The 56,508-nt window shown below is 65.1% G+C and carries 51 protein-coding genes and 1 tRNA gene (2 of these 52 only partly in view); 33 read left to right on the top strand and 19 right to left on the bottom strand.

Annotation, left to right across the window (positions count from 1 at the left end):
* From COW1_RS16275 to COW1_RS16315, 9 genes are all read right to left on the bottom strand, one after another.
* Positions 1-10: the 5' end (the start) of a YSC84-related protein gene (locus COW1_RS16275; RefSeq protein WP_096366997.1), read on the bottom strand. Its footprint begins 551 nt before the window's first position; only the first 10 of its 561 coding nucleotides appear in the window; it begins with the start codon at positions 8-10; its stop codon lies beyond the left edge, outside the window.
* Between the two features lie 29 nt (positions 11-39).
* Entirely contained in the window at positions 40-696 is a 657-nt protein-coding gene (locus COW1_RS16280; protein ID WP_096366996.1) for a hypothetical protein, read from the bottom strand.
* Between the two features lie 111 nt (positions 697-807).
* Entirely contained in the window at positions 808-2,082 is a 1,275-nt protein-coding gene (locus COW1_RS16285; RefSeq protein WP_096366995.1) for a TIGR03790 family protein, read from the bottom strand.
* Between the two features lie 173 nt (positions 2,083-2,255).
* On the bottom strand, positions 2,256-3,221 hold the full coding sequence (locus COW1_RS16290) for a DUF523 and DUF1722 domain-containing protein (RefSeq protein WP_369801207.1): 966 nt from the start codon (positions 3,219-3,221) through the stop codon (positions 2,256-2,258).
* A gap of 355 nt (positions 3,222-3,576) precedes the next feature.
* On the bottom strand, positions 3,577-4,689 hold the full coding sequence (gene hemH, locus COW1_RS16295; protein WP_096366993.1) for a ferrochelatase: 1,113 nt from the start codon (positions 4,687-4,689) through the stop codon (positions 3,577-3,579).
* A gap of 191 nt (positions 4,690-4,880) precedes the next feature.
* Positions 4,881-5,963: an HD domain-containing phosphohydrolase gene (locus COW1_RS16300; protein WP_096366992.1), complete on the bottom strand. Its 1,083-nt coding sequence runs from the start codon at positions 5,961-5,963 to the stop codon at positions 4,881-4,883.
* Between the two features lie 283 nt (positions 5,964-6,246).
* Positions 6,247-9,054: a valine--tRNA ligase gene (locus COW1_RS16305; RefSeq protein ID WP_201344808.1), complete on the bottom strand. Its 2,808-nt coding sequence runs from the start codon at positions 9,052-9,054 to the stop codon at positions 6,247-6,249.
* A 185-nt stretch (positions 9,055-9,239) separates the two neighbouring features.
* Positions 9,240-9,668 carry a DNA polymerase III subunit chi gene (locus COW1_RS16310; protein WP_096366990.1) on the bottom strand — a complete coding sequence of 143 codons (429 nt, stop codon included), beginning with the start codon at positions 9,666-9,668 and terminating at the stop codon, positions 9,240-9,242.
* Positions 9,669-9,960: 292 nt separating this feature from the next.
* Positions 9,961-11,457 (bottom strand): leucyl aminopeptidase, encoded by a 1,497-nt coding sequence (locus tag COW1_RS16315; RefSeq protein ID WP_201344810.1) that lies wholly within the window; start codon positions 11,455-11,457, stop codon positions 9,961-9,963.
* Between the two features lie 170 nt (positions 11,458-11,627).
* Between COW1_RS16315 and lptF the strand changes: the two genes are divergently transcribed.
* Positions 11,628-12,713 carry an LPS export ABC transporter permease LptF gene (gene lptF, locus COW1_RS16320; protein WP_201344812.1) on the top strand — a complete coding sequence of 362 codons (1,086 nt, stop codon included), beginning with the start codon at positions 11,628-11,630 and terminating at the stop codon, positions 12,711-12,713.
* Positions 12,710-13,777 (top strand): LPS export ABC transporter permease LptG, encoded by a 1,068-nt coding sequence (lptG, locus tag COW1_RS16325; RefSeq protein WP_201344814.1) that lies wholly within the window; start codon positions 12,710-12,712, stop codon positions 13,775-13,777. The genes lptF and lptG overlap by 4 nt, the downstream gene beginning before the upstream one ends.
* Before the next feature lie 53 nt (positions 13,778-13,830).
* Here lptG and COW1_RS16330 read toward each other — a convergent pair whose 3' ends face one another.
* The gene (locus tag COW1_RS16330; RefSeq protein ID WP_201344816.1) at positions 13,831-14,268 is read right to left on the bottom strand and encodes an RDD family protein; all 438 of its coding nucleotides are present in this window, start codon (positions 14,266-14,268) and stop codon (positions 13,831-13,833) included.
* A 142-nt stretch (positions 14,269-14,410) separates the two neighbouring features.
* Between COW1_RS16330 and COW1_RS16335 the strand changes: the two genes are divergently transcribed.
* The 3 genes from COW1_RS16335 to COW1_RS16345 are packed head-to-tail and all read left to right on the top strand — an operon-like array spanning position 14,411 to position 15,495.
* A complete protein-coding gene (locus COW1_RS16335) occupies positions 14,411-14,767 on the top strand; it encodes a DUF2173 family protein (RefSeq protein WP_096366985.1) in 357 nt (118 codons plus the stop codon).
* Positions 14,768-14,815: 48 nt separating this feature from the next.
* Positions 14,816-15,154, top strand: coding sequence for a DUF2173 family protein (locus COW1_RS16340; RefSeq protein ID WP_231971514.1), 339 nt, complete (start codon positions 14,816-14,818; stop codon positions 15,152-15,154).
* Between the two features lie 8 nt (positions 15,155-15,162).
* A complete protein-coding gene (locus COW1_RS16345; protein WP_201344818.1) occupies positions 15,163-15,495 on the top strand; it encodes a DUF2173 family protein in 333 nt (110 codons plus the stop codon).
* Between the two features lie 7 nt (positions 15,496-15,502).
* Here COW1_RS16345 and COW1_RS16350 read toward each other — a convergent pair.
* Positions 15,503-15,578 (bottom strand) — tRNA-Glu (locus COW1_RS16350).
* A gap of 140 nt (positions 15,579-15,718) precedes the next feature.
* On the opposite strand from COW1_RS16350, the gene pcnB reads away from it, so the two are divergent.
* The 10 genes from pcnB to COW1_RS16400 all read left to right on the top strand — a co-directional run bounded on the left by pcnB (position 15,719) and on the right by COW1_RS16400 (position 24,096).
* Complete coding sequence (pcnB, locus tag COW1_RS16355) at positions 15,719-17,014, top strand: polynucleotide adenylyltransferase PcnB (protein ID WP_201346130.1); 1,296 nt, start codon at positions 15,719-15,721, stop codon at positions 17,012-17,014.
* Entirely contained in the window at positions 17,007-17,519 is a 513-nt protein-coding gene (gene folK / locus COW1_RS16360) for a 2-amino-4-hydroxy-6-hydroxymethyldihydropteridine diphosphokinase (RefSeq protein ID WP_096366982.1), read from the top strand. Before pcnB ends, folK begins: the two co-directional genes overlap by 8 nt.
* 32 nt (positions 17,520-17,551) lie before the next feature.
* Positions 17,552-18,202 carry a deoxynucleoside kinase gene (locus COW1_RS16365; RefSeq protein ID WP_096366981.1) on the top strand — a complete coding sequence of 217 codons (651 nt, stop codon included), beginning with the start codon at positions 17,552-17,554 and terminating at the stop codon, positions 18,200-18,202.
* Positions 18,199-18,999 (top strand): 3-methyl-2-oxobutanoate hydroxymethyltransferase, encoded by an 801-nt coding sequence (gene panB / locus COW1_RS16370; protein WP_096366980.1) that lies wholly within the window; start codon positions 18,199-18,201, stop codon positions 18,997-18,999. The genes COW1_RS16365 and panB overlap by 4 nt, the downstream gene beginning before the upstream one ends.
* A 204-nt stretch (positions 19,000-19,203) precedes the next feature.
* Complete coding sequence (gene panC, locus COW1_RS16375) at positions 19,204-20,067, top strand: pantoate--beta-alanine ligase (RefSeq protein ID WP_201344820.1); 864 nt, start codon at positions 19,204-19,206, stop codon at positions 20,065-20,067.
* Positions 20,068-20,134: 67 nt separating this feature from the next.
* Positions 20,135-20,515: an aspartate 1-decarboxylase gene (panD, locus tag COW1_RS16380; protein WP_201344822.1), complete on the top strand. Its 381-nt coding sequence runs from the start codon at positions 20,135-20,137 to the stop codon at positions 20,513-20,515.
* 248 nt (positions 20,516-20,763) lie between these two features.
* A complete protein-coding gene (locus COW1_RS16385; protein ID WP_201344824.1) occupies positions 20,764-21,330 on the top strand; it encodes a cytochrome b/b6 domain-containing protein in 567 nt (188 codons plus the stop codon).
* An 87-nt stretch (positions 21,331-21,417) separates the two neighbouring features.
* On the top strand, positions 21,418-21,729 hold the full coding sequence (locus COW1_RS16390) for a PepSY domain-containing protein (protein WP_157745675.1): 312 nt from the start codon (positions 21,418-21,420) through the stop codon (positions 21,727-21,729).
* A gap of 367 nt (positions 21,730-22,096) precedes the next feature.
* Positions 22,097-22,759, top strand: coding sequence for a response regulator transcription factor (locus COW1_RS16395; RefSeq protein WP_096366975.1), 663 nt, complete (start codon positions 22,097-22,099; stop codon positions 22,757-22,759).
* Between the two features lie 2 nt (positions 22,760-22,761).
* Positions 22,762-24,096 (top strand): ATP-binding protein, encoded by a 1,335-nt coding sequence (locus tag COW1_RS16400; RefSeq protein ID WP_201344826.1) that lies wholly within the window; start codon positions 22,762-22,764, stop codon positions 24,094-24,096.
* Between the two features lie 261 nt (positions 24,097-24,357).
* On the opposite strand, the gene COW1_RS16405 is transcribed toward COW1_RS16400, so the two are convergent.
* Positions 24,358-24,912, bottom strand: a complete 555-nt coding sequence (locus COW1_RS16405) for a hypothetical protein (RefSeq protein ID WP_096366973.1) — start codon at positions 24,910-24,912, stop codon at positions 24,358-24,360.
* A 308-nt stretch (positions 24,913-25,220) separates the two neighbouring features.
* Entirely contained in the window at positions 25,221-25,922 is a 702-nt protein-coding gene (gene rnt / locus COW1_RS16410) for a ribonuclease T (RefSeq protein WP_096366972.1), read from the bottom strand.
* A gap of 72 nt (positions 25,923-25,994) precedes the next feature.
* Here rnt and COW1_RS16415 point away from each other — a divergent pair, with 72 nt between their 5' ends.
* Positions 25,995-26,891, top strand: a complete 897-nt coding sequence (locus tag COW1_RS16415; RefSeq protein ID WP_201344829.1) for a TraB/GumN family protein — start codon at positions 25,995-25,997, stop codon at positions 26,889-26,891.
* Positions 26,892-26,973: 82 nt separating this feature from the next.
* Here the strand turns inward: COW1_RS16415 and pyrC are convergent, their stop codons facing one another.
* Complete coding sequence (gene pyrC, locus COW1_RS16420; protein WP_201344831.1) at positions 26,974-28,005, bottom strand: dihydroorotase; 1,032 nt, start codon at positions 28,003-28,005, stop codon at positions 26,974-26,976.
* A 278-nt stretch (positions 28,006-28,283) separates the two neighbouring features.
* On the opposite strand from pyrC, the gene pdhA reads away from it, so the two are divergent.
* From pdhA to COW1_RS16450, 5 genes are all read left to right on the top strand, one after another.
* Positions 28,284-29,276, top strand: coding sequence for a pyruvate dehydrogenase (acetyl-transferring) E1 component subunit alpha (gene pdhA, locus COW1_RS16425; RefSeq protein ID WP_096366969.1), 993 nt, complete (start codon positions 28,284-28,286; stop codon positions 29,274-29,276).
* The gene (locus tag COW1_RS16430) at positions 29,276-30,256 is read left to right on the top strand and encodes an alpha-ketoacid dehydrogenase subunit beta (protein WP_096366968.1); all 981 of its coding nucleotides are present in this window, start codon (positions 29,276-29,278) and stop codon (positions 30,254-30,256) included. Before pdhA ends, COW1_RS16430 begins: the two co-directional genes overlap by 1 nt.
* 237 nt (positions 30,257-30,493) lie before the next feature.
* Entirely contained in the window at positions 30,494-33,565 is a 3,072-nt protein-coding gene (locus COW1_RS16440) for an FAD-dependent oxidoreductase (RefSeq protein WP_242466454.1), read from the top strand.
* Positions 33,566-33,683: 118 nt separating this feature from the next.
* Positions 33,684-34,082 (top strand): GxxExxY protein, encoded by a 399-nt coding sequence (locus COW1_RS16445; protein ID WP_096366966.1) that lies wholly within the window; start codon positions 33,684-33,686, stop codon positions 34,080-34,082.
* 134 nt (positions 34,083-34,216) lie between these two features.
* Positions 34,217-35,431 (top strand): argininosuccinate synthase, encoded by a 1,215-nt coding sequence (locus tag COW1_RS16450; protein WP_201344833.1) that lies wholly within the window; start codon positions 34,217-34,219, stop codon positions 35,429-35,431.
* 226 nt (positions 35,432-35,657) lie between these two features.
* Here the strand turns inward: COW1_RS16450 and ppk1 are convergent, their stop codons facing one another.
* The gene (gene ppk1, locus COW1_RS16455; RefSeq protein WP_255534325.1) at positions 35,658-37,787 is read right to left on the bottom strand and encodes a polyphosphate kinase 1; all 2,130 of its coding nucleotides are present in this window, start codon (positions 37,785-37,787) and stop codon (positions 35,658-35,660) included.
* A gap of 146 nt (positions 37,788-37,933) precedes the next feature.
* Here ppk1 and COW1_RS16460 point away from each other — a divergent pair, with 146 nt between their 5' ends.
* From COW1_RS16460 to phoU, 4 genes are read left to right on the top strand one after another with little or no spacing between them, the layout of a single operon-like run.
* Positions 37,934-40,213 (top strand): ABC transporter permease subunit, encoded by a 2,280-nt coding sequence (locus COW1_RS16460; protein ID WP_201344835.1) that lies wholly within the window; start codon positions 37,934-37,936, stop codon positions 40,211-40,213.
* Between the two features lie 9 nt (positions 40,214-40,222).
* Complete coding sequence (gene pstA, locus COW1_RS16465; protein ID WP_172844303.1) at positions 40,223-41,899, top strand: phosphate ABC transporter permease PstA; 1,677 nt, start codon at positions 40,223-40,225, stop codon at positions 41,897-41,899.
* A gap of 27 nt (positions 41,900-41,926) precedes the next feature.
* On the top strand, positions 41,927-42,757 hold the full coding sequence (pstB, locus tag COW1_RS16470) for a phosphate ABC transporter ATP-binding protein PstB (protein ID WP_172844334.1): 831 nt from the start codon (positions 41,927-41,929) through the stop codon (positions 42,755-42,757).
* 35 nt (positions 42,758-42,792) lie between these two features.
* On the top strand, positions 42,793-43,509 hold the full coding sequence (gene phoU / locus COW1_RS16475; protein ID WP_096366961.1) for a phosphate signaling complex protein PhoU: 717 nt from the start codon (positions 42,793-42,795) through the stop codon (positions 43,507-43,509).
* Positions 43,510-43,705: 196 nt separating this feature from the next.
* Here phoU and argF read toward each other — a convergent pair whose 3' ends face one another.
* From argF to COW1_RS16490, 3 genes are all read right to left on the bottom strand, one after another.
* Positions 43,706-44,608 carry an ornithine carbamoyltransferase gene (gene argF, locus COW1_RS16480; protein ID WP_201344837.1) on the bottom strand — a complete coding sequence of 301 codons (903 nt, stop codon included), beginning with the start codon at positions 44,606-44,608 and terminating at the stop codon, positions 43,706-43,708.
* A gap of 3 nt (positions 44,609-44,611) precedes the next feature.
* Positions 44,612-45,796 (bottom strand): acetylornithine transaminase, encoded by a 1,185-nt coding sequence (locus tag COW1_RS16485; RefSeq protein ID WP_231971513.1) that lies wholly within the window; start codon positions 45,794-45,796, stop codon positions 44,612-44,614.
* 306 nt (positions 45,797-46,102) lie between these two features.
* Positions 46,103-46,696, bottom strand: coding sequence for a urate hydroxylase PuuD (locus tag COW1_RS16490; RefSeq protein ID WP_096366959.1), 594 nt, complete (start codon positions 46,694-46,696; stop codon positions 46,103-46,105).
* A gap of 224 nt (positions 46,697-46,920) precedes the next feature.
* Between COW1_RS16490 and COW1_RS16495 the strand changes: the two genes are divergently transcribed.
* The 4 genes from COW1_RS16495 (at position 46,921) to grxD (ending at position 51,675) form a co-directional block, all read left to right on the top strand.
* Positions 46,921-48,453: a hydantoinase B/oxoprolinase family protein gene (locus tag COW1_RS16495; RefSeq protein WP_096367611.1), complete on the top strand. Its 1,533-nt coding sequence runs from the start codon at positions 46,921-46,923 to the stop codon at positions 48,451-48,453.
* 125 nt (positions 48,454-48,578) lie between these two features.
* Complete coding sequence (locus COW1_RS16500; protein WP_172844302.1) at positions 48,579-48,932, top strand: BON domain-containing protein; 354 nt, start codon at positions 48,579-48,581, stop codon at positions 48,930-48,932.
* A gap of 273 nt (positions 48,933-49,205) precedes the next feature.
* Positions 49,206-50,978 carry an N-acetylglutaminylglutamine amidotransferase gene (locus tag COW1_RS16505; protein WP_201344839.1) on the top strand — a complete coding sequence of 591 codons (1,773 nt, stop codon included), beginning with the start codon at positions 49,206-49,208 and terminating at the stop codon, positions 50,976-50,978.
* A gap of 349 nt (positions 50,979-51,327) precedes the next feature.
* Positions 51,328-51,675, top strand: a complete 348-nt coding sequence (grxD, locus tag COW1_RS16510) for a Grx4 family monothiol glutaredoxin (RefSeq protein WP_096366957.1) — start codon at positions 51,328-51,330, stop codon at positions 51,673-51,675.
* A gap of 67 nt (positions 51,676-51,742) precedes the next feature.
* Here the strand turns inward: grxD and COW1_RS16515 are convergent, their stop codons facing one another.
* On the bottom strand, positions 51,743-52,909 hold the full coding sequence (locus COW1_RS16515) for a Do family serine endopeptidase (RefSeq protein WP_201344841.1): 1,167 nt from the start codon (positions 52,907-52,909) through the stop codon (positions 51,743-51,745).
* 156 nt (positions 52,910-53,065) lie between these two features.
* Here COW1_RS16515 and COW1_RS16520 point away from each other — a divergent pair, with 156 nt between their 5' ends.
* The 4 genes from COW1_RS16520 to COW1_RS16535 all read left to right on the top strand — a co-directional run.
* Positions 53,066-53,824: a Nif3-like dinuclear metal center hexameric protein gene (locus tag COW1_RS16520; RefSeq protein ID WP_201344843.1), complete on the top strand. Its 759-nt coding sequence runs from the start codon at positions 53,066-53,068 to the stop codon at positions 53,822-53,824.
* A 207-nt stretch (positions 53,825-54,031) separates the two neighbouring features.
* The gene (petA, locus tag COW1_RS16525) at positions 54,032-54,622 is read left to right on the top strand and encodes a ubiquinol-cytochrome c reductase iron-sulfur subunit (RefSeq protein WP_096366954.1); all 591 of its coding nucleotides are present in this window, start codon (positions 54,032-54,034) and stop codon (positions 54,620-54,622) included.
* Entirely contained in the window at positions 54,619-55,872 is a 1,254-nt protein-coding gene (locus tag COW1_RS16530) for a cytochrome bc complex cytochrome b subunit (RefSeq protein WP_370590874.1), read from the top strand. The genes petA and COW1_RS16530 overlap by 4 nt, the downstream gene beginning before the upstream one ends.
* On the top strand, positions 55,872-56,508 hold the 5' portion of the coding sequence (locus tag COW1_RS16535; protein ID WP_201344845.1) for a cytochrome c1. The gene runs 104 nt beyond the window's last position; only the first 637 of its 741 coding nucleotides appear in the window; the start codon lies at positions 55,872-55,874; the stop codon falls past the right edge of the window. The genes COW1_RS16530 and COW1_RS16535 overlap by 1 nt, the downstream gene beginning before the upstream one ends.

Here is a 56,508-nt window from a genome sequence, read left to right on the forward strand (position 1 = left end):
GGTTCTTCATGACGTGCCTCGTATGTGAATAGGTCAGATTCAGGCCGCGCAGAAGGCCTCGATGCGTTCGATCTTGTGCCGGTGCCAGAGGCGGTAGAAGTGCCGCAGTTCACGGGTGAGACGCTGACCGCGGCAGGGACGCAGGAACCGCTCGTAGAGGCTGCGGCAGTAGCGCTTGGCATGGTGATTGGCGGTGCTGTAGCGCTGATGTTCACTGCGGTCGAGTTCAGGACTGTAGCGCACCCGCTCGAACAGCAGCGGATGCAGTTCGTCCGGGATGCCGCCGAGCTGGCGGGCGAACAGGGCCGCGGCCAGGCAGTACTTGTCCACCTCGGCCTGCAGCTCCATCTCCAGTTGCGAAATGGGCCGGTCGTGGCCGAGGTTCCAGGCCAGGTAGACGAAGTGACTCACCCCTTCCAGCGCAGTGAGGAATTCGTTCAGGTTGCCACGGTGCAGTGAGTGCAGCGGGTTCTGGGCGCGCAGGCGCTCCACGATGACCTGGTGCAGGTAGAGCGAAACGTCGATGTCTTCGCCTGACTGTTCGATCAACAGCTTTTCCGGGATATCCCGTGGCCGCGGGCTGCGGTCGAGCAGGGCAGCCAGCCGCTGGTCGGTGATGAGAAAATCCTCGACATCCAGCCCGATGTCGATCTCGTAGAGTTGTTCCAGCAGAGATTGCAGGTGGCGCAGCTGCATGCGGATGTCCTCCCTGTCAGGGTAGCGGCAGCCCCGGAAGGATTATTAATGCATACACACGCGCGGCTGAGAAGCCCGTTGCCGCGGTGTGCGCGCCTGTCGAGTGTCCACTCAGTCCTGCGGCGGTGCCTGCGGCTGCAGCCGATAGACCGCGCGCTCCAGTCTGGGCAGCCGGAAATGCTGCTCGCCCGGACGCACCTGGAGGATGAAGTCTTCGGTCCGGAACGGTCCGATCCGGCTGGGTGCCGTCATCAGGCGGTAGTTGCCGGTAGCGAGTTGGCGGGTCTGCAGCTGCCAGTGGTCGCCGGCGTCGTGGAGGCGGTAGCCGCTGAACGGGGCGGCCAGCGGCTCGCCGATGAAGATGCCCTCCCCGGGCATGGCCACGCTCTTCCAGTAGGCCTCGAGCAGGGTCGCGCCCTGCAGGTAGTAGGCCATGAGGATACCGGGATTGGGGAACTTGCCGATGTAATTGCAGGGTTCCTTGACCGCGCCGAAGCTGCCGGTCGCGCCGGCCTCCAGCCAGCGCAGGGCGCTCATCTGCCAGCCGGCCGTGAGCTGGCCGGCGCCCGAGGTCAGGTGATCGGCGATGGCGCCGGGAACGAAGCCGAGGGTATCCAGGCCCTGCACCCGTTTCTGGCCGGTGAAATAGAACAGCACGTCATCGCGGTCGTACAGATGGTCCTGCTGCAGCGATTCGATCCGCAGATAGTTGCCGAACACCTCATGAATGCGTGGGAAAAATGCGGCACGGATGGTGCGCGCCTTGTCCGAGGTGTCCAGCAGATAGGCCGTACCCGACGGCCAGCTGCCATCGCTGGCGACCCCGCGGTCGATCAGCACCCTTGCGGCATCGAAATCCAGAGCGGCGATGGACAGGGTGGGGCGCAGATTGTGATCCTGCCAGGGCTGGAGGCTGGGGCTGTTGTAGTACTCGCCCTGCGCCGTCGGGGTGCATTTGCTGCCGCGCTCCGAACACCACTTCTCATCGAAGCCGCCGTAGGCAATGGCGGTGGTGATGGACATGCACTTGACGCGATAGGGTTCCACCCAGGTCAGGGCATAGGCCTGGACGGAATCAGGGGTCTGCGCCGCGATCCGGGCCTGAATGGAGGCGAATTCCCGGTCGCCGATCTGCTTGCGTCCGGTCGGGATGCGTACATGGATCAGGTTCTGCTCGGGGATGTCGCGTGCCTGCCGGTAGTATTCGGCAATGCGTACGCTCAAGGGGTCCTCGTCGTTTACGATCACGCCCAACTCCTGCGGCAGGATGCGGGCCTTGGGCATCAGGATCTCGGGTTTCGCACCCTCCGCCCGGACCTGGGTCGTGACGACAACGAACAGAAGGGTAAGGAATGTGTTGAGTGTACGGATCGCTGATTTTTTCATGGTCCGGGCTTGTACATGATATGCAAACACTTTGCGCCTCTGCGTCTTCGCGTTCTCCGCGTTATTGCCGCAAACGCTAATAATAGTATCGTAGGTCGGATTAGCCCGGAGGGCGTAATCCGACGTCAGTCATTGAGCTGTCGGGTTGCGCTGCACTAACCCAACCTACGAGACTAATAATAGCTCCGCAGCTTCAGTTCCTCCGGACACATGTGCAGGTAGCTCTGGTTGGCGATATAGTCATTCGGAAACCGGCGGAAATGATGATTCAGCAGGGTGATGGGTACAATACGGGGTACCCGTCCCAGTCGGTAGGCTTCGATGAGTTCCAGCAGTTCCTGCTTGTCGTCGCTGTCGAGCTGCCGCTTCAGATAGCCCATCAGGTGATGCAGGACGTTGGTATGGCGTTTGGCCGTGGCGCGCACCTGCAGGGCGCCCATGAATTTCCCGATATAGGCATCCGCCAGTGGGCGCAGCGGTCCCTTGCCGGCATCGGCGACCAGCTGACCGAGTTCCTTGTAATACTTCGGTCCGTGCGCCATCAGCGCCAGCTTGTGGCGGGTGTGAAAATCGATCAGGGCGCGGACGGTCAGTCGCTGCCGGTTGAGTTCCTGCCAGCGCCGCCAGGCGAAGACCCGTTCCAGCCAGTTGTCGCGCAGCATCGGGTCGCCCAGCCGGCCCTCCTCCTCGCAGGGAAGCAGCGGATGGGCGGCCATGAATTCACGCGCATACAGGCCCACGCCCTGGCTGCTAACGCCGCCCTTGTCGGTGTAGAGCTTGACCCGCTCCATGCCGCAACTCGGTGATTTGCTCTTGAAGATGTAGCCGGTGAGGTCCGTCAATTCCCGCGCCTGCCGGCGGCCGTAGCGGACCAGCTTGTCGGTGACGTCGAGGGAGGCATCCTTCACCCCGACCGCGCGCGGCGCCTCCGGCGCGCCCAGCAGCCGGATGGTCGGCCGTGGCACGCCCATGCCGATGGCGACCTCGGGGCAGACCGGCACGAATTCAAAGAACTCGCCCAGGGTGCCCAGGATATAGTTGTCCTGCTTGTGGTTGGCATCGAAACGCACCCGCTGACCGACCAGACAGCTGCTGATGCCGATGCGGATGGGCAGGCGGTCTGTTTCCTCGTGCGGCATGGTCATCCTTCTTTAAAAAGCGCCACGGAATACACGGAAAGCACGGAAAGGATTGTTGCAGAAACCATGCAGTTCCTCCGTAGGTCGGGTTAGCCCGAACGGGCGTAACCCGACGTGCCTGCCGCGAGTGTCGGGTTACGCTGCGCTAACCCGACCTGCATGGCTGGCCCAATCATGGCATGAATTGCGGTTGTCGTAACCGTCATCGTCATCCCCGCGCAGGCGGGGATCCAGTGACCGCAGCGGTATCTGGATTCCCGCCTGCGCGGGGATGACGGGTAAAGTGTCAGACAGAAGCTGGGCTGATTCATTTGTACTGTCCGTGCTTTCCGTGTATTCCGTGGCGCTTTTTGAATCATCTCTCCGCGCCCAGCGCCTTGGCCCGGCGCAGGCGTCCCTGGCGCATGGTGGCGTAGGCCTCGCTGCTCCAGTTGCCGGCCTCCGGCCAGCCGCTGACCTCGTTGCACACGATCTGGGTCAGGGCCTCGATGTGATCGGTGCGTTCGTTCAGTGCCGGGATATACTCGAAGCGCTTGCCGCCGTGCTCCAGGAACAGGGCCTTGTTCTGCATCTGGATCTCCTCCAGCGTCTCCAGGCAGTCGGCGCTGAAGCCGGGGCAGATGACCTGCACCCGTTCCACGCCGGTTTCGGCCCATTCCTTCAGCGTGGCGTCGGTATAGGGTTTCAGCCACTCCTCGCGGCCGAAGCGCGACTGGAAGGCGAGTTGCCACTGGTCCTCGTTCAGCTGCAGCGCCTCGGCCAGCAGCCGCGCGGTCTTGTGGCACTGGCAGTGATAGGGGTCGCCCTGGTCCAGGTAGCGCCGCGGCAGGCCATGAAATGACATCAGCAGACGGGCGTTGTCACGGCCATGCGCCTCCCAGTGCTCGCGCACGCTCGTCGCCAGGGCCTCGATATAGGCATGCTGATCGTGATAGTGGGTGACGAAGCGCAGCGACGGGACCCAGCGCCAGCGCTTGAGGATATCGGTTACGGCGTCGAAGGTGGAGGCGGTGGTGCTGGCCGAGTAGTGCGGATACAGCGGCAGCACCACGATGCGCCGGGCATTGGCCTGGCGCAGTTCCTCCAGGGCCTCGGCGAGTGATGGCTCGCCGTAGCGCATGCCGAGGCTGACCTTGACCGGTCCGGGCAGGCGCGCCAGCAGCTGGGACTCCAGCGCTTCGCGCTGGCGCCGGGCGATGTTGAGCAGGGGCGAGCCGTCTTCCTCCCAGACCGAGGCATAGGCGTGGGCCACCCTGCCTGGGCGGAAGCGCAGGATCACCCCGTGCAGGATCAGCCACCACAGCGGCCGCGGGATCTCCACCACGCGCGGATCCCAGAGGAATTCGGCCAGATATCTGCGCACGGCCCGGGGCGTCGGTGCCGTCGGGGTGCCCAGATTGGTGATCAGTACGCCCAGCCGTTCGTGCGCGTCGTGGTGGAAGTCGGTTTCGCCTAGGTAGCGGTTCATGGGGTCCCTGCCCTGCGCTGTTGGGGTGATGGGTAGGATGGGTGAAGCACAGCGCAACCCATCGTTGTCCGCCGGCCGGGTGATGGGTTACGGCGCCGCGCGCCTTCACCCATCCTACCTGTTGTTCAGGGGAAGTATACCCAAGTGATACAGGCGTCGACACAACGCCGGAGGGGAGCGGAGAGGCGGGATCAGGCCGAGTCGGGCTGGGAGAACCGGTGCTGATCTTCCTCGACGGGATCGGCCAGCAGGTACTGGATCTTGCCGACCTGTTCCAGCCGGCCGTGGAAGGCCTCCAGGCAGCGGGGGTCGAAGTGGGTGCCGTTGTGCCGATCCATGAAGCTGATGGCCTCGCGCGGGGTCCAGGCCTGCTTGTAGGGGCGGTTCGAGGTCAGGGCGTCGTAGACATCGGCCACCGCCACGATGCGGGCGGCCAGCGGGATCTCGTCGCCGCGCAGACCGTTGGGATAGCCGGTGCCGTTGAACTTCTCGTGATGGCCCAGGGCGATGACCGCCCCCATCTGCAGGAACTGGGAGGGGCTGTCCTTGAGAATCTCGTAGCCGATGACCGTGTGCTGCTTCATGATCTCGAATTCTTCCATCGGCAGTTTGCCCGGCTTGAGCAGGATCTCGTCGGGGATGCCGATCTTGCCGATGTCGTGCATGGGCGCGGCCAGTTCGATGATCTCGCAGTCCTCGCGCGACAGCCCCAGTTCCTCGGCGATCAGCCGGGCGTACTTGGCCATGCGGATGACGTGGTTGCCGGTTTCCTCGTCACGGTACTCGCCGGCCTTCGCCAGTCGCAGCAGGGTTTCCTGCTCGCGCACCCGGATGGCGCTGGTGGCTTCGGAGACCTGTTTCTCGAGCCAGTGGTTGCGGTCGCGGATGATCTTGTGCTGGCTGAACTGGGTGAGCAGGTTGCGGCAGCGCACCCGGCACTCGATATGGTCGATGGGTTCGATCAGGGAATCGGTGGCGCCGGCATCGAGGGCGGAGTAGCGGGCGTACTTGTCGTTGTATTCGGTGAGGATGATCAGGGGGAGGTGGGCGCAGTTGGGAAGTTCCCGGACCCGGCGGATGAATTCCACACCGGTGATCTCCGGCAGATCGTAGCGGGTGATCACCAGGTCGGCCGCATGCCAGGTCAGCCAGCGAATGGCCTCATGCGGATTCAGGAAGGCCTCCACGCGCATCTGATGCTGGAACGTGTGTGCCAGCTCGGTCAGCGTGGTGCGGCTTTCTGACTGATCGTCGACAATCAGAACGGTTGGCATCGAGTTTCCTGTGCCAGTTTTTGTTATCGGGCTCCCCGGACGCCCCCCTTGCTGCATGCGTCCTGACCCGTGGGGAACCTGCGTTTCCTTCCTTGTGCCGCCTGTTAGCGGGTACTCCTCCCTGTGCCTGTGAAGAATACGAGATATCTGATTGATAATGCAACCCGTAGGTCGATACTTACACAGGCAAGAGGAAATATCGGACAGAAGGCGCTGATCCTTGAATAAAAAAACGCCGCGGCCCGGGTGCGGGCGACGCGGCGTTGTCAGGCCTGGCCGATGCTCAGAGTGCGGCGATTTTTTCCTTCTGTGCCATGAGGTTGGCGAGTGCGGTTCGAGCCTCTTCTGCCTTTTCGCGCTCCTTCTGCACCACGGCTTCGGGGGCCTTGTTGACGAAGTTCCCGTTCTCGAGTTTTTTCGAGACACGCTCCAGATCCTGCTCTTTTTTCTCAATTTCCTTTGCCAGTCGCTCCAGTTCGGCGGCCTTGTCGATGAGTCCGGCAAGCGGGATCAGCACCTTCATTTCGCCCACCAGCGCGGTGGCGGCCTCGGGCGGCTCGGCCTCCGGTGCCAGCGGGGTAATGGATTCGGTGCGGGCCAGGAACTCGAGGTAGTGACGGTTGGATTCCAGTCGGGCGCGGTCCGCAGCGGAGCTGTTCTCCAGTACCACCGGCAGCGGCTGGGAGGGTTTGAGGTCGTAGCCGGAGCGGATCCTGCGCACGCCCAGGATGAACTGCATGACCCAGTCCATGTCCTCGATGGCGGCGGTGTCCACCAGGCCGTCATCCGGTTCCGGAAAGGGCTGGCGCATGACGGTCTCGCCGGCGACCCCGGCCAGCGGCGCGACCCGCTGCCAGATCTCCTCGGTGATGAAGGGCATCAACGGGTGGGCCAGGCGCAGCAGGGTCTCCAGTACCTGCACCAGGGTGCGGCGGGTGCCGCGCTGGCGCGCGGCGGGGCTGTCCGGGTGGGTCAGCACCGGTTTGGACAGTTCCAGATACCAGTCGCAGTATTCGTTCCAGGTGAATTCGTAGATGGCCTGGGCGGCATGGTCGAGCCGGTAGGTGCGGATCGACTCGATCACCTCCTGTTCGGCCTGCTGCAGCCGGGCCAGGATCCAGCGGTCGGCCACGGTGAGCTCGACTTCCTTCTCCTCCAGTTGACCGCAGTCCTGACCCTCGGTGTTCATCAGCACGTAGCGGGCGGCGTTCCACAGCTTGTTGCAGAAGTTGCGGTAGCCCTCGATGCGGCCGAGGTCGAAGTTGATGTCGCGCCCGGTGGAGGCCAGCGCCGCGAAGGTGAAGCGCAGGGCGTCGGTGCCGAAGGCGGGGATGCCGTCGGGGAAGTCCCGGCGGGTCTGCTGCTCGATCTTTTTCGCCATCTGCGGCTGCATCAGGCCGCGGGTGCGCTTTTCCACCAGGGCGTCGAGTTCGATGCCGTCGATCAGATCGATGGGGTCAAGCACATTGCCCTTGGACTTGGACATCTTCTGGCCGTGGGCGTCGCGCACCAGGCCGTGGATGTAGACCTCGCGGAAGGGCACGTCCTGCATGAAGTACTGGCCCATCATCACCATGCGCGCGACCCAGAAGAAGATGATGTCGAAGCCGGTGACCAGCACCGAGGTCGGGTACCAGGTCTGCAGCGCCTGGGTCCGCCCGGGCCAGCCCAGGGTGGAGAAGGGCCACAGGGCGGAGGAGAACCAGGTGTCGAGCACGTCGCTGTCCTGCTCCAGTGCCACGTCGGCGTCGAGCTTGTACTTCTCCCGCGCCTCTTCCTCGCTGCGGGCGACGTAGCCGTTGCCGGCCTCGTCGTACCAGCAGGGGATGCGGTGGCCCCACCAGATCTGGCGCGAGATGCACCAGTCCTGGATGTTGCGCATCCACTCGTAATAGGTGTTCTTCCAGTTGTCCGGCACGAAGCGGATGCGGCCGGATTCCACCGCCTCGATGGCCGGCAGGGTGATGCGTGCCCGGCCGCCGGGGCGGCCGTCGGCCTGCTCATCGCGGGTCAGGTCCACGAACCACTGGTCGGTGAGGTAGGGCTCGATGACCACGCCGGAGCGGTCGCCTCTGGGGACCATCAGTTTGTGGTCGTCGATCTTCTCCAGCAGGCCGAGTTCCTTCAGATCATGGATGATGGCGTCGCGGGCCTCGTAGCGGTCCAGGCCGCGGTATTTCTCCGGCCCGTTGGCGTTGATGGCCGCATCCACGGTGAAGATGTTGATCAGGGGCAGGTCGTGGCGGCGGCCGACCTCGTAGTCGTTGAAGTCATGCGCCGGGGTGATCTTCACGCAGCCGCTGCCGAACTCGGGGTCGACATAGTCGTCGGCGATGACCGGGATCTCGCGCCCGGTCAGCGGCAGGGCAATGGTCTTGCCGATGAGGTTGCGGTAGCGTTCGTCCTCCGGGTGCACCGCCACGGCGGTATCGCCGAGCATGGTCTCCGGCCGGGTGGTGGCGACGATGACGTGCCCGGAGCCGTCAGCCAGCGGGTAGCGCATGTGCCACATATGGCCCTGCTCCTCCTCGGAGATGACCTCCAGATCGGAAACAGCGGTGTGCAGCACCGGGTCCCAGTTCACCAGCCGCTGGCCGCGATAGATCAGGCCGTCCTCGTACAGCCGGACAAACACCTCGCGCACGGCCTCCGACAGCCCTGCGTCCATGGTGAAGCGCTCGCGCGACCAGTCCAGCGAGGCGCCCATGCGCCGCAGCTGGCGGGTGATGGTGTTGCCGGACTCGGCCTTCCACTCCCAGATGCGTTTGATGAAGGCCTCGCGGCCCAGGTCGTGGCGGGTCCTGCCCTCGGCGTTGAGCTGACGCTCGACCACCATCTGGGTGGCGATGCCGGCGTGGTCGGAGCCGGCCTGCCACAGGGTATTGTCGCCGCGCATGCGGTGGAAGCGGGTCAGGGCATCCATGATGGTGTCCTGGAAGGCGTGGCCCATGTGCAGGCTGCCGGTGACGTTGGGCGGCGGGATCATGATGCAGAAGGGCGTGCCCTCGCCGCCGGGGGCGAAATAACCCTTGTCCTCCCAGGTCTGGTACCAGCGCTGCTCGATGGCGTGGGGGCTGTAGGTCTTGTCCATGGATCCGACGTCTCCGGGCCGTTGCGGGCAAAGGCGGGATTATACAGGCGGGAGGTGCAGGGCGTGAAACCCGGGATGGCCACGAAACCCACGAAAATCTCCGGTCATGCATTGCCGGGCGCGCCGAGCCACGACAATGGCAGGGAAATCTTTGTGTGCTTTATGTTCCAGTGTTGCTTAGGGGCTCACAGCTTGTGCGAGTGCAGGGGGTAGCCGCGCTCCTGGTAGAAACGGTAGCGCTCGCGGCCGCCGGTGAGCAGCTCCGGCTGCTGGTCGAGGACCTCGGCCAGGCGGGCGAAGCGGCTGAAGAAGGTCGGGACCTCCGGCGCCAGATTGATCAGCAGATCGGTGTGGGTCTGCGGCTCGCGGTCATGGCCGATCAGGACCGGCGGCGGAAACGCTCCGGGGTCGGCGTCGGCCAGGGCATGGGGCAGGAAGCTGCCGGCGCGGAAGGTCCAGAGCAGTTCGTCCAGTTCCCGCGCCGCGGCATCGGAGCCGGTGTGGATGAAGATGCGGTAGTCCTGCTGCCAGGCCTTCTCCGCCAGTTTGCAGGCAAACAGGGCCCGTTCGCGTTCGGCGGCCTGGGGCAGGATGTAGAAATCGATCCTTGTCATGCTTCAGTCGTTGAGCCTGGTTGAAACCTCAACGCAGAGACGCAGAGGCGCAAAGGCCGCATGGAAATCATATGTAATTCCGTCATCCCGGCGAAGGCCGGGATCCAGATGCCGCTGCGGTCACTGGATTACTCGCTGCGTTCGCCCTTCGGGCCGCCCTACGGGCGTTCAACGCGCTCCGCGCTTTTGTCCCGCCTTCGCGGGAATGACGGAGAAACTGAAATCCTGCCGATTCAAGCGCCACTCATATTTACTCTGACTTCGCGCCTCTGCGTCTCTGCGTTGAAAAGATCTACTTATCCGCCACCCGATCCAGCAGATACTGGGTCAGCAGCGGCACCGGGCGGCCGGTCGCGCCCTTCTCCTTGCCCTGTTTCCAGGCCACGCCGGCGATGTCCAGATGGGCCCAGTGGTACTTCTTGGTGAACCGGGACAGGAAGCAGGCGGCGGTGATGGTGCCGGCCTCGCGGCCGCCGATGTTGGCCATGTCGGCGAAGTTGCTGTCGAGCTGACCCTGGTAGTCGTCCCACAGCGGCAGCTGCCAGGCGCGGTCGGAGGCGGCCTCGCCCGCCTGCAGCAGGTCGTGCGCCAGCGACGGCTGGTTGCTCAGCAGACCGGCGGCGTGGCTGCCCAGGGCGATGACGCAGGCGCCGGTCAGGGTGGCGATGTCGATCACCGCGTCCGGCTCGAAGCGCTCGGCGTAGGTCAGGGCGTCGCACAGGATCAGCCGGCCCTCGGCGTCGGTGTTGAGGATCTCGATGGTCTGGCCGGACAGACTGGTGACGATGTCGCCCGGCTTGATCGCCTTGCCGCTGGGCATGTTGTCGGTGGCGGGGATGACGCCGATCACGTTGAGCGGCAGTTCCATCCGGATCACCGCGGCCAGGGTGCCGAGCACGCTCGCCGCCCCGCACATGTCGAACTTCATCTCGTCCATGGCCGCGCCGGGCTTGAGCGAGATGCCGCCGGTGTCGAAGGTCACGCCCTTGCCCACCAGTACCACCGGCTTGTCGCCCTTCTTCCCGCCCTGATATTCCAGGGTGATGAGTTTCGGCGGCTCGTCCGTGCCGCGCGCCACGGCCAGCAGGGCGCCCATGCCGAGCTTCTCCATGTCCTTGCGGTCCAGTACCGTGGCCTTGACCTTGCGCCTGCCCTTGGCCAGTTCGCGGGCCTGGTCGCCGAGATAGGTCGGGGTGCAGATGTTGCCGGGGAGGTTGCCAAGCTCGCGGGCCAGGCGCACGCCGGCGGCGATGGCCTGGCCCTCGGTGATGGCGGCCTGGGCGTTAGCGGCGTCTTTCTTGTCGGTCACGCCCAGCGCGAGTTTGCGCAGGGGGCGGCGGACCTTGTCCTTTTCGCTCTTCAGCTGGTCGAAGACATAGAGCGCGGCCTCGGTCGCCTCGACGATCTGGCGCAGCTTCCAGTGCGTATCCCGGCCCTTGACGTGCAGGTCGGCCAGGTAGCTGACCGCGTCAGAGGCCCCAGTCTCGTTCAGACGCTGCGCCGCGGCCGCCACCGCGTTGCGGTATTTGGTCGTATCGAGTTCACGTTCCTGACCGCAGCCGACCAGCAGCAGGCGTTGGCAAGCGGTGCCGGGCACGTCGTGCAGCAGCAGGGTCTGGCCGCACCTGCCGTCCATGTCGCCGCGCTTGAGGACGTTTTTCAGATAGCCGCCGGCGGCCTTGTCCAGGCTGCGGGCCGCCGGAGACAGGCGCCGGGACTCATACACGCCTACCACCAGACAGGCGGTGCGCTGCTTCTCGGGGCTGCCGCTTTTGACGCTGAATTCCATGCTTGACTCCACTGGGTTGTGCTCGCTGGCCGGGCAGGCCGCGATGGCGGTATGATGCGGGCACGCGCATCGCCTGGACCTGACTCACCAGTCTACTGGAAGCGATGTGAATTTACACCGGGGGCATGGGGCCCGTCGGGCTCCCGGTCCGCCCTTCCCGAAACCGCCCGATGCTGTCAGTCCTCGATCGCTACCTGCTCAAGGAGGTCATTGCCAACTGGCTGGCGGTGATGCTGGTGCTGTGGGCCATCGTGGTCACCAACCGCCTGGTGCGCTACCTGGGCGAGGCGGCGGCCGGCGAGCTGGCCGGCAGTATGATCCTCACCCTGATCGGGCTGAAATCAGTGGCCTATCTCGCCACCCTGGTGCCGCTGTCGCTCTATCTCGGGGTGGTGCTCGCGCTCGGGCGCTTGTATCGGGACAGTGAAATGACCGCGCTGGCGGCATGCGGCGTGGGGTATCGCCGGCTGTACCGCCCGTTGCTGGTGCTGGCCGGGCTGGTTGCCGGCGTCCTGCTGCTGTTCACCCTGCTGGTGGTGCCGCGCACGGCGGAACTGGCCTACCGGGTCGAGGCCGATGCCGAGCACCGGGCCACCATCGAGGCGGTCAGCGCCGGGCGCTTCCAGGAGGCACGGGGTGGACGCCTTGTGCTCTATGCGCGCGAGGTCGCCGCCGACGCCAGTCACCTCAGGCAGGTGTTCGTGCGCAATCTGCAGACCGATCCCCCCATGCTGGTGACTGCCGCCAGGGCCCGGCCCGAGCGTGATCCGGATACCGGCGTGCGCTACCTGGTGCTGGAGGACGGCCAGCGCTACCAGGGTTTTCCCGGGGATCCGGTGTTCCGGGTGCTTGAATTCGAACGCCACGGTATCCGCATGGATCAGGACGCCCGGCCCGAGGTCCGCCTCAAGCAGGATGCGGTGCCGACCGGTGAGCTGCTGGCCGGGGGCGGCCCGCGGGAACTGGCCGAACTGCACTGGCGCATCGCCCTGCCGCTGGCCGTGGTGGTACTGCTGATACTGGCCGTGCCGCTCAGCCGCACCAGTCCCCGGCAGGGGCGCTATGCCCGGCTGTTCCTCGCCATTCTGCTGTTTATCATCTATTACAACCTGCTGGGCACGGCCCGGATGTGGCTGGAGAAGGGCCAGCTCCCGGGGCTGATCGGTCTGTGGTGGGTGCACCTGCTGCCACTGGCTGCGGCGGGGTGGCTGTTCCGGCGGATGCGGCCGCGCCTGCCCCGGAGGGCATCGGCATGAAGGTGCTGGATCGCTATCTCGGGCGGGTGGTGATCCTCGCCAGTCTGCTGGCGCTGCTGGTGCTGCTGGCAGTCGACCTCTTCTTCGGTTTCATCAACGAGATCCAGGACATCGGCCGTGGCAGCTACGGTCTGGGCGACGTGCTGATCTACCTGGGGTTGAGTGTGCCCGGGCGCATCCATGAACTGTTTCCGATGGCGGCCCTGCTCGGCACCCTGCTGGGGCTGGGCAATCTGGCCGCCGGGCACGAACTGGTGGCGATCCGTGCCGCCGGCGTCTCGGTGGGACGGATCCTGCTGGGCGTGATGAAGGCCGGCCTGGTACTGCTGGTGCTGGCCGGCGGCATCGGCGAGTGGATCGCGCCGGCGGCCGATCGGATGGCGCAGCAGCAGCGCGGCCAGGCCCAGAGTCAGCGCATCACCCATTTCAGCCCCTACGGCTTCTGGGCCCGGGACGGGAATCTGTTCATCCGCATCCGTGAGGTTCACCCCGATGGCCGCCTGGGCAGCCTCGAGGTATTCCAGTTGGGTGAGGATGGTCGGCTGGCATCGGCCTATCGCGCCCGTACGGCCGAGCATGCCGACGGCCGCTGGCACCTGCAGGGCGTGGCCGGCGGCCGTATCGGGGAAGGGCGGCTGCAGCTGGTGCAGGAGAGCCGGCTGCAGCTGGAGACATTGCTCGATCCGGCGTTGCTGAACGTCGTCATGATCGAGCCCGGCAGCCTGTCGGCACGCGATCTGTATCGCTATGTCGAGTACCGGCGTCAGAACGCGCTCGAGACCGCCCGCTACGAACTGGCCCTGTGGCAGCGGCTGGTCGCACCCTTCACCTCGCTGGTGATGCTGTTTCTGGCGGTGCCTTTCGTGTTCGGTCCGTTGCGGGATCGGGGCGCCGGTCAGCGGCTGCTGGTCGGAGTGCTGGTGGGGCTGGGGTATTACCTGCTGAGCCAGACCCTGAGCCATAGCGGGCAGGTCTATGGTCTGCCGCCGCTGTTGAGCGTGCTGGCCCCGCCGTTGCTGTTCCTGGTCTGGGGGGCGATTCAGTTGCGGCGTGTGGGCGGGTGAGTGGCGGGCGGGCCGCGGGTGCCTTGCGTTGCCCGGGTCCGGGCGCCGACCCATCAGTGCTTCTTCGGCAGGACGACGATCACGGTTTCCGAGAAACGGTCGTGCCAGGTGTTGCGCTCCCGATCCAGCAACAGCCACAGATAGCCCGCTCCAGCGGCCAGCAGTGACACCCAGGCCATCAGGTAACGCAGCATGGCCTGACCCCAGCTGATGGGGTGACCGTCCCGCCTCTGCACCCGCAGTCGCCAGGCGCGCATGCCCAGCGTCTGGCCGCCGTGGATCCAGAACCAGGCGAAGAACAGGAACAGCACCAGGAACAGGTAGGCCGTGAACAGCGGATTGCCGGCGGCGACCGCCTCGCCGCCGGTCAGCGGCAGTACCAGCGCTGCGGCCAGGAACAGCACGGCGCCTGCCAGCAGGCTGTCATACAGGATGGCGGCGAGGCGACGCAGGAGGCCGGCGCGAGGGAGATCGGCATCGACGGGGTGCATGCGGGCTTTAGCGGATCAGACAAAGGATACATTGTTAGCAGAACCCCCGTTGCATCGCAACCGTGACACCTCCCGCGTTTTTGTGTAAACAGAGAGATACAAACACGATAAACAATTACAACGATAGCGAGAGGGAGGTGACATGTCTCTGGTAGCCGATCTGGCCGAGATGCCGGGCGTTATCGCTGCGGGTGAATATTCCTATCGCGGTGACCGCTTCTCCTACAAGGGCCAGCTGACCGAGGAATACGCCCGTATGGCCTCGATCATGTGCCGGGCCACCACCATGGGCGTGCACATGCAGACCGACATCCTGGCGAGTTTTCGTGCCAATACCGGCGTTGACCCTTCCCGTGGCTGGGTGGTCAAGGGGCCGCGTTTCACGGTCTGCGTGCTCTACAACGTCTTCTGTTTCATGGATAACACCAGCGGATCGCTAAATGAAGTTATGAGTCACATGAGTGACGCGCTGGCTGATGCCACGGACGATCTCATCTGATCGCTGTCTGATTGCCGGACACAAACCAATAATATGCGAGGGGAAGGCATGAACGATCTGAGCAAACTGATGCAGCTCAACGGCGCCCTGGCCGCCTTTTGTTTCAATGACCGCGGCGAACTGGCTGAGCACAATATTGCCGAAGGCAGCAATCTGGATGCCGAGGTGCTGGATCTGCTGGCCCATGTGCTGGTGGCCAATACCGCCATCGCCACCATGCAGGCCAGAGGCTGGGAGAAGACGACCGGCCAGTCCGGTTTCTATCCCATCGAGGGTTTCACCATGATCGGCTTCGACTGGTCGGCGGTCGCCCGCGGCAACTGCGGTGTGGTGCTGCAGAATGACCAGGCCGATTACGAAGCGGCCTTTGACGCTTTGTCGGCGTAGGGGGGCTCATGCTCAAGCGATTACTTGCGCTGGACGGGGTCAATGCCATCTGCCAGTTCCGCGACGATGGCGCCTTCGTGGAAGGCTACGGCCTGCTGGATCAGCCACAGATGGAACACCTGGCGCGCTTCGCGCTGGAGTACAAGCGCATCGTGCAGGGCAATGCCGATCAGCTGTCGATGTTCACCCAGATGCGCGGCTGGACGCCGCCGCGCGGCTGGATCGTGCGCGCCGCGCAGGGCACGGTGTGCAGCGTGGGCAATCTGGTCTGTCTGGTGGACACGGCGGAAGGCTCGGTCAACGAGGTGATGCAGGAGCTCAACGAGGCCGCCACTTATTGAGGGAAGATGGCGCTCCCTAGGGGTTTCGAACCCCTGTTACCGGCGTGAGAGGCCGGTGTCCTAGGCCACTAGACGAAGGGAGCGACGCTGTCCGCGTCCTGCGGGGCAGGACGCAGGTGGTGTATTATACGCGGAGTCGGCGGGGAAACAATCACCGCTGTCGGGTCGTGCGTGCCGGACAGGCCCCGGCCGGTTGCATTCGATTTAGAAGGATCCATCCACTATCAGCGCTCAGTCACTCAATATCATCCCGCGTCCGGAACACGGGATCTCGCGCTCCCTGATCAGCCCCAACGCCCTCAAGGTGCTCAACCGGCTGAACCAGGCCGGGTTCCGGGCCTGCCTGGTCGGCGGCGGGGTGCGCGACCTGCTGCTGGGCCGCGAGCCCAAGGATTTCGATGTCGCCACGGATGCCACCCCGGAGCAGATCCGCCAGCAGTTCCGCAACTGTCGCCTGATCGGTCGCCGTTTCCGCCTGGCCCATGTGCTGTTCGGGCGCGAGGTGATCGAGGTGGCGACCTTCCGTGCCGCTTCCGATCCGGACGAGGACGACGAGACCCAGGTCAACGATGCCGGGCGGCTGCTGCGCGACAATGTCTACGGCAGCATCGAAGAGGACGCGTGGCGGCGTGATTTCACCGTCAATGCCCTGTATTACGATATCAGCGACTTCAGCATCCGCGATTATGTCGGCGGCATGGAGGATCTGGAGGCCGGCCGGCTGCGCATCATCGGCGATCCGGAGGCGCGCTTTCGCGAAGACCCGGTGCGCATGCTGCGTGCGGTGCGCTTTGCCGCCAAGCTCGGCTTCACCCTGGACCCCGAACTGCAGGCGCTGATCCCCCGACTGGCCCCCCTGCTGCACGATATCGCCCCGGCGCGCCTCTACGAGGAGGTGCTCAAGCTGTTCCACGGCGGGGTGGCGCTCAATACCTTCGAAATGCTGCGTCACTATCACCTGTTCGAGCCCCTGTTCCCGCTGACCGAGGCGGTGCTGGCCGAGGAGGAGAATCACTTTCCCCACACCCTGATCAGTCATGCCCTGGCCAATACCGATGCCCGGGTGGCCGAGGGCAAACCGGTGACGCCGGCCTTCATGTTCGCCGCCCTGCTGTGGGAACCGATGCGCCGTGAGATGCCCGACCTGGATCAACCCGACATGAGCGAGATCCAGGCGATCCAGATCGGCGGCGCGCGGGTGGTCACGCAGCAGGCACGGCATGTTTCCATCCCCAAGCGGTTCAGTCTGCCGATGCGCGAGATCTGGTCGCTGCAGCCGCGGTTCCAGCGCCGCCAGGGCCGCCGGGCCCTGCAACTGCTGGAGCATCCGCGCTTCCGCGCCGCCTATGACTTTCTGCTGCTGCGGTGCGCCGCCGGCGAGGTGGAGCAGGAACTGTGCGACTGGTGGACCGAGATCCAGACGCAGGCGCCGGAGGCGCGCGCCGAGCGGGTGACCGCAGGTCGCCCGCGCAAACGCCGCCGGCCGCGGCGGCGCAAGCCCAGATCCGAGCATGGGTGAGATCGATACCGCGACCGCCTGGATCGGCCTCGGCAGCAATCTCGACGACCCGGTGGCGCAGGTCAGCCGTGCCCTGGATGAGCTCGACGCCATCGAGGCGACCTACCTGCTGCACGCATCCAGCCTCTATGCCAGTCCACCCATGGGACCGCCCGACCAGCCCGAGTATGTCAACGCCGTGGCCGGCCTGCTCACCACGCTGGCGCCGGAGGCGCTGCTGGATGCTCTGCAGGCGATCGAACAGGCCCACGGCCGGGTACGCACCGGGGAGCGCTGGGGACCGCGGACCCTGGACCTGGATCTGCTGCTCTACGCTGACCTGCAACTGGAAACCGCACGCCTGAGCGTGCCGCATCCCGGGCTGCGCCAGCGTGCCTTCGTGCTGCATCCGCTGGCCGAGGTCGCCCCGGAACTGGTGGTGCCGGGACTCGGGCGCGTGCTCGAACTGGCGCGGGCCTGCCCGGCCGACGGGCTGCGCTGCATCGGCAGGGCGGGCCTGTCATAATGAGCGCCAACCCTGGATATCGAACTGGAGTCATGCAGGAACAACGCCCGGACTATATTGTGGTGGAGGGCCCCATCGGCGTCGGCAAGACCAGCCTGGCGCAGCGGCTGGCCGAGAGCTTCGGTTGTGACCTGCTGCTGGAAGGCGCCGACGACAACCCCTTTCTCGAGCGCTTCTACCGCAATCCCAGGGAAGGCGCCCTGCCGACCCAGCTGTTCTTCCTGCTGCAGCGTGCCCAGCAGATGCAGGCACTGCGCCAGGCGGACATGTTCCAACCGGTGCGGGTGGCGGACTTTCTGATCGAGAAGGACCGGCTGTTCGCCCAGCTTACCCTGGACGAGCAGGAGTACCGGCTCTATGACCAGGTCTACTCGCATCTCACCCTGGATGCGCCCAGCCCCGACCTGGTGATCTATCTTCAGGCACCGGTGGAGGTGCTGCTCAAACGCATCCACAAGCGTGCCCGGCCGCACGAGCGCAGCATCGACGCTGCCTACCTGGAACGGCTGTCCGAGGGTTATATGCGCTTTTTCTATGATTACGAGGCCGCGCCCCTGCTGATCGTCAACGCCGAGCACATCGACCTGGTCAACAGCGACGAGGACTACCAGGCGCTGCTGGAGCAGGTGCACCGGGTGCGGCGCGGTCGGCACTATTTCAATCCCATGCCGGTGAGCCTGTGAGTACGCGTACCCTGGAACAGCTGCAGGCGATGAAGCGTGCGGGCGAGAAGATCGCCTGCCTGACCGCCTACGATGCCAGTTTCGCCCACTGGCTGGATGCCGCCGATGTGGACATCGCCCTGGTCGGCGATTCCCTGGGTATGGTGGTGCAGGGGCAGGCGTCCACCCTGCCGGTGACGGTCGAACAGATGGTCTATCACGCCGCCTGCGTGGCCCGCGGCTGTCGCCAGGCCTATCGTATTGTCGATATGCCCTACAAAAGCTACGACACCCCCGAGCATGCCCTGACCAATGCCCGCCGGCTGCTTCAGGGCGGGGAGGCGATGATGGTCAAGCTGGAGGGCGGGGCGCCGGCGCAGCTGGCGGTCATCGAGTCCCTGCTCGGGGCCGGCATTCCGGTCTGCGGCCATCTGGGGCTGCTGCCCCAGTCGGTGCGCGAACCCGGCGGCTACCGGGTGCAGGGGCGCGAGCCCGAAGCCGCCGAACGCATTCTGAATCAGGCGCAGGCGCTGGAGCGGGCCGGTGTCGGTCTGCTGATCCTGGAGGCGGTGCCGGCGGCACTGGGGCGACGCGTCAGCGAGGCCCTGCAGATCCCGGTCATCGGCATCGGCGCCGGCGTGCATTGCGACGGTCAGGTGCTGGTCCTGTACGACCTGCTCGGCATTACCCCGGGGAAGCGGCCCCGATTCAGCCGCGACTTCCTGGCCGGCGCCGGCTCCGTCGAGGCCGCACTGCGGGCCTATGTGCAGGCGGTGAAGGCGGGCGAGTTCCCGTCCGCGGCGGAGAGTTTCAACTAGGTATGAATCCGTAGGATGGGTGAAGGCGGGAACGCCGTAACCCATCGCTGTCCGGCGAGGGATGGGTTGCGCTTCGCTCCACCCACCCTACAGTGCGTAGGATGGGTGGAAGCGCGTAGCGCTGCAACCCATCGGCATCACGGGCGACGATGGGTTGCGCTTTGCTCCACCCATCCTACAGGTTACCGATTGGTTCGATCTGGCATGAAAACAGTCAATACTGTAGAAGCGCTGCGGGAACAGATCCGCGCCTGGCGCGGCACCGGCGCGCGCATCGGCTTCGTACCCACCATGGGTAACCTGCATGCCGGGCACCTGTCGCTGGTCGAACAGGCCCGGCGCGACGCCGATCGCGTGGTGGTCAGCGTGTTCGTCAATCCCATGCAGTTCGGGCCCGGCGAGGACTACGACAGCTACCCGCGTACCCTGGACGCGGACCGCGCCCGGCTGGAGGCGGCCGGTGCCGATCTGCTGTTCGCGCCGCCGGTGGAGGAGGTCTACCCGGTGCCGCTGGTGGAGATGACCCGGGTCGAGGTGCCGGAGGTCGGTTCCATTCTCTGTGGCCGGTTCCGGCCGGGCTTCTTCGCCGGCGTGGCGACGGTGGTGACCAAGCTGTTCAATATGGTCCAGCCCGATCTGGCCGTGTTCGGGGAAAAGGACTACCAGCAGTTGATCGTCATCCGCCGGCTGGTGCGCGATCTCAGCCTGCCGATCCGGATTGAGGGCGCCGCCACGTTGCGTGAGCCCGACGGCCTGGCCATGAGTTCGCGCAATGCCTACCTCACGCCGGCCGAGCGCGAGGTCGCTCCGCAGCTGCATCATGTCCTGGAGGGGCTGATTGCCGCCCTGGGAGCGGGCGATCGCGACTTTCCCGCGCTCGAGCAGCAGGGCATGCAACAACTCGAACTTGCCGGCTTCCGCCCCGATTATGTCAGTATCCGCCGGGCTGCGGACCTGAGCGTGCCCGACCGCGAGGAGGCGGAACTGGTGGTGCTGGCCGCGGCCTGGCTGGGCCGTGCCCGTCTGATCGACAACCTGCGCACCGCCCCGGGGACGGACAGGGCCTGAGGCCGATTGCGCCATTCGGGAGGATGGGCGATAATTCCCTTCCCCACGAATCCTGCACTACATTCCCATGCACCTGACCCTGCTCAAATCCAAGCTGCACCAGGCCCGAGTGACGCACGCCGAACTCGAATACGAGGGTTCCTGCGCCATCGACGCCGCCCTGCTGGAGGCGGCGGGCATCCGCGAGTACGAGCAGATCCAGATCTACAACCTGGCCAACGGCGAGCGCTTCATCACCTACGCCATCCGGGCCCAGGAAGGGTCGGGGATCATTTCCGTCAATGGCGCCGCCGCCCACAAGGCCGCTCCCGGCGACCGGGTGATCATCTGCACCTACGCCATCCTGGACACGGCCGAGGCCGCCGGTTTCAAGCCCACCCTGATCTACCTCGACGCCGACAACCGCATCAGCCGCACCGGCCACGACATCCCCGTTCAGGTCGCCTGACGTTTGCTGGTCCCCTGGTCGCGTTTTTTTCAACGCAGAGGCGCCAAGGCGCAGAGGACGCAAAGGGAAATCCTTTTGTAGGTTGGGCTTCGCTGCGCTCAGCCCAACCTACGACACTCCAGAAACATTTGAATATCTCTGCGTCTCCGCGCCTCTGCGTTGAATAATCCTCCAATCCCACCCGATTTTCAGCCTGGTTTCAGCCAGCCCCCGCATACTGGGCCCCACTGAAACAGGAGGGCTGAATCATGCAATCCGATACCATCAAGGTCTGGGACCCGCTGGTCCGGGTGTTCCACTGGACCCTGGTCCTGGCCTTTTTCACCGCCTATCTGACCGAGGACGACTGGCTGGATCTGCATACCCTGGCCGGCTACACCGTGCTGGGACTGGTCGCTTTCCGGCTGCTGTGGGGGCTGATCGGCACCCGCCATGCGCGCTTCGGCGACTTCGTGAAGCGGCCGCATGAGGTGCTGACTTATATTAAGGAAGTCCTGACCCTGCATCCCCGGCGCTACCTGGGCCACAACCCGGCCGGCGGTCTGATGATCGTGCTGCTGCTGGCGAGCCTGCTGGCCACCACCGGCTTCGGTCTGGCTGTCTATGCGGCCGAGGAGGGCGCGGGACCGCTGGCGGGCATGCTTATCGGCGTCAGTGAGAGCACCGGGCATCTGTTCGAAGAGGTGCACGAGTTCTTCGCCAACTTCACCCTGTTCCTGGTCGCGGTGCATGTGGCCGGCGTGATCATCGAAAGCCTGTTGCACGGCGAGAACCTGGTGCGGTCCATGGTGACCGGACGCAAGCCGGCGCCCTGAATGCGCCACAACATCCACGAAATTCCATCTGCCAGGGAGTGCAACCGTCACAGGGATGTGAGCAACTCTGACTGGAGGTACGCAAGCATGACGAATATGATCAAGAAGGCATCACTTCCCCTGGTTATCAGCCTGCTGCTGGCAGGGGGCGGACCGGCGCTGGCCGATGATCACGACGAGATCAGGGAGCTGGTGCGACAGGGGCAGATCCTCCCCCTGCAGACGGTGCTCGAGCGCTCCGGCATCAACCAGACCGGCCAGCTGCTGGAGGCCGAACTGGAGAAGGAGGACGGAATCTGGGTTTACGAACTGGAGGTGCTGCGTGACGACGGCCGGGTATACGACATGTATTATGATGCCAGGACCGGTGAGCCTCTGCCGGAGTTCGATGACGACTGAGTCCGTCAATATCGTGTTGAAGGAGTACCAGGGCCTGTTAACACTAATCTCATCGTCTCTGTTGTGCCTGAAAAAGCGCCAATCGATACCCATAGGGCATAAATACTCATAGGGCATGAAGGCGCGAGGAGGGTAGTTTGGTGATTCCAAATAAGCGAGAGTCTGCTCCGCGAGCGCAGCGAGTGTTGTGGGTACGAGCAACGACGAGTGGTGCTTTTTCAGGCGCAACCCGCAGGGCTGGGGCTGATTTCCCGCCCAGCGGCGTTATCATTCGCTCATGTAGAGTGACTACACATCGCTCATTCTGCCTTGCTGGACGAAAAATCAGCCCCAGCAGAGGCAATGAGATTAGTGTTAACAGGCCCTAATGCGCCTGCTGCTGGTCGAGGACGACGCGTCGCTGGCCGGCCGCCTCAGGCAGGACCTGCAGGCGGCCGGCTATGCCGTCGATCACTGCGACAACGGCATCGACGCCGAGCACCTGGGCCTGGAAGAGCCCTATGATGCGGTGATACTCGACCTGGGGCTGCCGGGACGCAGCGGACTGGAGGTGCTGGGCCGCTGGCGCCGGGAAGGCCTGGATACGCCGGTGCTGATCCTCACTGCCCGCGATGCCTGGCATGAGAAGGTCGAGGGTTTCCAGGCCGGGGCCGACGATTACCTCGGCAAGCCTTTTCACGTGGAGGAACTGCAGGCGCGGTTGAGCGCATTGCTGCGCCGCGCCAGCGGGCGGGCCGCGGCGCAGCTGAGCGTGAACGGTCTGAGCCTGGACGAGGCGACCCAGACGGTGACCACGCCGGACGGTGCGACCCATGCGCTGACCGGCACCGAGTTCCGGCTGCTGCGCTACTTCATGCTGCACCCGGATCATATTCTGTCCAAGACCGAACTGACCGAGCATGTCTACGACTATGACTCGGACAAGGACAGCAACGTGATCGAGGTCTACGTGCGCCGGCTGCGCAGCAAGCTCGGTGCGGACTTGATTGAAACCCGCCGCGGCCAGGGTTACTGCTTCCCCGCGCGTTGACCATGGAATCCATCCAGCGGCATATCAATCTGCGTCTGGGGCTGGCCCTGCTGCTGGTGTATGTCCTGTTCGGCCTGGCGGCCAGCTACAGCTTCCGACTGCTGACCGAGCACTACATCGGTACCCGTCTGGAGCATGATGCCCAGGGCCTGCTGGTGGCACTCGGGTCACCAGTGGATGACCAGGCACTGCGGCTGCGGCCCGCGCGCGTCAGCCCCATCTATGACCGGACCTTCTCCGGCCATTATTTCCAGATCGAGTCGGGCGGGCAGGTGCTGCGCTCGCGTTCGCTGTGGGACCAGGCGCTCAGCCTGCCAGCGCTGGAGGCCGGGCAGGCGGTCCTGCTGCGCCAGCGCGGGCCCGGGAACCAGCTGCTGCTGGTGCGGGTGCGGCACTACATAAAGGAGGAGCGGGATCTGCTGCTGGCCGTGGCCGAGGACCTGACGCCCATCCACGACAATGTCCGCCGGCTGCAGCTGATCTATGCCCTGCTGGGGCTGGCCGTGCTGGTCGGACTGCTGGCCTACCAGCGCCGGGCCCTGCGTCTGGGCTTCGCCCCGGTCAGCCGGACCTGCCGGGAACTGGAGCAGCTGCAGCAGGGCGAACTGGCGCGGCTGGATGAAGGCGTGCCGCATGAACTGTCTCCCCTGGTACAGCAGATCAATCGCCTGCTGGAGGTGCTGCAGGGACGGCTGACGCGCTCGCGCAATGCCCTGGGCAACCTGGCGCATGCCCTGAAGACGCCGCTGGCGCGGCTGCAGCAGGAACTGGATCACCTGCCCGCCGGGGAGGACCCGCAGCTGCGCGAGCGGCTGCAGCAGCAGCTGGATCAGATCCGCGCCCTGATGGAGCGCGAGTTGCGGCGCGCGCGTCTGGCCGGCCGCTCCGCAAGCGCGGCCCGGCTGGCCCTGCGACCGGTCTTCGACGGCCTGATCGGGGTGGTGCGGCAGGTCTATGCCGACAAGGGGCTGCGCATCGAGTGCGAGGTCGCGGACTCCCTGACCCTGCAGGCCGATGCGCAGGATCTGATGGAGTTGTTCGGCAACCTGCTGGACAACGCCTGCAAATGGGCGCGCGGCCGGGTCAGGGTGCGTGCCGCACGGCAGGAAGGGCGGCTGCGGGTGCGGATCGAGGACGACGGTCCCGGCGTGGATGCCGGGCTCCGTGCCAACCTGAGCGAACGCGGCGTGCGCGCCGACGAGCAGGGCGTGGCCGGGCACGGCCTGGGACTGGCCATCGCGGCGGACGTGGTGGAACTCTATGGCGGGCGGATGGCGTTCGGGCAATCCGCCGAACTGGGCGGTTTCAGCGTCGAGGTGGAATTCCCGCAGGCGTAATGCGCCGCGAAATCCACTAAACCCACGAAATGATCGATATTGCATTGCCGTGGCGCATCGGCGCCCGGCAATGATGTAGTAAAGTCAGGGAAGCTCTGGTTAATTACGTCATTGCGAGGAGCGAAGCGACGTGGCAATCCCCAGCCGATTGATTTCGCATTACGTGATTGCCGCGCTTTGCTCGCAATGACGGGTGTTTTCTAATCAATCAGGGGTTCCTCAGGATTATTTTTTCGTGGATTTGGTGGTTTTCGTGGCGCATTAATGGGTCTCGAGCTTCCTCAACTCCGCCAGGATATCAAGCACCAGCTTCTCGCTGTTCTCGCCCAGGCCCTCGCACAGCTTGTCCGGATCCCGTTCGCCCAGCACCAGCGGCCGCACCAGGCCGGCCAGTCGCGCCATGTCGCCACCGGCCTGCAGCATCTGATGGGCCATGGCGGCAATGGTATGCAGCGCCTGGTGATCGCCGGTGCGGGCGGAATGGATCAGCGAGGCCAGCCCGGGGGCGGCCAGGTTGGCGTCGAACTGGGCATTCAGATCGGGCAGGGTGTGGGGATCCTGCAGTCCGCGCAGGATGGCCTCGACGATGGCGCGGTCCTCCTCGTCCAGTCCGCGGAAGGCATCGAGGCTGCGCTCACCCTTGAGGATGCGCCGGATCGCGGCCACCAGGTCATACCACTCGTTCTGCTCGGCCTGGCGCAGCAGTTCGTTGACCTCGGGACGCAGATCACGGTTCTGGCAGGCCTGTACCACCCGATGGATCAGGCCGGCATGGGCATGCAGGATCTGCTGGGTCTTTTCCGGGACATCGGGCATCTGAGGTTCCCCGCGAGGTTTCATACTTATTGGTATGCGCCAGTGTACCGACTGGCACCGATGTGACAAGCCATACCCTCACTTGAAAACTTTACAGGGCTTAATCAGGGAGACCCTGATCAATCCGTCATCCCGGCCTGCGCCGGGATGACGAAAAGTGCGCCGGTATGACGCAAGGGAAATTAATCAGAGTTTCCCTGTAGTTATTCTGGATCAATACCTGCTTAAAAATCGTCTGATTAGTCCGTCATTGCGCGGATGCACTGACCCGCAGGACGCACCTTCGCGGCCATGGCTGGCCGTCGTGACTATTCGGATTCCTCCCGCGTATTGATCGGCTGGGTGCCGCTGTCCTGGATGTTGTTCCAGTCCCGCTCGGCGGGGAAGCCGCTGCCGCAGAAATCGCGCCACTGGTTGACGATGGCGCAGAACAGGTCCGCGGTGCGCTCGGCGTCATAGAGCGCCGAGTGGGCCTCGCCCTCGTCCCACTTGATGCCGGCGGCCTGCACGGCACGGGCCAGTACCGTCTGGCCATAGGCGAGCCCGGCCAGGGTGGCGGTGTCGAAGGTGCTGAACAGGTGGAAGGGATTGCGCTTGATGTTGCAGCGTTCGGCGGCCGCCTTGATGAAGGCCAGGTCGAAGGAGGGGTTGTGCCCGACCAGGATGGCGCGGGTGCAGCCGGTCTCCCTGATCTGCTGCCGGATCGGCTTGAACATCTGCGCCAGGGCGTCCTTTTCCGGCTTGGCGAAGCGGAACGGGTGGTAGGGGTCGATGCCGGTGAAGGCCAGGGCGCGCGGGTCGAGATTGGCGCCGGCGAAGGGCTCGACATGCACCGCATGGGTCTCCCGCCGTGTCATGTGGCCGCTGTCGTCCAGTTGCAGGGTGACGGCGGCGACTTCCAGCAGGGCATCCTTGCGGGCATTGAAACCGGCGGTTTCCACGTCCACGACCACGGGCAGGAAGCCGCGGAAACGCCGCGACATGGGGGAGACGGGGGCGGGATCAGACATGCTGTCAGCATACCCAATGCCGGACGGATTTGCGATCATGGCAGTTGGCGACGAATGCTGCGGAGCGGGAGAATGAGGCGAACAAAGTCCGATGCAATGGCCACCCCGGGGTGGGGCGTCACGCTGATCTGGCTGCTGCTGGGGTTGACATGGCTGCTGCCTGTCGGGGCAGAGGCGCAGGGCCGGCTGTGGCGCATCAGCGCTGCGGGCGTCGAGCCGAGCTACCTGTTCGGGACCATGCATTCGGAGCACCCCGAGGTGACTCGTCTGCCGCCGGCCGTCGAGCGGGCCTTTGTCGGTTCCGAGCGACTGGTGCTGGAGATGGTGCTGGACCAGACCGCGATGCTGTCCACGGCCCAGGCCGGTCTGTTCGAATCCGGACGCGATCTCGAGGATGTGCTGCCGCCGGCACTGTACCGGCGCACGGTCGAGGCCATGGCCGACTATGGCGTGCCCGAACCGGTACTGCGCCGGTTCAAGCCCTGGATGATCTTCTCCACCCTGATGCTGCCGCGCTCGCGCACCGGCATGTTTCTCGATCTGCGCCTGTACCAGCAGGCCGTGGCGGCGGACAAACCGGTGGCGGGACTGGAGACGGCCGCCGAGCAGATCGCGGTATTCGACGGCATGAGCATGGCCGACCAGATCAGCATCCTGCGCGATACCCTGGACAACCTGGAGCGCTTCGACGCCTGGTTCGAGGAGATGCGCCGGGTCTATCTGAGCGGGGATCTGGATGCCCTGGCCCGGTTCAGTGACGGCATGATGAGCGATATCGACCCGGCACTGGCGCAGCGTTTTCAGAGGCGGTTTGTCAGCGAACGCAATCACCGCATGGTCGAGCGGCTGCAGCCGCTGCTGCGCCAGGGCGGCGCCTTCGTTGCAGTCGGCGCCCTGCACCTGCCGGGCGAAGACGGCATCATCGCCCTGCTGCGCGCGGCGGGGTATGAAGTGAGGCGTGAGGAGTGAGGCGTAGGATGGGTGGAGGCGCGCAGCGCCGTAACCCATCGTCTTATCGTATAGCGATGGGTTGCGCTGCGCTCCACCCATCCTACAATTGCAGCCGCCAGGCGATCTCCCCGCCCGCGCGCAGCGGAATGACCTTCGCATCCGCCAGCGGATAGCTTTCCGGCACCGTCCAGGGTTCGCGCACCAGGGTGATGGTATCGGTGTTGCGCGGCAGGCCGTAGAAGTCGGCGCCGTGATGACTGGCGAAGCCCTCCAGCTTGTCCAGGGCGTTGGCCTGCTCGAAGGCCTCGGCGTAGAACTCGATGGCGGCATGCGCGGTGTAGAGTCCGGCGCAGCCGCAGGCGCTTTCCTTGGCGTGCTGCGGATGCGGTGCGCTGTCGGTGCCGAGGAAGAACTTCGGGCTGCCGCTGGTGGCGGCGGTGATCAGCGCCTCGCGGTGGCTTTCGCGCTTGAGCACCGGCAGACAGTAGTAATGGGGACGGATGCCGCCGACCAGCATGGCGTTGCGGTTGTAGAGCAGATGATGGGCGGTCAGGGTCCCGGCCACGTTGGGGCCGCTGCCCTGGACGAACTCGATGCCCTGACGCGTGGTGATGTGCTCCAGCACCAGCTTGAGTTCGGGCAGGCGCCGTACCAGCGGTTCCAGGTGGCGCTCGATGAAGACCGCCTCGCGATCGAAGATGTCGATGTCCGGATCGGTCACCTCGCCGTGGACCAGCAGCGGCAGGCCGGCCTCGGCCATCGCCTCCAGGGTGGGCAGGGTGCGCTGGATGTCGGTCACCCCGGCATCGGAATGGGTGGTGGCTCCGGCCGGATACAGCTTGACGGCGTACACATGGCCGCTGGCCGCGGCAGTGCGGATCTCCTCCGGGCTCAGGTTGTCGGTGAGATACAGGGTCATCAGCGGGGTGAAGTCCACCCCCGCGTGCACCGCGGCCAGGATGCGCTCGCGGTAGTCCAGCGCCTGGTGCGTGCTCACCACGGGCGGTTTGAGATTGGGCATGATGATGGCCCGCCCGCACTGGCGGGCGCTGTGCGGCACCACGTCGGCCAGCACCGCGCCATCGCGCAGGTGCAGGTGCCAGTCGTCGGGGCGGGTGAGGGTGAGTTGCATAAAGCGGCTCCGATTCGGTCGCCTGCCGGAGGGTTCCGATGCGCCTCCGGCAATGATAGCGTCCTTGTTTTGGAAGGGTTTTTTTGTTCAGTACTGTGACATGCCTCCGCCCTTCTGCCTTGACCTGACGGGACAAAACACAGATCATATCGCGCTTGTTTTGATTCGGGTATCCCATGCGGACCCCGGCGCGTGTTCCCTGCGCGTCCATATCCAGCTGATGCGCCGTATTTTTGGCGTACTCAGGGTATCCCCAGCGTGAGATCCAAGGGAGTTTCATGAACGTCGCGGACAAGAAACGGCTACTGCGCGAAATGCTTTTTGCGCGGCGCTTTGAAGAACGCTGCTACGAGGCTTATGTCGAGCGCAAGATCGGCGGCTTCCTGCATCTGTATCCCGGCCAGGAGGCCTGCGCCTTCGGCGTGATGGAAGCGGCGCGCCCGGGCCGGGACTATGTGATCACCGGCTATCGCGACCACGTCCACGCCATCAAATGCGGCGCCGACCCCAAGGCCGTGATGGCCGAGCTGTTCGCCAAGGAGACCGGCTGCAGCCGGGGCCGCGGCGGTTCCATGCATATATTTGATGTCGAGCACCGTTTCATGGGCGGCTACGCCCTGGTCGGCGGCCCCTTCCCGCTGGCCGCCGGCATGGCCAAGGCCATCAAGATGAAGGGCGACGACGACATCGCCATCTGCTTTCTGGGCGACGCCGCCAACAACCAGGGCACCTTCCACGAGTCGCTCAACATGGCCGCGCTGTGGGATCTGCCGGTGCTGTATGTGTGCGAGAACAACCTCTACGGCATCGGCACCCGCATCGACCGTTCCACCGCGGTGGTCGAGCAGTACAAGCGCGTGGATGCCTACGGCATCCCCTCGGCCCAGGTCGACGGCCAGGACATCGAGGTGGTGTTCAAGGCCGCGCAGAAGGCGGTCAAGCATGTGCGTTCCGGCAAGGGGCCGTACTTCCTGGAACTGCTCACCTACCGTTACCGCGGCCATTCCATGTCCGACTCCAACGCCTACCGCTCCAAGGACGAGGAGAAGATGTGGAGCAAGCGCGATCCCATCATCATGCTGCGCGACCGGCTGATCGAGGCCGGCGAGATCACCAAGGACGACTACAAGGCGATGGACACCGAGATCCTGGACCAGATCGAGGACGAGATCATCGCCCATGCCGAGAGCTCGCCCGAACCCAAGGTGCAGGAGCTGGAGAAATACACCCTGGCCGAGAACGATCCCTGGGTGCGCGGAGGTAGGAACTGATGGCAGAACTGATGTACTGGGAAGCGATCCGTCGCGCCCACGACGAGGAGATGGCCAACGACCCGCTCGTGATCTGCATGGGCGAGGACATCGGCATGGCCGGCGGCACCTACAAGGCCACCCAGGGCCTGTACGACAAGTACGGCGCCGAGCGGGTCATCGATACCCCGATCTCGGAGAACGGCTACACCGGCCTGGGCATCGGCGCCTCCTTCCTGGGCGTGCGGCCGATCATCGAGATCATGTCGGTCAACTTCGCCTGGCTGGCGCTGGACCAGCTGTTCAACTCCGCGGCCAAGGTGCGCTACATGTCCGGCGGCCAGCTGGAGGCACCGGTGGTGGTGCGCTCGCCCGGCGGCACCGCCCACCAGCTCGGCGCCCAGCACTCGGCGCGCATGGAGAAGGTATTCATGGGCATTGCCGGCCTGCGCGTGGTGACCCCGAGCAATCCGCGCCAGGCCTACGGCCTGCTCAAATCCGCCGTGCGCTGCAACGATCCGGTCTACATCAACGAACACGAGCTGATGTACAACCTCAAGGGCGAGGTGCCGGACGAGGAATACTTCCACCCGCTGGAAGGCTCGGAGGTGGCGCGTGAAGGGAAGGATGTCACCCTGTTCGGCTACAACATCTCCGTGCACTGGTGCCTGCAGGCGGCCGAGACGCTGTCGAAGCAGCACGGCATCGAGGCCGAGGTGGTCGATCTCTATGCCCTGAGCCCGCTGGACCGGGCCGGTATCCGCGCCTCGGTGGGCAAGACTCACCGCGCCGTGATCGTCGAGGAGGCCGAGGCCCCCGTCGGCGTTGGCTCCGAGGTGATGGCAATCATCAATGAAGAGTGCTTCTTCGAACTCGACGCTGCGCCGGTGCGTGTCTCCGCGGCGAATGTTCCCATACCCTACAACCACACCCTGGAGCGGGCGGCGATCCCCAAGGTCGACGACGTGGTGGCGGCCGTGCGGAAGATGTTCGGGAAGTAAAGCGAGACACAAGATACAAGCACGAAACTCTTTGCACTTATCGGATGCTTGTGTCTTGCATAAACGGCGCACGTTCAAGCCGGTTAACACTCGTCATTGCGAGGAACGAAGTGACGCGGCAATCTCCAATCGACTGACTCTGCAGCATGAGATTGCCGCGCTGCGCTCGCAAGGACGACCAGAGCAAGTGCCGTGCGTATCTTGCATCTGTATCTTGCAACTGATCAGAGATCATCCATGTCAGATCCCTACGTAATCAAGATGCCCCAACTCTCGGACACCATGACCGAGGGCGTGATCGTGAGCTGGGAGAAGAACATCGGCGATCGTGTCAGCCGCGGCGACATCGTCGCCACGGTCGAGACCGACAAGGCCATCATGGATGTGGAGGTGTTCCGCGAAGGGTACCTGTCCGGTCCCGTCGCGCCGGTCGACAGCACCGTGCCGGTGGGCGAAGCCATCGCCTACATCGTCGCTTCCAGCGAGGAAGTGCAGGAAGGCGAGGCCGAGGCGCCCGCCGCGCCGGCAGCCGCTGAAACCGGCGGCGGGGAAGCGCAGGCGCAGGAGGGGGAATCCGCCGCTGCAGCAGAGCCGGCCGCCGCGCAGGCCCCTGCCGGCAGCCGGGAACCCGAAGGCGCTCTGCATACCATCAAGATGCCGCAGCTCTCCGATACCATGACCGAGGGCGTGGTGGTGAGTTGGGAGAAGCAGCCCGGCGATGAGATCAAACGCGGCACCGTGGTGGCCCAGGTCGAGACCGACAAGGCCATCATGGACGTCGAGGTGTTCAAGGAAGGCTACCTGTCCGGCCCCATCGCGTCGGTGGACAGCACCGTGCCGGTGGGTGAGCCGCTGGCCTACCTGGTGGCCGAGTCCGGCCAGGTGGTGACCGGGGAGGCCGCGCCTGCCACCGCGAAGCCGGCCGGGACGACGGAGGCCGCTGCGTCCGCGCCGTCCGCGTCCGCCGCCCCGTCCGCACCGACCTCGGTGCCGGGCGGCACCCCGGCGCCGCGCCCGCAGGGCCGTGGCGCGACCCCGTTCGCCCGCAAGATCGCGGGCCAGCAGGGCGTGGATCTGAACACCGTGCCCGGCAGCGGTCCTGGTGGCGTGGTGGTCGCGGCGGATGTGGCCAACGCCAGACCCGCTGCCGGCGCCGCCGCCCCTGGCGGCTTCCCCGAGGTGGATGTGCCGGGCGAGGGTCGGAAGATGAACAAGCTGGAGGCGGCCATCAGCCGCTCCATGACCGAGTCACTGTCCATCCCCAGCTTCCATGTCACCAGCCACATCAAGCTGGGTGGCCTGATCAAGGCCGCCAAGGCCAAGGGCGTGTCGGTTACGGTCGCCATCGCCAAGGCCTGCGCCGAGGCGATGCAGCAGCATCCGAAGATGAACTGGTGCTACAAGCCGCAGGATCAGCTGGTCGAGCGCAGTAACGTGGATGTCGGCATGGCCGTGGCCGTCGAGGGCGGCCTGGTGGTGCCGGTGCTGCGCGGCTGTGAGTCGCGCAGCCTGGAGGAACTCAACGAGGACTGGCAGGACCTGGTCGAGCGTGCCCGCAAGCGCCGGCTCAAGCCCGAGGAGTATTCCGGTTCGACCTTCCAGGTCTCCAACATGGGCATGTTCGGCGTCAGCCACTTCGATGCCATCGCCACCCCGGGCATCGCGGCAATACTCGCCATCTCGGCCGACACCGAGCAGGGCAGTCCCTTCACCATCACCGGCGATCACCGGGTGGTGAACGGCGCCGATGTGGCCCTGTACCTGAAGGATCTGAAGGAACTGATCGAGGCGCCCGACGCCTGGATGGGCCCGAGCGGCCCGGCCATCCCCGAGGGCGACTGGGACTATGACGTCGTGGTCATCGGCGGCGGCCCCGGCGGCGAGGACTGCGCCCGCGACCTGGCCGGCCACGGCCACAAGGTCGCCCTGATCAACGACTCGCCCTTCCCCGGCGGCGAATGCCTGTGGCGCGGCTGTATCCCGTCCAAGGCCTGGCGCGCGGCGGCCGACCGCATCCGCGACCGCGGCCATGACGCCGATCTCGGCATCCAGGGCACCAACCAGGCGAAACTGGAATGGAAGACCCTGGAGGCGCATCGGCGCAACGTGCTGGAGACGCGCGGCCAGATGGCGCTGAAGACCGACAAGGGCGTTAAGATCAATTACATCCAGGGCTATGGCCGCTTCGTCGACGATCATCATGTGATGATCGATACCGGCGGCAACCAGGACGATCCGCACAGCCGCGCCACAGCCGGTGACGGCAAGCAGACCAAGACGGTCAGTTTCGGCTGCGCCGTCATCGCCACCGGCGCGCCGCCCTTCGTGCCGCCCATCGACGGCGCCCGCGAGGGCCTGGAGTCGGGTTCTGTCCTGACCTCGGATACCGTCTGGATGCTGGACACCCCGCCGAAAAAACTGGTGGTGGTCGGCGGCGGCGCCATCGGCGTGGAGATGGCGCAGATCTTCCAGGACTTCGGCGCCGAGGTCACCCTGCTGGAGGCGCAGGACCGCATCCTGGCCGAGGTCGAGCCCGAGATCGCCAAGCACCTGACCCAGGTATTGAACGACGATCCGCGCCTTTCCGTGCACACCGCGGTCAAGCTGGAGAAGATCAGCGGCAAGCCAGGCGCGGTGACCGCGAAATACACCGACAGCGAGGGCAAGTCGCACCAGCTCAAGGCCGACTACGTCATCATGGCCACCGGCAAGCGCCCCGAGATCGACGGCCTCAATCTGGACAAGGCCGGCATCGCCACCGACGGCCCGGCCGTGAAGGTCGATGCCCGCTGCCGCACCAGCGTCGGCCACATCTTCGCCATCGGCGATGTCATCGGCGGCCTGATGCTGGCACACACCGCCGCCCAGCAGGGGCGGGTGGCCGCCATGAGCATCCTGGGCGAGGACATGAAGTACGACCAGGACAAGGACTGCGGCGTGATCTTCACCCGCCCCGAGGCCGGCTTCGTCGGCCTGTCGGTGGCGCAGGCGAAGGAGAAGGGCATCGACGCGGTCGAGGCCAAGGTGCCGATGAACATCGATGCCAAGGCGATGATCAACCGGGAGGAGCACGGCCTGATCAAGCTGGTCGCCGACAAGGCCACCGGCCGCATCATCGGCGTGCACTTCCTGGCCGACCACACCGACACCCTGATCGGCGAGGCGGTGATGATGGTCAGCGCAGGACTCACCCTGGAGCAGGTCGGCAACGCCATCCACCCGCACCCGACCCAGACCGAACTGTTCGGCGAACTGGCGCGGCGGCTGCTGTCGCGGTTGCGGCGCAGTGCGAAGGTCAAGGCGAAATAAGGAAGGGTAACCGCCAAGACGCCGAGGGCGCCAAGGAAAGGCGTGAACCGCCAAGGCGCCAAGGGCGCCAAGAAAGTATGTAATGCGAAATTTCGCAGGCACGCACAGGGAGGTGCGTATGGAACCGTCCGTCGAACTGGATGGGGTGGCACGACAGGTTATCGGGGCTGCCATCGAAGTGCATCGTACGCTGGGGCCGGGTTATCTGGAATCCGTATATGAAGAGGCTCTGGCTGTGGAACTGGAGTCCCTGGGTATCGAGTGTGATCGTCAGGTGCCTGTATCCATAGATTACAAGGGCAGGGTTGTTGGTGAGGCCCGGCTGGACCTGGTGGTTGCTGACAAGCTGGTGATTGAACTGAAGGCAGTTGATGCCTTGCTGCCGATTCATCAGGCGCAGGTTTTGTCTTATCTGAAGGCGACCCGGCGACAGCTCGGTCTGCTGATTAATTTCAATGTAGGCGTTCTCCGCAACGGGGTGAAAAGGGTTGTGTTGTCGCAGCGGGCGGAGACTTGATTACCTGCTGCTATGATTGATAATTCGCAGTGCCCGATCATTGAATAACCTTGGCGCCCTTGGCGTCTTGGCGGTTCACAAGTCTTTCCTTGGCGCCCTTGGCGTCTTGGCGGTTCAATAACGAGGTCTACCCAATGTCCAACGTCAACAAAGTCGTGCTGGCCTATTCCGGCGGCCTGGATACCTCGGTCATCCTCAAGTGGCTGGAGGACACCTACAACTGCGAGGTGGTGACCTTCACCGCCGACATCGGCCAGGGCGAGGAGGTCGAGCCGGCGCGGGAGAAGGCGAAGGCCATGGGCGTCAAGGAGATCTACATCGAGGACCTGCGCGAGGAGTTCGCCCGCGACTATGTGTTCCCGATGTTTCGCGCCAACACCATCTATGAAGGCGAGTACCTGCTCGGCACCTCCATCGCCCGGCCGCTGATCGCCAAGCGCCTGGTGGAGATCGCCAACGAGACCGGCGCCGACGCCATCGCCCACGGCGCGACCGGTAAGGGCAACGATCAGGTGCGCTTCGAACTGGGCGCCTATGCGCTGAAGCCCGACGTGAAGGTGATCGCGCCCTGGCGCGAGTGGGACCTGCTGTCGCGCGAGAAGCTCATGGCCTATGCGAAGCAGCATGACATCCCGGTCGATTTCGCCAAGGCCGGCAAGAAGTCGCCCTATTCCATGGATGCCAATTCCCTGCACATCTCCTACGAGGGCGGGATCCTGGAGGATCCCTGGGCCGAGCCGGAGGAGGACATGTGGCGCTGGACCGTGTCGCCGGAGCAGGCGCCGGATACCCCCACCTATATCGAACTGACCTACCAGAAGGGCGACGTGGTCGCCATCGACGGCAAGAAGGTCACGCCGGGGCAGGTGATGGAGCAGCTGAATAAAATCGGCGGCGACAACGGCATCGGCCGGGCCGATATCGTCGAGAACCGCTATGTCGGCATGAAATCGCGCGGCGCCTACGAGACGCCGGGCGGCACCATCCTGCTCAAGGCCCACCGCGCCATCGAATCCCTGACCCTGGACCGCGAGGTCGCGCATCTGAAGGACGAACTGATGCCGCGCTACGCCGAGCTGATCTACAACGGCTACTGGTGGAGCCCGGAGCGCGAGATGCTGCAGGAGATGATCGACGCCTCGCAGCAGACCGTGAACGGCAAGGTGCGGCTGAAACTCTACAAGGGCAATGTCATCGTGGTCGGCCGCCAGTCCGACTCCGACAGCCTGTTCGACGAATCCATCGCCACCTTCGAGGACGATGCCGGCGCCTATGATCAGAAGGACGCCGAGGGCTTCATCAAACTCAACGCCCTGCGTCTGCGCATCGCCGCGCGACGGCGGCGGTGATTATAAAAGAGCGCCACGGAATACACGGAAGCCACGGAAAATTCCATATTGTTCACTTCGAACCTTGTGTAGGTCGGGTTGGCGCAGCGTAACCCGACGGGTTCGGCGCCAATGTCGGGTCACGCCTCACGGGCTAACCCCACCTACGGATCGCAATCATTAAAAAATCAATTTTGTCCGTGTTTTCCGTGTATTTCGTGGCGCTCTTCTCTTTCGATCTTCTCGGTCAGGCCGGCTCGGCGCGCTTGTCCAGCAGCGTGGCCTGGACCGAACGCGCGCGCTGGCGGCCGGTCGGCTGCAGGCGCCTGTAGTCGCCGTCGCGCTGCAGGACCCAGGCCTGGGTATTGTCGGACAGGTACAACTCCAGCCCTTCCTTGATGATCTGCTTCTTCAGCTGCGGCTGTTCGATGGGGAAGGCGATCTCCACCCGGCGGTAGAAATTGCGGTCCATCCAGTCGGCGCTGGACAGGTACAGTTCCTCCTCCTCCCCGCCGTTGCGGAAATAGAACACCCGGGTGTGCTCGAGGAAGCGCCCGACGATGGAGCGGACCTGGATGTTGTCGGACACTCCCGGCACCCCCGGACGCAGGCAGCAGATGCCGCGTACGATCAGGTCGATCCTCACCCCGGCCTGCGAGGCCTGGTACAGGGCACGGATGACCTGCGGCTCGATCAGGGCGTTCATCTTGGCGATGATGCGCGCCGGTTCCCCGGCCGCGGCCCGTTCGGCCTCGCGCTCGATCTTGCGCAGCAACTCCTTGTGCAGGGTGAAGGGCGACTGCAGCAGCTTGCGCAGGGCCTTGACCTTGCCCAGGCTGGTGAGCTGCTGGAATACCCGGTGCACGTCCTCGCCCAGGATCTTGTCGGCCGACAGCAGCCCGTAGTCGGTATAGAGCCGCGCGGTGCGGGCGTGGTAATTGCCTGTACCCAGATGCACGTAATGGCGCAGGCCACGGCCCTCGCGCCGGGTGATCAGCATCATCTTGACGTGGGTCTTGTAGCCGACCACGCCGTAAACCACATGGGCGCCGGCCTCCTGCAGCCGGTTGGCAAGCTGAATGTTGGCCTCCTCGTCGAAGCGCGCCCGCAGTTCCACCACCACCGTGACCTCCTTGCCGGCGCGGGCGGCCTCCACCAGGGCGTCGACGATCGCCGAATCGGGGCCGGTGCGGTACAGGGTCTGCTTGATGGCCAGTACATCAGGGTCGGCTGCCGCCTGGCGCAGGAACTCCACCACGGGGACGAAGGACTCGAAGGGGTGATGCAGCAGGATATCCTTGCGTGACAGGGTATCGAAGATACTCTGCTCGGTGTTCAGGAGACTGCTGCGGCCCGGCTTGAACGGCGGGTACTTGAGGTCCGGGCGCTCGACCAGATCGGCGATGGCGAACAGCCGGTTGAGGTTGACCGGCCCGTTGACCTGGTACAGGTCAGCCTCGTCGAGTCCGAACTGTCGCAGCAGATAGTTGGCCATGTCCGCGCTGCAGTTGTCGGCCACCTCCAGACGCACGGCATCGCCATAGCGCCGCGCCAGCAGTTCGCCCTCCATGGCCCGCATCAGGTCGTCGATTTCCTCCTCGTCCACGAACAGGTCGCTGTTGCGGGTGACCCGGAACTGGTAGCAGCCGGTGACGGTCATGCCGGGGAACAGGTCGTCGACGAAGGCATGGATGATGGAGGACAGGAACACGTAGTTGTATTCACCGGCGGCGAGGTCAGACGGCAGCGGGATCAGGCGCGGCAGCGAGCGCGGTGCCTGCACGATGGCCACGCCGCTGGAACGGCCGAAGGCGTCCTTGCCCTCCAGCGAGACGATGAAGTTCAGGCTCTTGTTCAGGATGCGTGGAAATGGATGGGCCGGGTCCAGCCCCAGCGGGCTCAGCACCGGCACCAGTTCCCGGTTGAAGTAGTTCCTGACCCACTCGGCCTGCGTCTCGCTCCAGTGGGTGCGGCGCACGAAACGGATGCCGCGCTCGCGCAGGGCCGGGATCAGTTCTTCATTGAGCACGAAATACTGCTGCTCGACCAGCTGGTGGGCCTCACGGCTGATGGCGGCCAGGATCTCGCCCGGACTGAAGTTGTCGGTGCCGGCCTGGACCGAGCCGGATTCGACCTTCTGCTTCAGGCCGGCCACCCGGATCTCGAAGAACTCGTCCAGGTTGGTGCTGGAGATGCAGAGAAACTTCAGCCGTTCAAGCAGCGGGGTGTTGGGATCGCGCGCCTGTTCCAGCACCCGTTTGTTGAACTGCAGCAGGCTGAGTTCGCGGTTGATGTAGAGATCCGGGTGATTGAGATCGGGGGTGTCCATGCGCGCCTTTGCCTCTGGCTCGTTGCCTGCCTTGTGATTATGCCGGATCGGCCGGCGGACGTAATCCTGCAGGCGGGAGTCGTCACGAAATTGTCATGAACCGGCGAGCCTGCACCGGGCCGCTGCATGCGCCCTGACCGGCCGATTTCGACAGTGTAACAAAACTGTCATGTTCCTGGCCTAGGCTGTGCGGCATGTCAGACGTCCCAGCCAATTCCTCCTCCGTCATCGACCGCATCCCCGCGGCCAGCCAGCGGCGCCGGCGCCGCTGGCGCATGTTCAAGGACGGCGCGGCCCGGCACGGCGTCACCGTGGGCGGCATCGGGGTGATCATCGCCGTGGTGCTGATCTTCTTCTACCTGCTTTATGTGGTTCTGCCGCTGCTCAAGCCCGGTTCGGCCGAGCCCGTGACCGACTACACCGCACCCGGCAGCGGTGAGACCCTGCACCTGGCCATGGAGGAACAGGGCGAGATCGCCGTGCGCTTCACCAGCGCCGGCGAAGCGGTCTTCTTCCGGACCCGAAACGGAACCCCGGTGGCTCGCTTCGCAGTGCCGCTGCCGGAGGGTGCGGAGATCAGCACCTTCGCCGCCGGTGCGCCCGAGAGCAGGATCGTGGCCTACGGCCTGTCCGACGGTACCGCGCTGCTGGTCCGGCACGATTACCGGATCAGTTATCCCGGCGATGAGCGCCTGATCACGCCCGAGCTGCACTACCCGCTGGGACGCGAACCGCTGGAGGTCACTCCCGACGGGGCGGCACTGACGCACCTGGCGGTGCAGAGCGGTGAGGAATCGACCACCCTGGTCGGCCTGACGGCCGCTGGCAATCTGCAACTGAGCCGCATCCGCCTGGAAACCTCCTTCCTGGGCGATGAAACCGAAATGGTGCGCAGCCACCAGCGCCTGCCGCTGACCCTGACCGGGCCGCAGTTTCTGCAGGTCAATCCCCAGCAGCGCATTCTCTACGTGGCCAACCGCGACGGTGAACTGGCCCGCTATGACATCGCTGGCGGCGATGCGCCGGTATTGCTCGAGCAGATCTCGATCAGCGAGCACGGCGCGGAATTGACCCGCCTGGAACTGCTGACCGGCGGCATTTCGCTGCTGGCGGGGCATGCCAACGGACGTATCAGCCAGTGGTTCAGCGTCCCGGATCCCGACAGCAAGCGCGAGCAGCTGCGCCGCATCCGAGGTTTCGATGCCCACGCCAGTCCGGTGACCGCCATCGCCCCCGAGCACGCCCGCAAGGGACTGCTCGCGGCCGACGCGCAGGGACGCATCACGGTCTATCACACCACCGCGCACAATATCGTGCTGGACCGGCAGGTGAGCGGGCAGCCCCTGCAGCGGGTGGCGGTCTCGCCGCGGGCGGATTACTGGCTGGCCGAGGATACCGGGGGACGGCTGCATTTCTGGCAGATCGACAACGAACACCCCGAGATCTCCTGGTCCTCGCTCTGGGGCAAGGTCTGGTATGAGAGCTATGACGAGCCGGCCCACATCTGGCAGTCCTCCTCGGCTTCGAACGACTTCGAACCCAAGTTCAGTCTGACCCCGCTGGCCTTCGGCACCCTGAAGGCGGCCTTCTACGCCATGCTGATCGGCACCCCGCTGGCCATCCTCGGTGCCATCTATACCTCCTATTTCATGGCGCCGAAGATGCGCGGCTCGATCAAGCCCACCATCGAGATCATGGAGGCCCTGCCGACCGTGATCCTGGGCTTCCTGGCCGGCCTGTGGCTGGCACCCTACATCGAGGATCATCTGCCCGGGGTATTCAGCCTGCTCATCATCATGCCCTTCGGGGTGCTGCTGTTCGCCTGGTTCTGGCATCGCTTGCCCGAACGCATCCGCACGACCGTGCCTGATGGCTGGGAGGCAGCGCTGCTGATTCCGGTGGTCCTGTTCTGGTCCTGGCTCTCGCTCGGGCTGAGTCCGCTGATGGAGGCATGGCTGTTCGGCGGCGACATGCGGCTGTGGCTGAAAAGCGAACTGGGGCTGGACTTCGATCAGCGCAACTCCATTGTGGTCGGCCTGGCCATGGGCTTTGCGGTGATCCCGACTATTTTCTCCATCGCCGAAGACGCCATCTTCAACGTCCCCCGGCACCTTACCTCGGGCTCGCTGGCGCTGGGCGCCACGCCCTGGCAGACGCTCACCCGGGTGGTGCTGCTCACGGCCAGTCCCGGCATCTTCTCCGCCGTGATGATCGGTATGGGCCGGGCGGTGGGCGAGACCATGATCGTCCTCATGGCCACCGGCAACACGCCGGTGATGGACATGAACATCTTCCAGGGCATGCGCACCCTGTCGGCCAACATCGCCGTGGAAATGCCCGAATCCGAGGTCGCCAGCACTCACTACCGGGTCCTGTTCCTGGCGGCGCTGGTGCTGTTCCTGTTCACCTTTGTGGTCAATACCCTGGCCGAACTCGTGCGTCAGCGCCTGCGGCGCAAGTACGCGAGTCTGTAAGCGAGGTCCATGTCCGTGCAACGCAGCAACATCGGCAACTGGTTCAGGAGCGGCACCCCCTGGATCTGGCTCAACGCGGCTGCGGTCAGCGCCAGCCTGATCATGGTCGTGGGCCTGCTCGGCCTGATCGCGGTGCGCGGGCTGGTGCATTTCTGGCCGAATGCCCTGGTCGAATTCGATTATGTGCAGCCGAATGGTGAAACGCTGCATGTCATCGGCGAGATCCAGGACAGTGAAATCGTGCCGCGGGCTCGCATCGAGGCCTCCGGGGTCGATGTGCCCGGCACTGCCGTCGAGGTGAAACGGCTGCTGATCAAGACCGGCAACCGCGATCACCTCGGCCTGGATTTCCGCTGGCTGGTCGAGCCGCTGGTGCAGGATCGCCGCATGCCCCGGGAACTGATCGCCGTTGAACGCTACGAATGGGGCAATTTCTACGGTTATCTGCAGGCCGTGAAGGAGAACGGCCAGGTGGTCGCGCAGGGCGATGCCGCCTGGCAGGCGTTGCAGGCACGGCTGGCGCGGGCCGGGGAACTGCAGCATCGGATCGAGGCGATCGAGAAAGGCCGCATCGGCGACGTCAACTATGCCATGGAGCAGCTGCGCCTGAAGCAACGCCGCCTGGAACTGGAGGGCCGGGATACACCGGAGAATCTGGCGGCGATCGAGGCGGAGCGGGCGCGCCTGGATGCCGACTACAAGGTGCTGCAGCAGCAACTGGGCGATCTCTACCGCCAGCTGCGCCGCGACAGTTTCACCGCCACCATCATGGACGGCCGCGAGGTGGAAGTGCCGCTGGCCAAGGTGGTGCGCGCCTATCGTCCCAACGCCATGCATCTGGGCGACAAGATCGGTTTCTATTTCGCCAAGCTGTGGGAGTTCGTCAGCGACGAACCGCGCGAGGCCAACACCGAGGGTGGCATCTTTCCGGCCATCTTCGGTACCGTCACCATGGTGATCCTGATGTCGGTGTTCGTCACGCCCTTCGGCGTGATCGCGGCCGTCTATCTGCGCGAGTATGCCAAACAGGGGCCGCTGACCCGCACCATCCGCATCGCGGTCAACAACCTCGCCGGCGTGCCCTCGATCGTCTACGGCGTATTCGGCCTCGGGTTCTTCGTCTATTTCCTCGGCGGCAGCATAGACGACCTGTTCTTCCCCGAGGCGCAGCCGGCCCCGACCTTCGGCACGCCGGGCCTGTTCTGGGCCTCGCTCACCCTGGCTCTGCTGACCCTGCCGGTGGTGATTGTCGCCACCGAGGAAGGGCTGTCGCGCATCCCCAAGTCGATCCGCGAGGGCAGCCTGGCGCTCGGGGCGACCAAGGCGGAGACGCTGTGGCGCACCGTGCTGCCGATGGCCAGCCCGGCCATGATGACCGGGCTGATTCTGGCCGTGGCGCGCGCTGCCGGTGAGGTGGCGCCGCTGATGCTGGTCGGGGTGGTCAAGCTCGCGCCCTCGCTGCCGGTGGACGGCAATCCGCCGTTCGTGCATCTGGAGCGCAAGTTCATGCACCTGGGCTTCCATATCTATGACGTCGGCTTCCAGAGCCCCAACGTGGAGGCTGCCCGGCCGCTGGTCTATGCCACCGCGCTGCTGTTGGTGCTGGTCATCGTGGTGCTGAATCTTGCCGCCATCGCCATCCGCAACCGGCTGCGGGAACAGTTCAAATCGTTTGACCAGGGCTGACCCGGCCCGAGCGAAGGTAATGCAATGATGAGTGAACAGACCAAGACCCATGCCATCGATCCGCATCTGGTTGAGCGACGCGAGGCGCTGAACATCGACCGGGAAGACATCTGCCTGGAGGTGCAGGGCCTGGACCTGTATTACGGCCAGAGCCAGGCGTTGAAACAGATCAGCATGGCCATACCGCGCAATCGCGTGACCGCCTATATCGGGCCCAGCGGCTGCGGCAAGTCAACCCTGCTGCGCTGCTTCAACCGGATGAACGATCTGGTCGACGGCGTGCGCATCGAGGGCAGTATCCGGCTCGACGGCGAGGACATCTATGCCCGCTCCACCAACGTGGCCGACCTGCGCCGGCGTGTGGGCATGGTGTTCCAGAAGCCCAATCCCTTTCCCAAGAGCATCTACGAGAACGTCGCCTACGGGCTGCGGCTGCAGGGCATCAACAGCCGCCGCACCCTGGACGAGGTGGTGGAGAAGTCGCTGCGCGGCGCGGCCCTGTGGGACGAGGTCAAGGACCGGCTGCACGAGAGCGCCATGGGCCTGTCCGGCGGCCAGCAGCAGCGTCTGGTCATCGCCCGGGCCATCGCCATCGAGCCGGAGGTCATGCTGCTCGACGAGCCGGCCTCGGCACTGGATCCGATCTCCACCCTCAAGATCGAGGAACTCATCTACGAACTCAAGTCGAAATACACGATCGTGATCGTTACCCACAACATGCAGCAGGCGGCGCGCGTCTCCGACTATACTGCCTTCATGTACCTGGGCGAGCTGATCGAGTTCGGCGACACCAACACCATCTTCACCAACCCGACCCAGAAGATGACCGAGGACTACATCACCGGGCGCTACGGCTGATCGGCCGCGTTCCCGGACAGGCAGAGGTGAACGGCATGGACAAGAACAGCATCAGCCAGCACATATCGCGTCAGTACAATACCGAGCTCGAGGACATCCGCAACAAGGTGATGTCCATGGGCGGCATGGTCGAGCAGCAGGTCGTCGACGCGGTCCGTTCCCTGGTCGAGGGCGACGAGCGCCTGGCCGACGTCGTGGTCAACAACGACTACAAGGTCAATGCCATGGAAGTGGCCATCGACGAGGAGTGCAACGTCATCCTGGCCCGGCGCCAGCCGGCAGCGGGAGATCTGCGTCTGCTGGTGGCGGTGATCAAGACCATCACCGACCTGGAGCGCATCGGTGATGAGGCCGAGCGTATCGCCCGTATGGCCCTGCACATCAACGACAAGTCGCAGGTGGACCGTTTCCATGGCCGCATCGAGCACCTGGGGGAACTGGCCGGGAAGATGCTCAAGGGGGCGCTGAACACCTTCGCCCGCATGGACGCCGAGATGGCGGTGGAGGTCTGGCGCGAGGACCTGAAGCTGGACAAGGAGTACGACGGCATCATGCGCCAGCTGATCACCCTGATGATGGAGGACAACCGCAGCATCCCCAGCGCCCTGGATACCATGTGGGCGGCACGCTCGCTGGAGCGCATCGGCGACCGCGCCCGCAACATCTGCGAATACGTGATCTACCTGGTGCGCGGCAAGGACGTGCGCCACACCAGCCTGGAGCAGATGGAGGCCGAGGCGCGAAACAAGTAGTCGTCCGGGGACAGTATACTTAATTCTGAATTATGCAGCGGTCAGGAATATTGGCTACAGAACCGAAGACGCCGTCATTCCCGCGCAGGCGGGAATCCATATACCGCCGTGGTTACTGGATCCCCGCCTGCGCGGGGATGACGTTTAGTGTGGCTATATTCCTGACTCCTGAGTAAAAATATACTGTCCCCGCTTTCTAACTCAGCAGGAATTCCAGCAGCGCCTTCTGGGCGTGCAGGCGGTTTTCGGCCTCGTCCCAGACCACGCTCTGCGCGCTGTCCATGACGCCGGCGCTGACCTCTTCGCCGCGATGGGCGGGCAGGCAGTGCATGAACAGGGCCTCGCTGTCGGCGACGGCCAGCATCTCCTCGTTGACCTGAAAATCCTGGAAGGCCTCGCGGCGCTTGGCCTGTTCCTCTTCCTGGCCCATGCTGGCCCAGACATCGGTGGCGATCCAGTGGGCGCCCTGCGCCGCCTCCATGGGGTCGTGGAACAGCTGCACCCGCTCGCCTGCGGCTGCCAGGATGTCGGCATCGGGGGCGTAGTCCTGCGGGCAGCCCAGGCGCAGGTTGAAGTCGAACTGGCGCGCGGCGTTGATATAGGAATGGCACATGTTGTTGCCGTCGCCGATGTAGGTGACGGTGGCGCCGCGCACCTCGCCGCGATGCTCGACGAAGGTCTGCACGTCGGCCAGCAGCTGGCAGGGGTGGTACAGGTCGGTCAGGGCATTGATCACCGGCACCCGGGACTCGAAGGCGAAGCGCTCGATCTTGTCGTGCTCGTAGGTGCGGATGATCACGCAGTCGGCCATGCGCGACAGCACCCGCGCGGTGTCCTCCAGCGGCTCACCGCGCCCCAGCTGGGTGTCGCGCGGAGACAGGAACATGGCATGGCCGCCGAGCTGGGCCATGCCGGCCTCGAACGAGACCCGGGTCCGGGTCGAGGATTTCTCGAACACCATCGCCAGGGTCTTGTTCTTCAGCGGCTCGAAGATCTCGCCGTCATAGTGCTTCTGTTTCAGTTCGATGGCCCGGCGGATCAGGGTCTCCAGTTCGGCCGGAGACAGGTCCATCAGGGTGAGAAAGTGACGCACTGGCATGTTTCACGCCTCCTGCAGGAAGTCGGTGACCAGGGCGCAGACGGTCTCGATCAGTTCATCGCCCTGCTCGTCAGTGAAAATGAGCGGCGGCAGCAGCCGGATGACGCTCTGCGCGGTGACATTGATCAGCAGCCCGCGCTCCAGCGCCCGTTTGACCAGGTCCCCGCAGGGCCGGTCCAGGGCGATGGCCAGCAACAGGCCGTGACCGCGGATGTCGATCACCCCGGCGGTATTCTCCAGCCGGGTGCGGAAACCGGCCAGCAGCTGCCTGCCGAGCCGCTCGGCGCGTGCCGGCAGCTGCTCCCGCTCCATGGTTTCCAGTACGGCGAGCGCGGTGCGGCAGCCCAGCGGATTGCCGCCGAAGGTGGTGCCGTGATGCCCGGGCTGGAACAACTCCGCGGCCGCCCCGCGCGCCAGGCAGGCGCCGATGGGGAAGCCGTTGCCCAGCCCTTTGGCCAGGGTGAGCACGTCGGGCAGGATGCCGGCGTGCTGGAAGGCGAACCACTGGCCGGTGCGGCCGATGCCGGTCTGGATCTCGTCCAGCATCAGCAGCCAGCCGTGCTCGTCGCAGAGGGCGCGCAGGCCGGCCAGGTAATCGGACGCGGGGACCTGGATGCCGCCTTCGCCCTGCACCGGCTCGACCAGCACGGCCACGACGCCCTCGACCTCCGAGGCGGCGCGGCGCACGGCGTCGAGATCGTTGTAGGGCACGCGGGTGAAGCCCTCCACCAGCGGCTCGAAGCCGGCCTGGACCTTGAGGTTGCCGGTGGCGGTAAGGGTGGCCAGGGTGCGGCCGTGGAAGCTGTTCTCCATCACCAGGATCTGCGGTTTCGCGATGCCGCGACCGCGGGCGTGCAGCCGGGCCAGCTTGATCGCCGCCTCGTTGGCCTCGGCGCCGGAATTGCAGAAGAAGGCCCGGTCCAGGCCGGTGCGGCTGCACAAGGCCTCTGCCAGGGCTTCCTGCAGCGGGATCTCGTACAGGTTGGAGGTGTGCACCAGGGTGCGGGCCTGATCGCAGATCGCTTCGCTCACGGCCGGGTGTGCATGGCCCAGGCCGCAGACCGCGATGCCGCTGAGCGCATCCAGGTAGCGCCGGTCCCGGTCGTCCCACAGCCACGCGCCCTCGCCGCGGACGAAGCGAACCGGCAGGCGGCCGTAATTGTGCATCAGGTGGTCATTGCTGCTCATACAGGGGCCCAGAAAGCAAAAAAGCAGCTCGCAAGAGCCGCCATCGGTAAAGGATCAATCCTATCGGGATTGCCCCGGCTTGGCAAACTCGTTGGTAACTGACTGATTGAATGGCATTTAGATCAACTGGATTTTAGTCTGTCCGTCATTCCCGCGAAGGCGGGAATCCAGGCGTCCGTGGAACTGGATCCCCGCCTTCGCGGGGATGACGGAACTGAAGTAAGTGCCATTCGATTTAGTTGCTTGAAAATAGAAAAGGCCCGGGCAAAGCCGGGCCTCTGCGGGTGGATCAGCGGTCAGGGCCGATCAGAACGGCAGGCCGCCGTTGTGATAGTGGCTGGCGGTCATGCACAGCAGCATCGGCAGCGACAGCAGGGTGTTGGTGCGTGAGGCGTACAGGGCCACGGTCTTGGCCTTGGCCTTTTCCGCATCGGAGGCCTGCACCATGCCCAGCACCTTCTTCTGGTTGGGCCAGATCAGCACCCAGACGTTGAACAGCATGATGGTGCCGAGCCAGGCGCCGATGCCGATCACGGCGGCGTTCTGCTTGAGCAGGAAGGCGTCGGCGAAGATGCCGTACTTGCCCAGCGCGGCGGCGCCGGACAGCCAGGTCAGCAGCGCGGCCCAGCGGAAGTACAGCAGTGCCTTGGGGGCGACGTACTTGCCGATGGCGGCCGGGCCGGGGCCGTCCTTGTCGGCCATGGCCTCGGCCTGGGCCGGGACCTGCACGAAGTTGAAGTAATACAGCAGGCCGATCCACATCACACCGACCACGACATGGAACCAGATGGTCCATTCAGTGGTTGAGGGGGGCACGGGGCTGTCGATGACGGCCACGATGATCAGCGCCAGCACGATGCCGACGACAGTGGTGGCCCAGGGCGATTTCAATGGGTTCATGGATCATACCTCCAGATCGTTATTTTTACGGGAAGGGTTGGAATTACCAAAACCTTAGGAAATTAGTAGGGTTCGAGAGAATAGGGTAGCCCCTGACCGATTGCAATAGCCTAACTCCGGCATTTTGTTGGGTTTTGTCCGCTCATGAACATGCAGGAGAAAACCTGTACCATCGCTGCCATGCATTTGACGTCCACATCCTTCCCCAGCCCGGCCCGATGTGCATGGATGCGGTCGAACTGAGCCTGTTCGCCAGCCGCATCGAGGCGGTATGCGAGGAGATGGGGGCGGTGCTGCAGCGCTCCGCCTTCTCGCCCAACATCCGCGACCGGCTGGACTTCTCCTGCGCCGTGTTCGATCCGGCCGGCGAGTTGTGTGCCCAGGCCGCGCACATCCCGGTGCACCTGGGCAGCATGGCCTACGCCATGCGCGACCTGGTGGGCGCGGTCGAGTGGGCGCCGGGCGACATGCTCATCGTCAACGACCCCTACCTGGGCGGCACCCATCTGCCCGACGTGACTCTGATCGCGGCCGTGTTCCTGGAAGAGCGCCTGCTCGGCTTCGTGGCCAACCGCGCCCACCATGCCGACATCGGCGCCGAGGCCCCGGGCTCCATGCCGGTCTCCAGGCGCCTGGACGAGGAGGGGCGTATCATTCCGCCCGCCCTGCTGCTGCGGGGCGGGGAACTGGATGCGGCGCTGTTGCGCGAGATCACCGCCGCCACCGCCGTGCCGGCTGTCACCGAGGCGGATTTCACTGCCCAGATCAGCGCCAACCGGGTAGGGGTCCGGCGTCTGCAGGCCCTGGCCACCGGCATGCCGGCCGGACGCTATCTGCAGGGGCTGGATGCCCTGAACGAGTACGCCGCCCAGTTGGCGTCCCGGCAGCTGCAGCAGATCCCGGCCGGGCAATACTGCTTTACCGACTACATGGACGACGACGGCCAGGGCCATGCGCGGCTGCCGATCCAGGTGTGCGTGACGGTGGCGGAGGGCGGCGTGGAGGTGGATTTCGCCGGCACCGCGGAGCAGGCGCCGGGCAACGTCAACTGTCCGCTGTCGGTGGCAGCCGCGGCGGTCTACTATGTGTTTCGCTGTCTGCTGCCGCCTCAGACACCGGCTTGCGCGGGCAGCTTCCGCGCCCTGCGCATCCGCGCTCCGGAAGGTTCGCTGGTCAACGCCCGCCGGCCGGCGGCGGTCGCGGCCGGCAATGTGGAGACCTCCAGCCGCATCGTCGATGCCCTGCTGGGCGCGCTGGCCCGGGCGCTGCCGGAGCGGATCCCGGCGGCCAGCCAGGGTACGATGAACAACCTGGCCATGGGCGCGCGCGGCCCCGGAGGCGCCTGGGACTATTATGAAACCCTGGGCGGCGGCATGGGCGGCGGCCCGCAGCAACCGGGCCTGAGCGCGGTGCAGACGCACATGACCAATACCCTGAACACGCCCATCGAGGTGGTGGAGCGCTTCTATCCCCTGCGCGTGAATCGCTATGCCATCCGCCGCGGCTCCGGCGGCGCCGGCCGGCATCGCGGCGGTGACGGCCTGGTCCGCGAATACGAGTTCCTGGCCCCGGCGCAGGTGACCCTGCTGACCGAGCGCCGGACCACTGCGCCCTGGGGGCTGCAGGGCGGGGCTGCGGGTCGGCCGGGCGTGAATCTGCTGAACGACAGGCTGCTGCCGCCGAAGGTGGCGCTGGCGGTCGCCGCCGGCGACCGGCTCACCCTGGAGACGCCTGGCGGCGGTGGCTGGGGAATGTAGGATGGGTGAAGGCGCTTGCGCCGTAACCCATCATCGTCGTGCAGGTTGAGGTATTGTGTCGGGATAAGTCGATGGGTTGCGCTGCGCTCCACCCATCCTACCAACTGAGTTAGGAGTATCGATGTATGAACAGGCTCTGGATCGTGTTGCTGTGCGGCCTGCTGCCGGCCCTGTCCGGCTGCGGGGCGCTGGTGGTCGGCGGCGCCGCGGCCGGCGGCTATTATGTCGGCCAGGACGAGCGCACGGCGGGTGAGATCTCGCGCGATGCGACCATCACCTCCACCATCAACACCCGCTATGTACGCGACCGGGAGGTGAAGGCCATGGATATCAATGTCGACACCTATCGCGGTGTGGTGACACTCTATGGCAGCGTATCCAGCCGGCGTTCGGCGGAGCGTGCGGTGGAGATCGCCCGCAGTGTGAAGGGCGTGAAGCAGGTGAATTCGAAGCTCACAGTCATTGATGGCCAGGGCTGAGTGAGTAGGATGGGTGAAGCACAGCGTAACCCATCGCCGTGTGCCGGTCGGGTGATGGGTTACGGCGCCGCGCGCCTTCACCCATCCTACTTGCTTAACCCGGGTATGGTGTGAGTGGTGGAATTAACCGTATTCATATTCCCGTCATTCCGGCACCGGCCGGAATCCAGCACCCGCCGCGGTCGCTGGATCCCCGCCTGCGCGGGGATGACGGGGTACGATCAAAGCCGCCCTGACTTGTGTTCTGTATCTTGAGACCTGGATCCTGACCTGATGTGCGGCATCTGCGGTGAACTGCGATTCGACGGCCGGTCCCCCGACCTGGGGACCGTGCACCGGATGATGGAGCGGCTGGAGCGACGCGGCCCGGACCATGCCGGCAGCCATTCCGACGGCCCGCTGGCGATGGGTCATCGACGGTTGTCCATCATCGATCTGAGCGCTCATGCCAACCAGCCGATGGTCGACCAGGACCTGGATCTGGCCATCGTCTTCAACGGTACCATCTACAACTACCCCGAACTGCGCGAAGAGTTGATCGGGCTGGGTTATCACTTCTTCTCCCACGGCGACACCGAGGTCATCCTCAAGGCCTACCAGGCCTGGGGCGAGGCCTGCGTGGAGCGCCTGCACGGCATGTTCGCCTTCGCGGTCTGGGACAGCGACCGCCAGCGCCTGTTCGTGGCGCGCGACCGCATGGGCATCAAGCCGCTCTATTACCGCTATGCGGACGGCTGTTTCCGCTTCGCCTCCACCAGCCAGGCGCTGATCGCCGCCGGCGGGGTGAGTGCGGATCTGGACTCGGTCGCCCTGCATCACCTGTTCACCCTGCATGCGGTGGTGCCGGCGCCGCGCACCGTGCTGCGCGGAGTGCGCAAACTGGATCCCGGCCATTACCTGGTGGTGGAGGCCGACGGGCGCTGGCGCAAGCAGCGCTACTGGGCGCTCGAGGCGCGGCGTCCGGACCGGTCCCTGGACGAGGCCGAGTGGACCGAGGCCATTCACGCCGCCCTGATGGAGGCCGTGCGCCGGCGCATCGAGATCAGCGATGTGCCGGTCGGGGTGCTGCTCTCCGGCGGGTTGGATTCCAGCCTGCTGGTCGCGCTGCTGGCCGAGGCCGGGGTGCAGGACCTGCTCACCTTCTCGGTCGGCTTCGAGGACCAGCCCGAGGAGAAGGGCAGCGAGTTCGAATACTCCGACCCGGTGGCCGAGCGCTACGCCACCCGCCACCACAAGTACCGCATTCCCAACAGCGAGGTGCTCGACCGCCTGCCCGAGGCCGTGGACAACATGACCGAGCCCATGTTCGGCCAGGATGCCGTGGCCTTCTACCTGCTGGCCGAGCAGGTATCGAAAAGCGTGAAGGTGGTGCAGAGCGGCCAGGGCGCGGACGAGGTGTTCGCCGGCTATTTCTGGTATCCGCGCATGCTGGAGGAGACGGGCGAGCCGCTGGAGCGCTTCCGGGCGCACTACTTCGACCGCGATCACGACGAGTATCTGGAGATGGTCGAGCCGGCGTATCAGGGACTGGACTACACCGGCGCCAAGATCGGCCGCCGCCTGCACCAGCCGGGCGCGGATGAGTTCATCGACCAGGTGCTGCGCCTGGACGTGACCACCCTGATCGTCGACGACCCGGTCAAGCGGGTGGACAACATGACCATGGCCTGGGGCCTGGAGGCGCGGGTGCCCTTCCTCGACCACAGGCTGGTCGAACTGGCCGCGCGCATGCCGCCCGAGTACAAGCTCGGCTCCGGCGGCAAGCAGGTGCTCAAGTCCATCGCCCGCGGCCGGCTGCCGGATGCGGTCATCGACCGGCCCAAGGGCTATTTCCCGGTGCCGGCGCTCAAGTACGTGCGCGGGCCCTTTCTGGACTTCATGCGCGATATTCTCGACTCGCAGGCCTGCCGCGAGCGCGGCCTGTACCGGCGCGAGTATGTGGACAAACTGCTGGATGCGCCCGAGTCGCACCACACCCGCATCCTCGGCAGCAAGCTGTGGCACCTGGCGCTGCTGGAGTACTGGCTGCAGCGCAATGTGGGGTAAGGGCCAGGGCGGTAGGTCGGGTTAGCCCGCAGGGCGTAACCCGACGCACTGCGGTCCTGTCGGGTTACGCTACGCAAACCCGACCTGCGTTCTAAGTTATCCGTCATCCCCGCGTAGGCGGGGATCCAGTTCCGCGGTCGTGTGGATTCCCGCCTTCGCGGGAATGACGCGGAGAGAATCAATGCCATGCGGCCGCGGAGCCTATCCCGGCGTGAGATTCTGCGTCCCTAACTAGCCCGAAAGGAATATTCCCCTTGAAACCGGGCCTTTTTTCCCCCATCTGGGACGAGTAGACTCCGGAAACAGTGGGTTAATCCCGAATTCAAGCTGACGACCCGAGGTAATGACGATGGACGTGATGGACAAGATCAAGCAGGCAGTGGACACCCACCCGGTGGTGATCTTCATGAAGGGCACCCCCGAGATGCCCATGTGCGGCTTCTCCAGCCGCGCGGCCCAGGCCCTGCAGGCCTGCGGCGAGGAGTTCGCCTACGTGAATGTGCTGTCCGATCCCGAGGTGTTCGAGAATCTGCCGCGCTTCGCCAACTGGCCGACCTTCCCGCAGATCTACATCAACGGCGAACTGATCGGCGGCTGCGACATCACCCTGGAGATGTACCAGAACGGCGAACTGGAGAAGATGGTCAAGGAGGCCGTGGCCGGCAAGGCCGGGCAGGGCGACTCCGCCGCCCAGTAAGTCCGTTCGCGGGCTGACCACTGCGACCACGCCCCCGGCTCCGCCGCGGGCGTGGTTTTTTTATGCCTTACTGCTGTCGGGCCTGCGGCCGGCGGCCGATCACGGCCTCCAGCGCCAGCGGCCGGCCGCGCCGCACCGCCTCGATCTGCAGTCGGCTGCCCGGGCGGCTGGCGGCGATGGCATTCATGGCCTGGCGGGAACTGCTCACCGGCTTGCCGTTGAGGCCGACGAGCACGTCACCCGGTTCCAGGCCGGCCTGATCGGCCGGCCCCCCGCGCAGCACACCCGCGATCAGCACCCCGTCGGTGCTGTCCAGTTCGAAGGACTCGGCCAGCTGCGGGCTCAGGTCCTGGGCCTCGATGCCCAGCCAGCCGCGCACCACCTCACCCTGTTCGATGATCTGCTTCATCACGTCCCGCGCCAGGCTTTCGGGAATGGCGAAGCCGATGCCCTGGGAGCCGCCGGAGCGGCTGAAGATGGCGGTATTGATCCCGATCAGTTCACCGTGGGCATTGATCAGCGCCCCGCCCGAGTTGCCGGGATTGATGGCGGCATCGGTCTGGATGAAGTTCTCGTAGGTGCTGATGCCGAGCTGGGTGCGCCCGGTGGCGCTCACAATCCCCTGGGTCACCGTCTGACCCACCCCGAAGGGGTTGCCGATGGCCAGCACCACGTCGCCCACGCGCAGGGCATCGGCCTCGCCCAGCACGATCACCGGCAGGTCGTCGGCCTCGATGCGCAGCACCGACAGATCGGTCTCCGGGTCGCTGCCGACCACCTGTGCCGAATAGCTGCGGCTGTCGGCCAGCATGACCTGGATCTCGTCGGCGTTGCCCACCACATGGTTGTTGGTCAGGATGTAACCCTGCGGGCTGATGATTACGCCCGAGCCCAGGCTGGTCTGCAGGCGCTCGCGCTGCGGGCCGAAGCCGTCACCGAAGAACTGCCGGAACAGGGGGTCGCTGAACAGCGGATGCAGCGGCTCGCGCACCATCTTGGCGCTGTAGATGTTGACCACGGCCGGGGCGGCCGCGGCGACCGCGTCGGCATAGGAGACGGGGCCGCTGGCGGGGGCGGTGGCCGGGGCCCCGTTGCGCTGGCTCTCCCGGACCTCCACCACCGCCGGCGCCTCGCTGCGGAACAGTTCCGGCTTGAAGACATAGAGCAGGGCGGCGGCCATCAGTCCCACCACGATGGACTGGGCCAGGAAGGTCAGGAGATTGCGTTTGGCCATGAGTCGATCCTGTTGTTCGATTTGCGTATGATTTCCATAATCATAAGTATGACCCTTCCCGTCATTCCCGCCTGCGCGGGAATGACGGGAAAGGCAGTAACTCGGAGATTGTCCAAGAATGATTATGCCTGAATTCTCCACCGGCCGGGGACGCACATGGTAACAATCGACGAACTCGTTGCGTACAGCGACGCCCTGCTGCAGGTCGGCGAGTTTCAGGACTACTGCCCCAACGGCCTGCAGGTCGAGGGCCGGGGCGAGGTGCGGCGTATCGTCTCGGGCGTGACCGCCAGCCAGGCCCTGGTCGATGCCGCCATCGAGGCCGGGGCCGATGTCCTGCTGGTCCATCACGGCTATTTCTGGAAGGGCGAGCCGGCGCCCATCGTGGGGATGAAGCGCCGGCGCATTGCCGCGCTGCTCGCGCACGGCGTCAGCCTGCTGGCCTATCACCTGCCGCTGGATGCCCACCCGGAACTGGGCAACAACGCCCGGCTGGCGGCGGAACTGGAGTTGTCCATCGAAGGCTGGTTCGGCGGCGGCCGGGGGCCGGACATCGCCTGCCACGGCCGGCCGGCGCAGCCGCTCACCCCGGCCGGACTGGCCGGATGGCTCGAGACCCGGCTGGGGCGGGCGCCGCTGCACCTGCCCGGCCGGCCGGAGCGCATCGAACGGCTCGCCTGGTGCACCGGCGCGGCCCAGTCCTATATCGAGGCCGCCGCCGCCCTGGGCGTGGACGCCTTCATCAGCGGCGAGGCCTCGGAGCAGACCACCCACCTGGCCCGGGAACTGGGCATCCACTACTTCGGCGCCGGGCATCACGCCACCGAGCGCGGCGGCCCCCGTGCCCTGGGGGGGCATCTGGCAGAAAAATTCAGTCTGGAACATCGGTTTATCGATATCGACAACCCGGTCTGAAACCGCGCCGGGTTTGACCTTATTCGCCAGTTCGTGGAAAATCTGCGCTTTTCCGGGGGCCTGTCCGGCACGAGGGCTCTCCCGGCGCGCGAGCCTGATCAACATCAAGTCATTCCGCGGCCAGCCCGCCTAGAATGACCCGCCTGCATGGGCCATAACGAAGCCTTTTAAATATATGTCTGATCAAAATTACCTGGAGAGCCTTAGATGAGTGATGGCGTAGATACCAGCCGGCGCCGCTTCCTCACCGCCGCCACGAGCGTGGTCGGTGCCGTGGGTGCCGTGTATGTGGCCGTTCCCTTCGTCAAGTCCATGTGGCCGAGCGCGCGGGCGCAGGCGGCCGGGGCGCCGGTGGAGGTGGACATCAGCAAGATCGAGCCCGGCCAGATGCTCAACGTGGAATGGCGCGGCAAGCCGGTGTGGATCGTCAACCGCACCGACGAGATGCTGCAGAGCCTGGATGAACTGACCGACCGGGTCAGCGATCCCGACTCCCAGGCCTCCGAGCAGCCCGAATACGCCCAGAACCAGGCCCGCTCCATCAAGGAGAACGTCCTGGTCATGGTCGCCATCTGCACCCATCTGGGCTGTTCGCCCAAATACCGCCCCGATGTGGCCCCGGCCGACCTGGGCAACGACTGGCTGGGCGGTTTCTTCTGCCCCTGTCACGGCTCCAAGTACGACCTGGCCGGGCGTGTCTACAAGGGCATGCCGGCACCGCTGAATATGCCGGTGCCGCCGCATCGCTACATCGGCGATACCGTTGTCCTCGTTGGCGAAGATCAAGGAGCTGCATGATGGCCGGTTCAAACAACGACAAGATTCAGGGCGGCCTGATGGGCTGGATCGACGGCCGCTTCCCGCTGAGTTCGCTGTGGAACGACCACATGGCGAAATACTATGCGCCGAAGAATTTCAATTTCTGGTACTTCTTCGGCTCGCTGGCGCTGCTGGTGCTGGTCATCCAGATCGTCTCCGGCATCTTCCTGACCATGCATTTCAAGCCCGATGCCGAGCGCGCCTTCGCCTCGGTCGAGTACATCATGCGCGACGTGGAGTGGGGCTGGCTGATCCGCTACATCCACTCCACCGGGGCCTCGGCCTTCTTCATCGTGGTGTACCTGCATATGTTCCGCGGTATGCTCTACGGCTCCTACAAGCAGCCGCGCGAGCTGATCTGGATCTTCGGCGTGCTGATCTTCCTGGCGCTGATGGCCGAGGCCTTCTTCGGCTACCTGCTGCCCTGGGGCCAGATGTCCTACTGGGGCGCGCAGGTCATCATCTCGCTGTTCGCGGCCATCCCCATCGTCGGCGACGACCTGGCGCTGTGGATCCGCGGCGACTTCGTCATCGCCGATGCCACCCTGAACCGCTTCTTCGCCTTCCACGTGATCGCCGTGCCGCTGGTGCTGATCGCCCTGGTGGTGGCGCACATCATGGCGCTGCACGAGGTCGGCTCCAACAACCCCGACGGCATCGAGATCAAGAAGAACAAGGACGCCAACGGCATTCCGGTCGACGGCATCCCGTTCCATCCCTACTACTCCGTCAAGGATATCTTCGGAGTCGGGGTGTTCCTGATCTTCTTCGCCATCGTGGTGTTCTTCGTGCCGGAGATGGGCGGCTACTTCATCGAGCCGCCGAACTTCGAGCCGGCCGACCCGCTCAAGACCCCCGAGCACATCGCCCCGGTCTGGTACTTCACGCCCTACTACGCCATCCTGCGCGCCGTGCCCTCGATCGCCGGCTCGGCCTTCCCCGGCGTGGCGGCCATGGGTATTGCGGTGCTGATCTTCTTCCTGCTGCCCTGGCTCGACCGCAGTCCGGTGAAGTCGATCCGCTACCGCGGCCCGCTGTACAAGGGTGCGCTGACCCTGTTCGTGATCTCCTTTATCGTGCTTGGATGGTTGGGTACGCAGCCGGCAACGGAAACCCTGACGCTGCTCGCCCGTATCTTCACGGCGATCTATTTCGCGTTCTTCCTGCTGATGCCCATCTACACGAAGATGGACTCCACCAAGCCGGTACCGGAAAGGGTGACACACTAATGAAAAAGATCCTCTTTGCATTGCTGTTCATGCTGACCCCCGTTCTGGCGCAGGCCGCGGGGGGCAATGTCCATCTCGACTCCGCCGACATCGACCTGGAGAACAAGGATTCGCTGCGCCGCGGGGCCAAGCTGTTCACCAACTACTGCCTGAGTTGCCACTCGGCGCAGTTCCAGCGCTACAACCGCATGGCGCGGGACCTGGGCATGACCGACGACCAGGTCATCAACAACCTGATGTTCGCCAGCAAGGAAGTCGGCGAGACCATGACCATCGCCATGCCGGGCGAGCAGGCCGAGGCCTGGTTCGGCGTGACCCCGCCGGACCTGTCGCTGACCGCCCGCTCGCGCGGACCGGACTGGATCTACACCTACCTGCGTTCCTTCTACCTGGACGATTCGCGCCCCTTCGGCGTGAACAACCTGATCTTCGACAAGGTGGGCATGCCGCACGTGCTGTGGCAGCTGCAGGGCTTCCAGCAGCCGGTCTACGAGACCACGGTCGACGAGGACGGCAAGGAGCACAAGGCGATCGTCGATCTGGAACTGGTCGAGCAGGGCAGCATGAGTCCGGCCGAGTACGACCAGGCCGCACGTGATCTGACTGCCTTCATGACCTATATCGCCGAGCCGATCC

Origin of the sequence: Thiohalobacter sp. COW1 (assembly GCF_016629505.1) — a bacterium.
Taxonomy (GTDB): Bacteria; Pseudomonadota; Gammaproteobacteria; order Thiohalobacterales; family Thiohalobacteraceae; genus Thiohalobacter; species Thiohalobacter thiocyanaticus_A.

What these genes read in the sequence shown, in the direction of transcription:
- COW1_RS16280 (WP_096366996.1), bottom strand. Translation starts at nt 696, where the DNA reads ATGCAGCTGCGCCACCTGCAATCTCTGCTGGAACAACTCTACGAGATC.
- COW1_RS16285 (WP_096366995.1), bottom strand. Translation starts at nt 2,082, where the DNA reads ATGAAAAAATCAGCGATCCGTACACTCAACACATTCCTTACCCTTCTG.
- COW1_RS16290 (WP_369801207.1), bottom strand. Translation starts at nt 3,221, where the DNA reads ATGCCGCACGAGGAAACAGACCGCCTGCCCATCCGCATCGGCATCAGC.
- hemH (WP_096366993.1), bottom strand. Translation starts at nt 4,689, where the DNA reads ATGAACCGCTACCTAGGCGAAACCGACTTCCACCACGACGCGCACGAA.
- COW1_RS16300 (WP_096366992.1), bottom strand. Translation starts at nt 5,963, where the DNA reads ATGCCAACCGTTCTGATTGTCGACGATCAGTCAGAAAGCCGCACCACG.
- COW1_RS16305 (WP_201344808.1), bottom strand. Translation starts at nt 9,054, where the DNA reads ATGGACAAGACCTACAGCCCCCACGCCATCGAGCAGCGCTGGTACCAG.
- COW1_RS16310 (WP_096366990.1), bottom strand. Translation starts at nt 9,668, where the DNA reads ATGACAAGGATCGATTTCTACATCCTGCCCCAGGCCGCCGAACGCGAA.
- COW1_RS16315 (WP_201344810.1), bottom strand. Translation starts at nt 11,457, where the DNA reads ATGGAATTCAGCGTCAAAAGCGGCAGCCCCGAGAAGCAGCGCACCGCC.
- lptF (WP_201344812.1), top strand. Translation starts at nt 11,628, where the DNA reads ATGCTGTCAGTCCTCGATCGCTACCTGCTCAAGGAGGTCATTGCCAAC.
- lptG (WP_201344814.1), top strand. Translation starts at nt 12,710, where the DNA reads ATGAAGGTGCTGGATCGCTATCTCGGGCGGGTGGTGATCCTCGCCAGT.
- COW1_RS16330 (WP_201344816.1), bottom strand. Translation starts at nt 14,268, where the DNA reads ATGCACCCCGTCGATGCCGATCTCCCTCGCGCCGGCCTCCTGCGTCGC.
- COW1_RS16335 (WP_096366985.1), top strand. Translation starts at nt 14,411, where the DNA reads ATGTCTCTGGTAGCCGATCTGGCCGAGATGCCGGGCGTTATCGCTGCG.
- COW1_RS16340 (WP_231971514.1), top strand. Translation starts at nt 14,816, where the DNA reads ATGAACGATCTGAGCAAACTGATGCAGCTCAACGGCGCCCTGGCCGCC.
- COW1_RS16345 (WP_201344818.1), top strand. Translation starts at nt 15,163, where the DNA reads ATGCTCAAGCGATTACTTGCGCTGGACGGGGTCAATGCCATCTGCCAG.
- folK (WP_096366982.1), top strand. Translation starts at nt 17,007, where the DNA reads ATGGGTGAGATCGATACCGCGACCGCCTGGATCGGCCTCGGCAGCAAT.
- COW1_RS16365 (WP_096366981.1), top strand. Translation starts at nt 17,552, where the DNA reads ATGCAGGAACAACGCCCGGACTATATTGTGGTGGAGGGCCCCATCGGC.
- panC (WP_201344820.1), top strand. Translation starts at nt 19,204, where the DNA reads ATGAAAACAGTCAATACTGTAGAAGCGCTGCGGGAACAGATCCGCGCC.
- panD (WP_201344822.1), top strand. Translation starts at nt 20,135, where the DNA reads ATGCACCTGACCCTGCTCAAATCCAAGCTGCACCAGGCCCGAGTGACG.
- COW1_RS16385 (WP_201344824.1), top strand. Translation starts at nt 20,764, where the DNA reads ATGCAATCCGATACCATCAAGGTCTGGGACCCGCTGGTCCGGGTGTTC.
- COW1_RS16390 (WP_157745675.1), top strand. Translation starts at nt 21,418, where the DNA reads ATGACGAATATGATCAAGAAGGCATCACTTCCCCTGGTTATCAGCCTG.
- COW1_RS16395 (WP_096366975.1), top strand. Translation starts at nt 22,097, where the DNA reads ATGCGCCTGCTGCTGGTCGAGGACGACGCGTCGCTGGCCGGCCGCCTC.
- COW1_RS16400 (WP_201344826.1), top strand. Translation starts at nt 22,762, where the DNA reads ATGGAATCCATCCAGCGGCATATCAATCTGCGTCTGGGGCTGGCCCTG.
- COW1_RS16405 (WP_096366973.1), bottom strand. Translation starts at nt 24,912, where the DNA reads ATGCCCGATGTCCCGGAAAAGACCCAGCAGATCCTGCATGCCCATGCC.
- rnt (WP_096366972.1), bottom strand. Translation starts at nt 25,922, where the DNA reads ATGTCTGATCCCGCCCCCGTCTCCCCCATGTCGCGGCGTTTCCGCGGC.
- COW1_RS16415 (WP_201344829.1), top strand. Translation starts at nt 25,995, where the DNA reads ATGAGGCGAACAAAGTCCGATGCAATGGCCACCCCGGGGTGGGGCGTC.
- pyrC (WP_201344831.1), bottom strand. Translation starts at nt 28,005, where the DNA reads ATGCAACTCACCCTCACCCGCCCCGACGACTGGCACCTGCACCTGCGC.
- pdhA (WP_096366969.1), top strand. Translation starts at nt 28,284, where the DNA reads ATGAACGTCGCGGACAAGAAACGGCTACTGCGCGAAATGCTTTTTGCG.
- COW1_RS16430 (WP_096366968.1), top strand. Translation starts at nt 29,276, where the DNA reads ATGGCAGAACTGATGTACTGGGAAGCGATCCGTCGCGCCCACGACGAG.
- COW1_RS16440 (WP_242466454.1), top strand. Translation starts at nt 30,494, where the DNA reads ATGTCAGATCCCTACGTAATCAAGATGCCCCAACTCTCGGACACCATG.
- COW1_RS16445 (WP_096366966.1), top strand. Translation starts at nt 33,684, where the DNA reads ATGGAACCGTCCGTCGAACTGGATGGGGTGGCACGACAGGTTATCGGG.
- COW1_RS16450 (WP_201344833.1), top strand. Translation starts at nt 34,217, where the DNA reads ATGTCCAACGTCAACAAAGTCGTGCTGGCCTATTCCGGCGGCCTGGAT.
- COW1_RS16460 (WP_201344835.1), top strand. Translation starts at nt 37,934, where the DNA reads ATGTCAGACGTCCCAGCCAATTCCTCCTCCGTCATCGACCGCATCCCC.
- pstA (WP_172844303.1), top strand. Translation starts at nt 40,223, where the DNA reads ATGTCCGTGCAACGCAGCAACATCGGCAACTGGTTCAGGAGCGGCACC.
- pstB (WP_172844334.1), top strand. Translation starts at nt 41,927, where the DNA reads ATGAGTGAACAGACCAAGACCCATGCCATCGATCCGCATCTGGTTGAG.
- phoU (WP_096366961.1), top strand. Translation starts at nt 42,793, where the DNA reads ATGGACAAGAACAGCATCAGCCAGCACATATCGCGTCAGTACAATACC.
- argF (WP_201344837.1), bottom strand. Translation starts at nt 44,608, where the DNA reads ATGCCAGTGCGTCACTTTCTCACCCTGATGGACCTGTCTCCGGCCGAA.
- COW1_RS16485 (WP_231971513.1), bottom strand. Translation starts at nt 45,796, where the DNA reads ATGAGCAGCAATGACCACCTGATGCACAATTACGGCCGCCTGCCGGTT.
- COW1_RS16490 (WP_096366959.1), bottom strand. Translation starts at nt 46,696, where the DNA reads ATGAACCCATTGAAATCGCCCTGGGCCACCACTGTCGTCGGCATCGTG.
- COW1_RS16495 (WP_096367611.1), top strand. Translation starts at nt 46,921, where the DNA reads ATGGATGCGGTCGAACTGAGCCTGTTCGCCAGCCGCATCGAGGCGGTA.
- COW1_RS16500 (WP_172844302.1), top strand. Translation starts at nt 48,579, where the DNA reads ATGAACAGGCTCTGGATCGTGTTGCTGTGCGGCCTGCTGCCGGCCCTG.
- COW1_RS16505 (WP_201344839.1), top strand. Translation starts at nt 49,206, where the DNA reads ATGTGCGGCATCTGCGGTGAACTGCGATTCGACGGCCGGTCCCCCGAC.
- grxD (WP_096366957.1), top strand. Translation starts at nt 51,328, where the DNA reads ATGGACGTGATGGACAAGATCAAGCAGGCAGTGGACACCCACCCGGTG.
- COW1_RS16515 (WP_201344841.1), bottom strand. Translation starts at nt 52,909, where the DNA reads ATGGCCAAACGCAATCTCCTGACCTTCCTGGCCCAGTCCATCGTGGTG.
- COW1_RS16520 (WP_201344843.1), top strand. Translation starts at nt 53,066, where the DNA reads ATGGTAACAATCGACGAACTCGTTGCGTACAGCGACGCCCTGCTGCAG.
- petA (WP_096366954.1), top strand. Translation starts at nt 54,032, where the DNA reads ATGAGTGATGGCGTAGATACCAGCCGGCGCCGCTTCCTCACCGCCGCC.
- COW1_RS16530 (WP_370590874.1), top strand. Translation starts at nt 54,619, where the DNA reads ATGATGGCCGGTTCAAACAACGACAAGATTCAGGGCGGCCTGATGGGC.